The organism is Virgibacillus ainsalahensis, assembly GCF_055380755.1.
The window spans coordinates 2076167-2133837 of sequence record NZ_AP043943.1; the positions used below are offsets into that span (position 1 = coordinate 2076167).

The 57671-nt window shown below is 38.1% G+C and carries 53 protein-coding genes, 2 tRNA genes, 1 pseudogene and 2 other annotated features (1 of these 58 cut by a window edge); of the genes and pseudogenes, 7 read left to right on the forward strand and 49 right to left on the reverse strand.

The features are described from left to right. Nucleotides 1-61: 61 nt before the first annotated feature. The 17 genes from ACZ427_RS10140 to ACZ427_RS10220 form a co-directional block, all read right to left on the reverse strand. On the reverse strand, nucleotides 62-796 hold the full coding sequence (locus ACZ427_RS10140) for a YebC/PmpR family DNA-binding transcriptional regulator (RefSeq protein WP_461177509.1): 735 nt from the start codon (nucleotides 794-796) through the stop codon (nucleotides 62-64). Between the two features lie 211 nt (nucleotides 797-1007). Continuing rightward, nucleotides 1008-1553, reverse strand: a complete 546-nt coding sequence (locus ACZ427_RS10145) for a YhcN/YlaJ family sporulation lipoprotein (RefSeq protein ID WP_461177508.1) — start codon at nucleotides 1551-1553, stop codon at nucleotides 1008-1010. Nucleotides 1554-1618: 65 nt separating this feature from the next. Further along, a complete protein-coding gene (nadE, locus tag ACZ427_RS10150; RefSeq protein ID WP_461177507.1) occupies nucleotides 1619-2359 on the reverse strand; it encodes an NAD(+) synthase in 741 nt (246 codons plus the stop codon). A 230-nt stretch (nucleotides 2360-2589) separates the two neighbouring features. Continuing rightward, nucleotides 2590-3480: a SafA/ExsA family spore coat assembly protein gene (safA, locus tag ACZ427_RS10155; RefSeq protein ID WP_461177506.1), complete on the reverse strand. Its 891-nt coding sequence runs from the start codon at nucleotides 3478-3480 to the stop codon at nucleotides 2590-2592. A 135-nt stretch (nucleotides 3481-3615) separates the two neighbouring features. Then, nucleotides 3616-4467 carry a prephenate dehydratase gene (gene pheA / locus ACZ427_RS10160; protein WP_461177862.1) on the reverse strand — a complete coding sequence of 284 codons (852 nt, stop codon included), beginning with the start codon at nucleotides 4465-4467 and terminating at the stop codon, nucleotides 3616-3618. Between the two features lie 41 nt (nucleotides 4468-4508). Further along, a complete protein-coding gene (obgE, locus tag ACZ427_RS10165) occupies nucleotides 4509-5789 on the reverse strand; it encodes a GTPase ObgE (protein ID WP_461177505.1) in 1281 nt (426 codons plus the stop codon). Between the two features lie 11 nt (nucleotides 5790-5800). Further along, on the reverse strand, nucleotides 5801-6328 hold the full coding sequence (locus ACZ427_RS10170; RefSeq protein WP_461177504.1) for a Spo0B domain-containing protein: 528 nt from the start codon (nucleotides 6326-6328) through the stop codon (nucleotides 5801-5803). Nucleotides 6329-6587: 259 nt separating this feature from the next. Further along, nucleotides 6588-6878, reverse strand: coding sequence for a 50S ribosomal protein L27 (gene rpmA, locus ACZ427_RS10175; protein WP_461177503.1), 291 nt, complete (start codon nucleotides 6876-6878; stop codon nucleotides 6588-6590). A 13-nt stretch (nucleotides 6879-6891) separates the two neighbouring features. Then, nucleotides 6892-7221, reverse strand: a complete 330-nt coding sequence (locus ACZ427_RS10180; protein WP_461177502.1) for a ribosomal-processing cysteine protease Prp — start codon at nucleotides 7219-7221, stop codon at nucleotides 6892-6894. 12 nt (nucleotides 7222-7233) lie between these two features. Further along, nucleotides 7234-7542 (reverse strand): 50S ribosomal protein L21, encoded by a 309-nt coding sequence (gene rplU, locus ACZ427_RS10185; RefSeq protein WP_461177501.1) that lies wholly within the window; start codon nucleotides 7540-7542, stop codon nucleotides 7234-7236. 14 nt (nucleotides 7543-7556) lie between these two features. Continuing rightward, nucleotides 7557-7630 (reverse strand) — a sequence feature (ribosomal protein L21 leader region). A 74-nt stretch (nucleotides 7631-7704) separates the two neighbouring features. Then, nucleotides 7705-8571 carry a M50 family metallopeptidase gene (locus ACZ427_RS10190; RefSeq protein WP_461177500.1) on the reverse strand — a complete coding sequence of 289 codons (867 nt, stop codon included), beginning with the start codon at nucleotides 8569-8571 and terminating at the stop codon, nucleotides 7705-7707. Then, entirely contained in the window at nucleotides 8555-9322 is a 768-nt protein-coding gene (locus tag ACZ427_RS10195) for a peptidoglycan DD-metalloendopeptidase family protein (RefSeq protein WP_461177499.1), read from the reverse strand. Before ACZ427_RS10195 ends, ACZ427_RS10190 begins: the two co-directional genes overlap by 17 nt. Nucleotides 9323-10074: 752 nt before the next feature. Continuing rightward, on the reverse strand, nucleotides 10075-10872 hold the full coding sequence (minD, locus tag ACZ427_RS10200; protein ID WP_461177498.1) for a septum site-determining protein MinD: 798 nt from the start codon (nucleotides 10870-10872) through the stop codon (nucleotides 10075-10077). Next, nucleotides 10857-11546, reverse strand: coding sequence for a septum site-determining protein MinC (gene minC, locus ACZ427_RS10205; RefSeq protein ID WP_461177497.1), 690 nt, complete (start codon nucleotides 11544-11546; stop codon nucleotides 10857-10859). Before minC ends, minD begins: the two co-directional genes overlap by 16 nt. A 36-nt stretch (nucleotides 11547-11582) precedes the next feature. Beyond that, complete coding sequence (mreD, locus tag ACZ427_RS10210; protein ID WP_461177496.1) at nucleotides 11583-12122, reverse strand: rod shape-determining protein MreD; 540 nt, start codon at nucleotides 12120-12122, stop codon at nucleotides 11583-11585. Further along, nucleotides 12122-12994, reverse strand: coding sequence for a rod shape-determining protein MreC (gene mreC / locus ACZ427_RS10215; RefSeq protein ID WP_461177495.1), 873 nt, complete (start codon nucleotides 12992-12994; stop codon nucleotides 12122-12124). Before mreC ends, mreD begins: the two co-directional genes overlap by 1 nt. 12 nt (nucleotides 12995-13006) lie before the next feature. Further along, a complete protein-coding gene (locus ACZ427_RS10220; protein ID WP_461177494.1) occupies nucleotides 13007-14047 on the reverse strand; it encodes a rod shape-determining protein in 1041 nt (346 codons plus the stop codon). 683 nt (nucleotides 14048-14730) lie between these two features. Between ACZ427_RS10220 and ACZ427_RS10225 the strand changes: the two genes are divergently transcribed. Continuing rightward, entirely contained in the window at nucleotides 14731-16977 is a 2247-nt protein-coding gene (locus tag ACZ427_RS10225) for an MMPL family transporter (protein ID WP_461177861.1), read from the forward strand. Between the two features lie 89 nt (nucleotides 16978-17066). On the opposite strand, the pseudogene ACZ427_RS10230 reads toward ACZ427_RS10225, so the two are convergent. The 5 genes and pseudogenes from ACZ427_RS10230 to ACZ427_RS10250 all read right to left on the reverse strand — a co-directional run. Further along, nucleotides 17067-17210 (reverse strand): annotated as a pseudogene (locus ACZ427_RS10230) (JAB domain-containing protein); the annotation flags it as partial. Nucleotides 17211-17286: 76 nt separating this feature from the next. Beyond that, a complete protein-coding gene (locus ACZ427_RS10235) occupies nucleotides 17287-19170 on the reverse strand; it encodes a reverse transcriptase/maturase family protein (RefSeq protein ID WP_461177493.1) in 1884 nt (627 codons plus the stop codon). 548 nt (nucleotides 19171-19718) lie between these two features. Beyond that, on the reverse strand, nucleotides 19719-20288 hold the full coding sequence (gene radC, locus ACZ427_RS10240) for a RadC family protein (RefSeq protein ID WP_461177492.1): 570 nt from the start codon (nucleotides 20286-20288) through the stop codon (nucleotides 19719-19721). A gap of 258 nt (nucleotides 20289-20546) precedes the next feature. Then, nucleotides 20547-21413, reverse strand: coding sequence for an SPOR domain-containing protein (locus ACZ427_RS10245; protein WP_461177491.1), 867 nt, complete (start codon nucleotides 21411-21413; stop codon nucleotides 20547-20549). Nucleotides 21414-21519: 106 nt separating this feature from the next. Continuing rightward, a complete protein-coding gene (locus tag ACZ427_RS10250) occupies nucleotides 21520-22806 on the reverse strand; it encodes a bifunctional folylpolyglutamate synthase/dihydrofolate synthase (protein ID WP_461177490.1) in 1287 nt (428 codons plus the stop codon). 59 nt (nucleotides 22807-22865) lie between these two features. Between ACZ427_RS10250 and ACZ427_RS10255 the strand changes: the two genes are divergently transcribed. Then, nucleotides 22866-23759, forward strand: coding sequence for an ATP-grasp domain-containing protein (locus ACZ427_RS10255; protein ID WP_461177489.1), 894 nt, complete (start codon nucleotides 22866-22868; stop codon nucleotides 23757-23759). 14 nt (nucleotides 23760-23773) lie between these two features. Then, nucleotides 23774-24646 (forward strand): ATP-grasp domain-containing protein, encoded by an 873-nt coding sequence (locus tag ACZ427_RS10260; protein WP_461177488.1) that lies wholly within the window; start codon nucleotides 23774-23776, stop codon nucleotides 24644-24646. Nucleotides 24647-24661: 15 nt separating this feature from the next. Here the strand turns inward: ACZ427_RS10260 and ACZ427_RS10265 are convergent, their stop codons facing one another. Then, a complete protein-coding gene (locus ACZ427_RS10265) occupies nucleotides 24662-27307 on the reverse strand; it encodes a valine--tRNA ligase (protein ID WP_461177487.1) in 2646 nt (881 codons plus the stop codon). A 43-nt stretch (nucleotides 27308-27350) separates the two neighbouring features. Beyond that, nucleotides 27351-27608, reverse strand: a binding site (T-box leader). Nucleotides 27609-27832: 224 nt separating this feature from the next. Here ACZ427_RS10265 and ACZ427_RS10270 point away from each other — a divergent pair. Continuing rightward, nucleotides 27833-28021 (forward strand): hypothetical protein, encoded by a 189-nt coding sequence (locus tag ACZ427_RS10270; protein WP_461177486.1) that lies wholly within the window; start codon nucleotides 27833-27835, stop codon nucleotides 28019-28021. Here ACZ427_RS10270 and ACZ427_RS10275 read toward each other — a convergent pair. The 8 genes from ACZ427_RS10275 to hemA form a co-directional block, all read right to left on the reverse strand. Next, nucleotides 28018-29031, reverse strand: coding sequence for a phosphotransferase (locus tag ACZ427_RS10275; protein ID WP_461177485.1), 1014 nt, complete (start codon nucleotides 29029-29031; stop codon nucleotides 28018-28020). The genes ACZ427_RS10270 and ACZ427_RS10275 overlap by 4 nt on opposite strands. Nucleotides 29032-29318: 287 nt before the next feature. Then, complete coding sequence (gene spoVID, locus ACZ427_RS10280) at nucleotides 29319-30398, reverse strand: stage VI sporulation protein D (RefSeq protein ID WP_461177484.1); 1080 nt, start codon at nucleotides 30396-30398, stop codon at nucleotides 29319-29321. 267 nt (nucleotides 30399-30665) lie between these two features. Beyond that, nucleotides 30666-31955 (reverse strand): glutamate-1-semialdehyde 2,1-aminomutase, encoded by a 1290-nt coding sequence (hemL, locus tag ACZ427_RS10285; RefSeq protein ID WP_461177483.1) that lies wholly within the window; start codon nucleotides 31953-31955, stop codon nucleotides 30666-30668. A gap of 33 nt (nucleotides 31956-31988) precedes the next feature. After that, nucleotides 31989-32969: a porphobilinogen synthase gene (gene hemB, locus ACZ427_RS10290; protein WP_461177482.1), complete on the reverse strand. Its 981-nt coding sequence runs from the start codon at nucleotides 32967-32969 to the stop codon at nucleotides 31989-31991. Beyond that, entirely contained in the window at nucleotides 32947-33738 is a 792-nt protein-coding gene (locus ACZ427_RS10295) for a uroporphyrinogen-III synthase (RefSeq protein WP_461177481.1), read from the reverse strand. The genes hemB and ACZ427_RS10295 overlap by 23 nt, the downstream gene beginning before the upstream one ends. Beyond that, the gene (hemC, locus tag ACZ427_RS10300) at nucleotides 33738-34667 is read right to left on the reverse strand and encodes a hydroxymethylbilane synthase (protein ID WP_461177480.1); all 930 of its coding nucleotides are present in this window, start codon (nucleotides 34665-34667) and stop codon (nucleotides 33738-33740) included. The genes ACZ427_RS10295 and hemC overlap by 1 nt, the downstream gene beginning before the upstream one ends. Nucleotides 34668-34696: 29 nt before the next feature. Next, nucleotides 34697-35518: a cytochrome C assembly family protein gene (locus ACZ427_RS10305; RefSeq protein WP_461177479.1), complete on the reverse strand. Its 822-nt coding sequence runs from the start codon at nucleotides 35516-35518 to the stop codon at nucleotides 34697-34699. A 15-nt stretch (nucleotides 35519-35533) separates the two neighbouring features. Beyond that, a complete protein-coding gene (hemA, locus tag ACZ427_RS10310) occupies nucleotides 35534-36907 on the reverse strand; it encodes a glutamyl-tRNA reductase (RefSeq protein WP_461177478.1) in 1374 nt (457 codons plus the stop codon). A gap of 228 nt (nucleotides 36908-37135) precedes the next feature. On the opposite strand from hemA, the gene ACZ427_RS10315 reads away from it, so the two are divergent. Further along, nucleotides 37136-37618, forward strand: coding sequence for a LiaI-LiaF-like domain-containing protein (locus tag ACZ427_RS10315; protein ID WP_461177477.1), 483 nt, complete (start codon nucleotides 37136-37138; stop codon nucleotides 37616-37618). Between the two features lie 105 nt (nucleotides 37619-37723). Here the strand turns inward: ACZ427_RS10315 and yihA are convergent, their stop codons facing one another. The 14 genes from yihA to ACZ427_RS10385 form a co-directional block, all read right to left on the reverse strand. Next, the gene (gene yihA / locus ACZ427_RS10320) at nucleotides 37724-38305 is read right to left on the reverse strand and encodes a ribosome biogenesis GTP-binding protein YihA/YsxC (protein ID WP_461177476.1); all 582 of its coding nucleotides are present in this window, start codon (nucleotides 38303-38305) and stop codon (nucleotides 37724-37726) included. After that, a complete protein-coding gene (gene lon / locus ACZ427_RS10325) occupies nucleotides 38292-40622 on the reverse strand; it encodes an endopeptidase La (RefSeq protein WP_461177475.1) in 2331 nt (776 codons plus the stop codon). Before lon ends, yihA begins: the two co-directional genes overlap by 14 nt. Nucleotides 40623-40848: 226 nt before the next feature. Next, nucleotides 40849-42126, reverse strand: coding sequence for an ATP-dependent protease ATP-binding subunit ClpX (gene clpX, locus ACZ427_RS10330; protein ID WP_461177474.1), 1278 nt, complete (start codon nucleotides 42124-42126; stop codon nucleotides 40849-40851). A gap of 332 nt (nucleotides 42127-42458) precedes the next feature. Continuing rightward, nucleotides 42459-43745 carry a trigger factor gene (tig, locus tag ACZ427_RS10335; RefSeq protein ID WP_461177473.1) on the reverse strand — a complete coding sequence of 429 codons (1287 nt, stop codon included), beginning with the start codon at nucleotides 43743-43745 and terminating at the stop codon, nucleotides 42459-42461. Between the two features lie 131 nt (nucleotides 43746-43876). Then, nucleotides 43877-44863 carry a tetratricopeptide repeat protein gene (locus tag ACZ427_RS10340; protein WP_461177472.1) on the reverse strand — a complete coding sequence of 329 codons (987 nt, stop codon included), beginning with the start codon at nucleotides 44861-44863 and terminating at the stop codon, nucleotides 43877-43879. A gap of 325 nt (nucleotides 44864-45188) precedes the next feature. Beyond that, nucleotides 45189-45262 (reverse strand) — tRNA-Arg (locus tag ACZ427_RS10345). 13 nt (nucleotides 45263-45275) lie between these two features. Then, nucleotides 45276-45349, reverse strand: a tRNA-Gly gene (locus tag ACZ427_RS10350). 220 nt (nucleotides 45350-45569) lie between these two features. Then, complete coding sequence (locus tag ACZ427_RS10355; RefSeq protein ID WP_461177471.1) at nucleotides 45570-46079, reverse strand: metallophosphoesterase family protein; 510 nt, start codon at nucleotides 46077-46079, stop codon at nucleotides 45570-45572. Nucleotides 46080-46092: 13 nt separating this feature from the next. Further along, entirely contained in the window at nucleotides 46093-46686 is a 594-nt protein-coding gene (locus tag ACZ427_RS10360) for an XTP/dITP diphosphatase (RefSeq protein ID WP_461177470.1), read from the reverse strand. A 10-nt stretch (nucleotides 46687-46696) separates the two neighbouring features. Then, nucleotides 46697-47446 carry a ribonuclease PH gene (rph, locus tag ACZ427_RS10365; protein WP_461177469.1) on the reverse strand — a complete coding sequence of 250 codons (750 nt, stop codon included), beginning with the start codon at nucleotides 47444-47446 and terminating at the stop codon, nucleotides 46697-46699. Nucleotides 47447-47636: 190 nt separating this feature from the next. After that, on the reverse strand, nucleotides 47637-48986 hold the full coding sequence (locus ACZ427_RS10370; RefSeq protein ID WP_461180035.1) for an ISLre2 family transposase: 1350 nt from the start codon (nucleotides 48984-48986) through the stop codon (nucleotides 47637-47639). Between the two features lie 320 nt (nucleotides 48987-49306). Beyond that, complete coding sequence (locus ACZ427_RS10375) at nucleotides 49307-50398, reverse strand: GerMN domain-containing protein (RefSeq protein WP_461179308.1); 1092 nt, start codon at nucleotides 50396-50398, stop codon at nucleotides 49307-49309. Nucleotides 50399-51218: 820 nt separating this feature from the next. After that, a complete protein-coding gene (gene racE / locus ACZ427_RS10380; RefSeq protein WP_461179425.1) occupies nucleotides 51219-52043 on the reverse strand; it encodes a glutamate racemase in 825 nt (274 codons plus the stop codon). A 22-nt stretch (nucleotides 52044-52065) separates the two neighbouring features. Continuing rightward, nucleotides 52066-52488 carry a MarR family winged helix-turn-helix transcriptional regulator gene (locus ACZ427_RS10385; RefSeq protein ID WP_461179426.1) on the reverse strand — a complete coding sequence of 141 codons (423 nt, stop codon included), beginning with the start codon at nucleotides 52486-52488 and terminating at the stop codon, nucleotides 52066-52068. 261 nt (nucleotides 52489-52749) lie between these two features. Between ACZ427_RS10385 and ACZ427_RS10390 the strand changes: the two genes are divergently transcribed. Then, nucleotides 52750-52974 (forward strand): helix-turn-helix domain-containing protein, encoded by a 225-nt coding sequence (locus tag ACZ427_RS10390; RefSeq protein WP_461179309.1) that lies wholly within the window; start codon nucleotides 52750-52752, stop codon nucleotides 52972-52974. 112 nt (nucleotides 52975-53086) lie between these two features. On the opposite strand, the gene ACZ427_RS10395 is transcribed toward ACZ427_RS10390, so the two are convergent. The 4 genes from ACZ427_RS10395 to ACZ427_RS10410 all read right to left on the reverse strand — a co-directional run bounded on the left by ACZ427_RS10395 (nucleotide 53087) and on the right by ACZ427_RS10410 (nucleotide 56934). After that, nucleotides 53087-53539 carry an acyl-CoA thioesterase gene (locus ACZ427_RS10395; RefSeq protein ID WP_461179427.1) on the reverse strand — a complete coding sequence of 151 codons (453 nt, stop codon included), beginning with the start codon at nucleotides 53537-53539 and terminating at the stop codon, nucleotides 53087-53089. A 204-nt stretch (nucleotides 53540-53743) separates the two neighbouring features. Further along, complete coding sequence (gene sdhB / locus ACZ427_RS10400) at nucleotides 53744-54511, reverse strand: succinate dehydrogenase iron-sulfur subunit (protein ID WP_461179310.1); 768 nt, start codon at nucleotides 54509-54511, stop codon at nucleotides 53744-53746. Next, nucleotides 54511-56277: a succinate dehydrogenase flavoprotein subunit gene (sdhA, locus tag ACZ427_RS10405; protein ID WP_461179311.1), complete on the reverse strand. Its 1767-nt coding sequence runs from the start codon at nucleotides 56275-56277 to the stop codon at nucleotides 54511-54513. Before sdhA ends, sdhB begins: the two co-directional genes overlap by 1 nt. Nucleotides 56278-56313: 36 nt before the next feature. Beyond that, nucleotides 56314-56934: a succinate dehydrogenase cytochrome b558 subunit gene (locus ACZ427_RS10410; protein ID WP_461179312.1), complete on the reverse strand. Its 621-nt coding sequence runs from the start codon at nucleotides 56932-56934 to the stop codon at nucleotides 56314-56316. A gap of 316 nt (nucleotides 56935-57250) precedes the next feature. Between ACZ427_RS10410 and ACZ427_RS10415 the strand changes: the two genes are divergently transcribed. Continuing rightward, a protein-coding gene (locus ACZ427_RS10415) for a YslB family protein (RefSeq protein WP_461179428.1) crosses the window boundary here: on the forward strand, nucleotides 57251-57671 show its 5' portion. 26 nt of this gene lie beyond the right edge of the window; 421 of the gene's 447 nt are visible here — the first part of the coding sequence; its start codon is at nucleotides 57251-57253; its stop codon lies off the right edge, out of view.

Genomic DNA, 57671 nt, shown 5'->3' on the forward strand with positions numbered 1-57671 from the left:
ATGCCATACTTCATTTTCTCTTTAAAAAACTTCTATTCCTCAATGAAATAGAAGCTTTTGATTACTCGTTTGATTCCTCTAAATTGTGATGAATATCCTGGACGTCTTCACTATCTTCCAGGGTATCTAGCAGATTTATCATCTTTTCCTCGTCTGCCTTAGACAAGGTGTTATAATTTTGCGGTATAAACGTAACTTCACTGTCTTCAATGGTATAACCGTTTTCGGTTAAATGATTGACGACTTCTTGAAAATTTTGGGGAGATGTGTAAATCTCAAATGCATCATCTTCTGTCACGATGTCATCCGCACCTGCCTCCAATACCTCGAGGGTAATTTCATCTTCGTCTACCTGATTGTTCTCATTAACGATTACAATATATCCTTTTCTATCAAACATAAATGATACACTGCCATTTTCCCCCAGATTACCATCATTTTTCTTAAATGCATGTCTAATTTCCGCAGCTGTGCGATTTTTATTATCTGTTAATACATTTACAATAACAGCAACGCCACCAGGGCCATACCCTTCATAGGTGATTTCTTCAAAACTTGCTCCATCAAGGGTCCCAGTTGCTTTCTGAATATTACGTTCGATATTGTCATTAGGCATGTTGTCTGCCTTGGCTTTATCTATTGCTGTTCTAAGTGAAGGGTTTGTTGAAGGATCTCCTCCCCCTTGCTTTGCTGCCACATATATCTCTTTTGCATGCCGCATAAAGATTTTACCTTTTTTTGCATCCTGTGCGTTCTTTCTTCTCTGTATATTTTTCCATTTAGAATGACCTGCCATCGGACATTCTCCTCTCTAGAAATTTACTTTCTTACTATATCAAAAACAGGAAAAAAATTAAAGGAAACCCTTCTGAAGAGGAGTACCCAGCCCTTTCATGCCAACTACTCACTAAATTTAGAAAACTTGGGTAAACGCCCAAGCTCCTATGGCGATAAAGTAAGATAGTTTTATACTTATCTTTTAAAAAAACCTTTGCAACAGCAAAGGTTTAATCCTCAATCTTTAAAAAATCATCCATTAATTTATTCATGTCATTTCCACTGTCACCACGCGTTTTAAGGTTTTTCATACGATCCCAGTATATTTCGTCTGAAAAAACGATAATTTGCTTATCCGTATTCGGAATAATTTCTTTTACCTCTTCCTGTATATTATTTGGTATATTGGGATCCGTATGCTCTTTCAACCGAAGTCCGATCATTATACGCTCGTCTGTGGAAGCTACCTGAGCTTGTATGATATCCTCGTGTTCCTTAAGCTTTCTGGAAATCGCTTCTGTTTCTTCAGTGGTGTAAGGGTCAGAATACCCTCCTTCAAAATCTGCCGAATTTGCTTTATCAATATCATTTGGATTCCCTTCCTGTTCCCCGGTTGTTCTATCACGTGTCCCCATACGCTCTTTTTTCTCATCTTCCGTTTCATAATGCATCGGTTGGGTGTCTACATCTTCATTGTTATTTTGTGTTTCATCCGTATTTGCACAACCGGTAATAACCAATAGCGAGAATAGAAAAAGTGTCATTTTACTTTTCAAATTAAAAACCTCCTTATACTTATTTTGTATAAGAGAGATTTTATTAGACCAGTGAAAATATGGAATTAACTGCGATGGAAACGTGGCAACTCCGTTCGTTTATGGGCAGTATTTTGATGTTTCGCTTTAATTATTTCTTTATCTTCTTCAGGTATTTCTTCGCCTGTAAGGTACGCATCAATTTTAGCATAACTTACACCTAATTCATCTTCGTCGGTCTGGTTCTCCCAAAGATCAGCACTTGGGACTTTATTCACAATATGATCAGGGACACCCAGGTATGCTGCCATTTCTCTTACTTCTGTTTTTGTAAATTCAACAAGTGGCTGGATATCAACTCCACCATCTCCATATTTTGTAAAGTATCCTGTGTACCATTCAGCAGCATTATCTGTTCCAACAACCAAATAGTTATAATTTGTTGCAAGTGTATAAAGTGTAGCCATACGTAATCTCGCGCGTAAGTTGGCACCTGCAAGTTGATCATTCGATTCATTGAATTCATTTTTTTCTTTTAACTGCTTTTGTATTTTTGAATACATGACATCATGTGTTTCGGTTAAATCGACGGTTATAGAGTCAATAGCACAACTTTCAATTACCCTGCTGGCATCATCAACGTTGGAAGAGCTTGTATGAATAGGCATCCCTACACCTAATGAATTGTCCGGAAATGCCCGCTTTATTAAGTGTGCCACTACCGCAGAATCCAACCCCCCACTTACGCCTACTACCAATCCATTTACTCTTGCATCTTTTACTCTTTTCTGTAGCCATGCCACAATTTCATTTACATGTTTCTCCATTTTTTATTTATCTCCCTTCTCAAAAAATATGTGTAATCAGATTTTAGCATTACTTGGATACTTTTTAAAAAAGTTTCGCCTATTTTATATTTCATCTTCAGTAATCAAAAGGAGCCTACAAGTACTATAACCTTAAATAACTATCCAAAACATCGATTATTTAAATTTTCCTCAATGAAAAATAAAAGAGACGATATTTACATTCGTCTCTTAGTCTGATTTTATTTAGTTTACGATTCATCTTTTGGTTCTTCTTGTTTACCTTGGAAAAAGTTAGGATATGCTGGTGGAACTGGATAAGGATGACTGTTCATTACTTCTCCATGCCCAAATTGTGGTGGATACATTTCATTGGGCTGACGGTTAAATGCTGGTTCTTGGTATGGATAACCATTTGTATTATTAACGGGGTAGGGTTGCATCTGGTGTTGTGGATAAGGCATATTTTGATTGCAGCCACAATCCTTATGAGAATGCATCGGAACGGGTCCTGCTGACATTGGTGGTCCGGGATGGAAATTAGGATTAAAAGGCTGTGGGTGTCCAAATCCTTCAGGTACATGACCCATTACTTGAAACGGTACGGGTGGGTAACAAGGATGTATGATATGACAACACATAGGGACCATAGGCATCGGTTCAGCTTGTGGCAATGGCTGTTCTTTCATTTTTGGTTGTTCAGGTGCAGGTTCTTTCGGCTTCTTATGCTCCTCTTTTTTCACTTCCGAAACTTGCGGAATTTCAGGTAAATTTATGGTTGTATAATTTTGAAATTCCTGTTCCATGATGGGTTGAATCGGCATTTGCGGCAATGGTTGCACTGGCATTTCAGGCTTAACGGCTTTTGGCTTTTCTTTGTCATCTTCTTCAAGAACCGGCATTGGTTTTGGGGACATATCCTTGTAGGGTTGCTTCACTTCTTTTTTTGGTGCCTCTTTGATTGGCATACTCTCCTTTTTTACCGTTTTAGATGAAGCGGGTATTTTTATTTTCATTCCAGGCATAATCATATCCGGACTGGATAAATGCGAGTTAAGTTCTTTAACTTGTTCAAAATCAACCCCATAACTTTTGGAGATTTCCCATAATGTATCACCTTTTTGAACGATGTGTATTTTCAAAATAAACCAAACTCCTCTCATTTCTGAATCTGGGCTAATCACTAATATCAACATATGCATGAAAATGAGAAAAGTTGATTTAATTTGTATAAAATATAAAAACCGTTTCTCACATTATGAGAGAAACGGTTTTATTTATATATTCATCTGGTATACCGGATATGTACCCAACATTGTGACATTACAGCCGAGTGCTTCCAGCTCTGCTTTTACTCCAGGAAAAAGCACTTCATCATACGGCTGATCCACATCAATAATAAAGAAGTAATTTCCCAGTCCGGTTTTCATTGGCCTGGATTCAATTTTTGAAAGATTCATTTTCCTCCAGGCAAATGCTGATAATACCTGATGCAATGCCCCGGCGCGGTCACTGGGCAATGTAATCAAAAGACTGGTTCTATTCGTTTGAACCGGGTGATTGACGGGTAATGGCTGGTTGTCTTTCGTCAAAACAACAAATCTCGTATGATTATTTGAAAAATCATGTATGTTTTCCGAAAGTATTCGTAAACCATACTCGCTTGCCGCAAGTTTATTCCCAATGGCTGCTATAGGTAATTCACTTTCGCTTACAAGCTCAGCAGCTCTCCCTGTGGAAGTAGTAAATTGCATTTTTGCATCATTTAAATGCTGATGGATGTATTGGTGACATTGAGCTATTGCATGACTGTGCGAATGTATTTCTTCAATATCCGACAACTTGCCGGAAAAGTCAGGGCGAACGAGTAAGTGTTGCTGAATTGGAACAACAATTTCTGCAATTACTGGCAATCTGACTTGATGAACCAAATAATCAACCGTTAAATGCACAGTTCCTTCTATCGCATTTTCCAAGGGTACGACACCAATATCTATTTTTTGCTCTGTAACTGCATCAATACACGCTGGTATTGTTTCGAAGCTTACTTTATTTTCTCCGTTAAATACAGTATCAACTGCTAATTTTGTAAATGTTCCCTTTGGTCCCAAATAACCTATTTTTTTCATCAAATTTCTTCTCTCCCTGGTTGCAATGTAATTTTTCTTTTTTATTCAATGAATTCAAATTCAAAGTCCAGTAAGCGAATTGTATCCCCATCTTTTGCTCCTCGATTTCGCAATTCCTGATCAACACCCATTCCCCTCAATTGCCTAGAAAAGCGCTGGACAGCCTCGTCTCTATTGAAATCAGTCATCTTGAATAATTTTTCAATTTTAATACCGGATAGAACATAAGCACCGTCCGGATCTCGGGAAATGCTGAATGGAGCCTCTTCTTTTTGATATCGATAAACAACTTTTTCTTCGGTTTCTTCTATTTCGGATTTTATTTTAGGGATACTTTCCAGTGCATCTGCGATTGCAAATAAAATATCGCGTAAGCCTTCTTTGGTAAGCGCAGATATTTGATATATTTGTACGTCTCTGTCTAATTCCTCTTTAAATAGCTCCAGATTTTCTTCTGCCCCGGGCATATCCATTTTATTTGCTGCAATGATTTGAGGCCTCTCCATTATTTTTGCGTCATATTCCTTCAATTCCTGATTGATTTTCAAATAATCATCATATGGATCTCTACCTTCTGTACTTGCCATATCAATAACATGAACGATTACTCTTGTTCGTTCGACATGGCGAAGGAATTGATAACCCAATCCTACCCCTTCATGTGCACCTTCAATTAAACCCGGTAAATCTGCCATAACAAAACTACGCTGGTCATTCGTATCTACAACACCAAGGTTTGGAGCCAATGTAGTAAAATGATAGTCGGCAATTTTGGGTTTTGCTGCACTTACAACGGATAAGAATGTGGATTTTCCTACACTTGGAAAACCTACAAGCCCAACATCTGCAAGTAATTTTAATTCTACCTTAATATTCCGTTCCTTGCCTGGTTCACCATTCTCAGCAAAATCCGGTGCTGGGTTCCTCGGAGTTGCAAATCGTGAATTTCCGCGTCCTCCCCTTCCACCTTTGGCAATGACAGCTTCCTGTTCATGAACGGTTAGATCTGCGATTACTTCATTTGTTTCTTCATCGATTACTGTTGTACCAGGAGGAACAGGAACTACTAGTGGAGCAGCATTTTTCCCGTGCTGGTTCTTGCTCATCCCATTTTCTCCAGGTTTACCTTTAAAATGACGGTTATAACGAAAATCCATTAATGTGTTTAAACCTTCATCAACTTTAAAAATGACATCCGAGCCATCCCCGCCGTCTCCACCGGCAGGTCCACCCCTAGGCACATATTTTTCCCGGCGGTATGCAACAAGTCCATTACCTCCATTACCGGCTTTCACATATACACTGACCTGATCTACAAACATAAGTGCTCACCTCATATACTGCATGGTATTAACAATTTATAGTTTATACCATTTGTTGTTTTCTTCACATGTACTCTGTTATTTTGCTGTAATCTTTCCATATTTATGATTACAGGTTTTTCCGAATCGATAAAAATACTCACCTCTATCTCGTAAGAATTCATCGTATTTTGAATCTCTAAGTTTACTTCATACACTTCGGTTTCGTCTGAAGCTTCCATGAAAGATTCCAACACCCATTTACAGTTTTCAATCAAATGTTCATCTGCAGCATGCAAGTTTTTATTTTCAGCATGTATTTTATAGGTCATACGTAAGTTCGGATATAAATGATTAAATTGAATCAACCATAATATAAATTTGGGAGCATTCAGACTCATTAACTTACGCTCTTCATTATAGTATGCCAGATTTTCTTTAATTTTGGACCCTACTTTATCCGTCTTTCCCATGCTTAAATAACCCTGCACCACTTGAAAAGTATTCATTAAATCGTGTCGGTAACGCTGAAGAAGCGTCAGCACATCATTCTCATTCATGTTTCTCCCCCCGTTAATATGAAAATTATAGCAGATAAAGGAAGAAACTTCATGCTGTCTCGAAAATTTGTTTATTTATTAAGCTCTTTATCCAAACTTTGTTGCTTTTTAATCCTCATAGCAGGGAATAACATCAACCTTCATTTCAAGTAGCACTTTATAATTTTTGTGTCAACAACAAGCTTTTAGGGACAAAAACAGCCATTTAAAAAGAAAAGCTTCAACCAATAATTGGCTGAAGCTTTATATTTATTAATTATTATGCCTCTTGTGCAACTGGATAAACACTTACTTTTTTGCGGTCACGACCATAGCGCTCAAATTTAACAATGCCATCGGCTTTTGCAAAAAGTGTATCATCTCCACCACGTCCTACGTTTTCACCTGGGTAAACTTTAGTTCCGCGCTGACGATATAGAATCGATCCACCAGTTACAAACTGACCATCCGCACGCTTTGAACCAAGGCGTTTGGATTCGGAATCACGGCCGTTTTTCGTACTACCTGCACCTTTTTTCTGTGCGAAAAATTGCAAATCTAGACGTAACATTATCTGCACCTCCTTACTTTGTTTGTATCTGAATAAACTGACTATATTCGACTTCCATCGTTTTTAATGAAATAAGCATACCTTCAAATAGAAGCTGAACTTTTTCCATTTCTTCATGGTCTGACGAATCAGGTAATGCAACGTGGAGATAACCACCTGCACTCCCCTGCTCAATTTCAAGCTCTGCTTCACATAATTCCATCACTGCATTCACTGCACCAATAGATACAGCTGACACTCCTGCACACACTAAATCATAGCCATATGGTCCACTATCAGCATGGCCGGATAACTCAAACTCTTTAATTTGATTATTTGATCGATATACAGTTACATGAATCATGATTAGGTATCCTTAAAGACTGATTTTGTCGATTACTAATTTTGTATAAGGCTGACGATGGCCTTGTTTGCGATGATAGTTTTTTCTGCGTTTGTATTTATAAACAACAACCTTTTTCTGACGGCCTTGTTTTTCAACCTTAGCAGTTACAGTTGCACCTTCAACATATGGTGCACCTACTTTAACATCATCTCCGCCTACGAAAAGTACTTTATCAAAAGTTACAGATTCATTCGCATCTGAAGCAACTTTTTCCACATAGATTTCCTGGCCTTCTTCGACTTTAATTTGTTTCCCGCCTGTTTCAATAATTGCGTACATATCTTGCACCTCCTTAACTAACTCAGACTCGCCATCAAGGTAATCTCCATGAGATTTTATAACCTATTCTGTGCGGTTGTAGCACTGGTGCTACGATGAATAACGTATTGATATTATCATGTTTAGTAAAGGGTTGTCAAGCATAGACCTAGGAAAATCCCCCTACATAAAGTCGCTGACAACTTCACCAATTGATTTATCATAAAGTTTATCATGAAAATAACTTCGCAGGCAATCATTTTCATCGACGGACTTTCTCTCATTATCTGGAAAAGTTATATAAATTGAATGCTTTTTATCACGCCTAAAAGCAGCAAAAACTTCCATAAATGTGCTTTGTGCAGATACTGTTATTGGGTGTACCGCTTTTACAGGTGAGTTTCCTTCATAACGTTTCAGTAAAAACCGGATAAACACGTAATACCGCTTCTTCCATTCTGATCTATTTTCCATAAACAGAAAGATCATAATAAAAAACACACTCAGGTTAAACGGAAAAAATAAAAATTGTATGGATAGCAGTAGCAGACTTGAAATCATTGAGAAAATTATAGTGGAATAATAAGCTTTCTTATATGGCATTATAGAAGAAAACATTAATAATAGCAGCTTACCACCATCAAGTGGCCATATCGGCAACAAATTGAACACTAAAATTACTGTATTATAATAAAATATTAACTCCAAAACAGAAGCGGGAGCTAACTCAGCAGCTGACAAAAAAAATAAGATAATAAATATAATGACATGCTGAAATGGGCCAGCAATGGTAACAAGAGCTTCCTCACGGATTGGTTTATTTCCATGCTCATCTGTTTCCATCACCCCACCGAAGACCCAGAGCATAATACTTTTAATCCGCCAACCGAACAGCCTTGCCATGATATAGTGACCAATTTCATGGAAAAGTACGATTGCCAAAATAATAGACAGCTGCATAAATGTACCTGTTAGAAAAGAAATGACAAGGAAAATCATCAATATAGGATGGATATGGATTTTTGGTAAATAATTATGGAGTATCGTCAACTTGTATCACCTGAACCGGATCGATATAATCACTATTTTTTTCTATTGCAAAAAATACCGTGTCATTTTCCATTGTCGGTGTGAATTGGCCAATTGTCTGGCTGCTTGTTACGAATTGATAAAGATGCACATTAACATCACTTAAGAATCCATATGTCGTTACACTCCCATCGGGATGCTGCAGGACGACGGTTTGATCTGTTTCTCTATCATTCCCTGCAAAAATAACCACCCCGTCATGTAATGCAGTCACATCTGCTTTTTCTCCTGGTGCAATCATGAGCCCTTTGCCATTCGTCTGAAAGGATTCCTTTATACTGCCTGATACCGGTAGAACCGATTGTTCCCCACCAACTTCGGTTGAACCCTGATTTGGAGTAAATGCTAACGGAGTCCCAAATGTTTCCTGGTACCATAGATTAACTTTGGCAAAAGGGAACTCTTCTGTTAATGCATTACTTGTCCATTCCCTCGGCTTTTGAAGTATTGCTGTATCCGCTTGAGTCAATAAGGCTACACCGAAGAAAAGCATCACAGATAAAATGCCTTTCAGTATAAACCCGGAGGGAAAATTGCCTTTATTATTTCCTGATAAGGTGTGTTCAGAAAAGCTGGCATAATAACCATGTTTTTCTTCCTCCTGGGGGAACTCCGGCCATATCTGCTTTTTGGGCCCATCCTTTACAGATAGACCACGAGTTCTTTTTCGTTTTTCAATTGAATGACGAACTTTTTTAACCCCTTTGTTCATTATCCTCACTATCCTTCACATCCATTTGTACAAGTCTATGTCACAAACAGTTTGGATATGTTAGAAAACTTGGCATTCGCTATACGTTAGGCGAATTGCCAAAACCAGCACTTATGAAGTAAGAAGGTTTTATACTCTTGTATGAAAACAGCTGTTATTAGAACGGGGAAAATTATTCAGAACCACTACCAACCAAGATGATACCTTTTTCCGGTTGGCTCTTTTCGTAAAATTTTGTTGCTCATTAACGCCGCAATTGATATAAATGACGACGTAACTTAACAGTGACTTCCTCTCATCCTTTACAAAATGGGTGCTATTCCAGCGCTGCTAAAAAAAACACTCGCTTTCCACGGGGAACGCTTCAGCCTCGGGCCAACACGATGTTGGTCACATAGGCGTTGCCCCAGGACGGGGCGTTCTTAGCCTATGTTCTTTAATTCGCTCGCTGCGGGGTCTTTAGACTGTTCCTTTTCCCGTAGGAGTCTCGCATTTTTTAAGCAGCTTAGAATAGCTCTCTGTATAAGAGAGAAAACGTCCATGAAACATAAATTCCATGAGCTTTATCCTTTCTATAATCAGAACACCACTCCAAGCGTATAGGAGACAATCTTTTCGTTAAATCAGCTGTTTTCATTATAGATAGTGGCAGCATGCTGATTTCTTCACTGCAAATAAAAAAGATGCAATGAAACTTTCAATGTTCATTACATCTGTTCATCACATCCTATATTCATTATTTTCAATATTAATTACGCACGCCTACCAAAAAATTTCTTCATTTTCTGGAACATACTTTTTTTATCTTCCAACGATTGCAGAGGAACTGTTTCTCCTAATATTCTCCTGGCAATATTCCGATAAGCAATGGATGCTTTTGAGTCTGATCTTAAGGCTATTGGAGAACCATTATTGGATGCTTTAATCACTTGATCATCATCAATCACAATTCCAATAAGGTCAACGGAAAGAACTTGAACAATTTCATCCACTTCAAGCATATCGCCATTTTGCATCATATGGTTGCGAATGCGGTTAATTACCAAACTTGGTGGTTCCATCTCCTCTTGCTCCAATAGACCAATAATGCGATCTGCATCTCTTACACTGGATTTCTCAGGTGTTGTTACAATTATGGCTCTATCTGCTCCAGTTATCGCATTTTGAAAACCTTGTTCAATACCTGCCGGGCAGTCAATAATAATATAATCGAACTCCTGTTTCAATTCACTAATAATGTTTTGCATGCCTTCTGTTGTTAGGGCAGATTTATCGCTCGTTTGCGCAGCTGGGAGCAAGGAAAGATAATCAAACCGTTTATCTTTAATAATTGCTTGTTTTAATTTGCAACGTTCCTGAATTACATCAACAATGTCATAAATAATACGGTTTTCCAGGCCCATCACAACATCCAGATTTCTTAAACCAATATCTGTATCTATTAAACAGACTTTTTTCTCCTTTAGTGCCAAAGCTGTACCAATATTAGCTGTAGTTGTTGTTTTACCAACTCCACCTTTACCGGAAGTGATGACTATTGCTTCGCCCATTTTGTATTCTCCTTTCCACCCCGCTTAATTCTTTTATGTGAAAGAATCTGGAGCCGATCAATAACAATCTTATCCTGTTTTTCATCGATAAGACCACATTCCATATACACACCATCAGATTCATAATCTGGAGCGCGACTTATATAATCTGCAATTCGAAGTTGGCTCGGCTTCATAAATGATGCAGCTATGAAAGCATTGCTATCCCCATTTTCTCCTGCATGTGCGATTCCCTTTAAACTGCCCATAATGTATATATTTCCTGTTGATACTACTTTTCCACCTGGATTAACATCACCTATCAGTAAGAGGTCCCCTGTTACTTTCAGAACCTGTCCCGATCTGACAATTCGGTTAACAGCTTTTATTTCACTATCTTCTTTCCAACGAAGGGCATCTGTTCGTGGAATAACATCTGCTTCAAAGGAATCAATGGTAAATCTGCTTTCATCACTAATTATAGCTTTAATTTCTTCTTTTTGTTCTTCATTCAAATAGCGATTACCCGTTCTGATTTTCACAGTTACAACTGGTTCGTCTTTTTTTGGACGACTGACGTTTATTTTATTTTTAAGTTCATGGATAGCATCGGCAAATGTACAATCATCATCAATAAATAGTGAAAGGCCATCTCTTGTACCCTTGATTGTAATTAATTGCTTCTTGTCATGCACGATAAGTCACCTCATTAAAAAATACCTGAAAATCCCTTATATTGACTTCCTGCCAGACAGCTGCATTTCACTCCATCCGACAATCCGTTTCACTATTATTGGATATAAAATCAGTAAAAATAATAGATTAGCTAACATAGTTGGTAAGAGTCGATACATCATATAATCTTTCCACAATATATCTGAAACTCCTACAACCGTATAAATAATATTAATGAAAATATCAGCCAAAACAATACCTGCAACACCTAATAAAATCGCTACAAAAATATTGCCATGAAACATTCTTCTGAGCCCATGAATAATATAAACAACTAACGCATAGGAGAACATATACACACCCAGTATACCTGTGTATACAACATCAATGAGCAATCCAAAGACCAATGCATAAAGTACAGAAAAATATGTAGCCTCCATATCATAGTAAATCGCAAGAAACACCAAAAAGATAAGTACCCAGTGTGGAACGAATATGAAATCCCCCATCACCAATCCAGATGGTAACAGTTCGAGAGCGACCCCTTCTAATAAAAGAAAAAGAAAGAGGATAAGAGGTAAATACAGGCGTTTCATTACTCTTCCTCCCCTTCACTGTCACTTACTTCTTCAAGGGAACGATCCACAACAATCACCTGGTTTAAATCGTACATATCGGCAGCAGGTTCAATTAACGCTGTGCGTGTAAGTCCGTACTGATCCGGAACAACTTCTTTTACCGTACCAATTTGCAGACCTGCCGGAAAGACGCCACCCATCCCTGAAGAAACAACTAATTCTTCTTCTTCCAAATCTTTATCCGATTCTTCAATAATCCTGAACAATAAAGAATTGGTCTCTTTATCAAATCCTTCAATCATTCCAAATATATCCTGACCTTCCTCACGAGAAATAGTAGCTGATATCCGGTTTAATTGGTCAAAGCCTGTAAGCAACTGAACAGTTGACGTTGACTTGGATGCAATCTGTACTTTTCCTATCATTCCTTCAGCGGTAATTACTGCCATATTTGAACGCACATCATCCTGCGTCCCTTTATTAATTGTAACTTGTTCAACCCAGCGCTCCGGAGATCGTGATATAACCGTCGCCTGAATCGGGTTGAAATCCCTAATCGACTCAGTAGCACCCAGGGTATCCCTTAATTCTTCATTTTCTTCTCTTAGTTCCTGTGCTTCATAAACTAAACTTCCGTATTCATCAATTTTTTCCTTTAAAATCTGGTTTTCATTGTACGTATTTCTTAAATCATCAACGTTTGAAACTATATCTGTAACAAAATTAACAGGGGTGTGAATGATATTTTGCACCCATCCGACTGAATCATTTATAAATTGTTCCGCGAATGTCAGATTATCTCTATCCCTTAAGGAAAAGCCAATTAATGCTACAAGAACAATAAACCCTATTAATAAAATAAACAATCGTCTTTTTCTTAAAAATGACATCAATACACCAACCTATTCGCTTGCAGGACGAGAGGATACATTCGGATGGGAACGGAAATGCTGAATGTATTCGATTGATTTTCCTGTTCCGATTGCGACACTGTCCAACGGATCTTCCGTTACAAAAACCGGCATTTTTGTTTCATCACTGATGATTTGGTCTAAATTTCTCAGAAGGGCACCACCACCGGATAATACGATACCACGATCTATAATATCTGCAGCAAGCTCAGGCGGTGTTCTTTCCAAGGTGTTTTTCACCCCTTCGACTATTGCATCAACTGTATCTTTTAAAGAAGCTGCTATCTCTTTCCCTGTAATCGTAATGGTTTTCGGTAATCCGCTTAATAAATCACGGCCTCGAATATCCATTTCTACATTTTCACTAACTTCTGTTGCGGAACCAACATCCATTTTAATAGATTCAGCCGATCGCTCACCAATCATTAAACTATATTGCTTACGAATATAGTTTATAATCGCCTCATCCATATCATCTCCAGCCTTGCGAATAGACTGAGTGGTAACAATGCCGCCTAATGAAATAACTGCCACTTCTGTTGTTCCGCCCCCAATATCAACAATCATGCTTCCTGTAGGCTCCCATACAGGAAGCCCAGCACCTATAGCAGCAGCAAATGGTTCTGCAATCGGAAAGGCTTCCTTTGCACCAGCCTGCTTGGTTGCATCAATAACCGCACGTTCTTCCACCATAGTAATCCCTGAGGGAACACAAATCATTACACTCGGTTTTTTAGCTAAAAAAGAACGGTTCTGCATTGCTTTTTTAATATAATATTTCATCATTGCTGCTGTCGTATCATAATCAGCGATTACTCCATCTTTCATTGGTCTTATGACAGAAATATTTCCCGGAGTTCTACCTATCATGTTTCGAGCTGAACTGCCTACCGCATCTATATTCCCTGTTTCAACATTTTTTGCAACTACAGAAGGCTCACGTACAACTACGCCTTTTCCTTTTAAAAATACAAGTGTGTTGGCAGTACCCAAATCGATCCCCAGATCCTGCGAAAAACTAAATCTTCCCAAAAAAATCTCCCTCTCCACATTACAGTTCGCTTGATTAAATGTAGCTTTACTATATCGATTAAATTTATGTGTTGCAATGGACTTCAACCACATATTCTCACATTTTTATACAAATATGTAAAATCCTACATACCCTGCAAACAATCTTAATAAGCGCCACTTTCAATAAAACATAGAAAATGGCGCCGGATTGTTCACTCCTCATTTAATTATACGGAAAAAACATCAAAATAGATAGTATTATACGCATCATATATCCAATTTTTTCGGGTTTTTCATCAATTCATCTAGAGACAAACCAATGGCTTATGGGGGATTCCAACCTAAATGTATTTTCGTGTGTTTTATGTTTTGGTGAGGTTTGTGTGAGATTTATAAAAATTATGTGTCACTAATTAATCAGTCATCATTTTATGCATACAACCAAAAAGATTAGTTATCCCAACCAGGCCACTCCAATAAAAGTCTATAATTTGTTTTGTGAGGTCATCTACGGAAGCGAAATAATTTTTAAAATCCTCGTTCATCGCGTTTCGCACTGTCAAAAGATTAACAAAAATTAAAGTTGCCAAGCGAGGTTGCTGAGTGGAATCTCTTTTCTGTCCATTCTTGATTAATTAACTGTCTAGTATATATAATTATGAAGGGCTTTATTAAAATAGTTTTTGTGAGAGAGGAATGAAATAGTGAAGAATTTTTTGGAAAGATGGGGACGGCTTGTGGCTAATCCGAAGACACGGTGGCTGACTATATTTATATGGATATTGCTGATTGGTGTTCTATCGTTTATATGGCCACAAGTGAATGATGAGGAAACGACAGATCAGCAGTTGTTGCCTGACGATATGATGTCCGTCGAAGCTACTGAAATTGCTGATCGGGAATTTGCTGATGATTCGGGAACTCCGTTACTTCTAGTCTGGCAACGGGATGATGGTTTGGAAGATGAAGATTATGAAATGATTCAAGGGATCTATCAAGATCTTAGTAATGAGCCATTGGATGAACAAGCATTTATTCCGGCATTTCAAGATGCACCCATCGATGTGTTAAAGGGAAGTGCATCGGAGGATGGGGAAGCATTAACAACTCCAATTTTCTTTGATAGTGGAACAACTACCGATGAGTATGAAATGATTTTAGAAGATTTACGTGTTCTAATTGAAAATCAGGCTGGTGAAGAAATCACGCAAAAGGAATTAGATGATGCTGGATTGCATGTACGTTTCTCTGGTCCTGTTGGAATTCAGACAGATACGGTTTCCTTATTCAGTAATGCGGACTTTACATTATTAATAGCTACAGTTGTCCTTGTATTTGGTTTACTTATTATTTTGTACCGCTCCCCGATTCTTGCACTCGTACCATTAGTAGCGGTTGGAATTGCATACGGAACCATTAGTCCTTTACTTGGTTTTTTAGCGGATAAAGGTTGGGTTGTAGTCGATGCACAGGCCATTTCTATTATGACGGTTCTTTTATTTGGAGCTGGGACGGATTATTGTTTATTCTTAATTTCGCGTTACCGTGGCGAGCTTCGTGAGGAAAGAGATAAGTATGTAGCGTTAAAACGTGCTATCAGTGGTGTCGGTGGGGCGATAATGATGAGTTCCACATCGACTATGATTGGTTTGTTGTCACTTAGTCTAGCATTCTACGCTTCTTATAATCGTTTTGCGATCCCGTTTAGTTTGTCGATTTTCATCATGGGAATCGCTGCGTTGACTGTTCTTCCTGCTATTTTAGCATTGCTTGGACGTTTTGCCTTTATTCCATTTGTACCACGTCCGGAAGAAATGACGCAGGAATTGGAAGAGAAAAAAGGCAAAAAGATACGCCGGCCAAAAGAAAATAATAAATTTGGTAAGAAAATAGGTAAGCTTGTAACCGAAAGACCATGGACAGTAATCATAATTACATTAGTGATCCTCGGAGGTTTAGCCGCTTTTGTGCCAAAAATTCAATACACATATGCATTGCTCGATTCATTCCCAGAAGATATGCCATCACGGGAAGGATTTACAATTATTTCAGAGCATTACCCACCAGGAGAAATTGCACCGATTGAAGTAATCATAGATAGCAATGGAGAAAGTATTGATTTGAAAGAAGAATTGGAAGGCCACCCATATGTGGAGATTGTATCTGACCTGGCAGAAGGAACAGACAACAGGGAAATAAAGAAATGGGAAGTAACGCTTTCCATCGACCCATATTCTACAGAAGCAGTAGAAAGTATTCCTGAATTTAAAGCGATGGCAACAGAGGCATTGCAAGATGCGAATGTAGATAATGCAGAAGATAACGTATGGTTAGGTGGAGAAACAGCAGGTTTATACGACACCGATCAAGTAACAAGTCGAGATCAATCGATTATTATACCTGTGTTACTGCTAATAATTGCGATTTTGCTCTTTATTTTCCTGCGCTCTTTCGTAGCGATGTTGTATCTATTGTTTACGGTTATCGTTTCGTACGCATCTGCACTCGGATTAGGTTGGATTGTTCTGCATTACTTCTTTGACGTATCTGCAATTCAGGGAACGATTCCGCTCTATTCCTTTGTCTTTCTCGTTGCACTTGGAATTGATTATAATATCTTCCTCGTGTCCAACTTATGGTATAATCGCGAAATAATGCCTCTAAAAGAAGCTATTGCGAAGAGTGTAGCAGTAACTGGCGGTGTCATTAGTTCTGCGGGTCTAATTTTAGCGGGAACATTCGCTGTTTTAGCTGTGCTGCCGCTTGAAGTACTTGTGCATTTTGGTACGATTACAGCGATTGGTATTTTGCTGGATACATTTATTGTCAGACCATTACTTGTGCCAGCAATCACCACTGTACTTGGTAGATTTTCATTCTGGCCAGGTAAGCTTTGGAAACTCAAAAATGATGAAAGCTTGTACAAGGTTCGTTCTAAAGAAAAATAGGTGGTGCTTAAAAATTGCTGGCATTGAATATCTGCCAGCAATTTTTTTGATAACATACCGATCATTTTAATTTTTTCTTAAAGTAGGTATTATACATATCCTTTTTCTTTCAACGAGACAAATTTTCTATCTCCGATAACCAAATGATCTAAAAGTTCGATTCCAATCATTTTTCCTGATTCTACTAATCGTCTAGTTACATGGATATCTTCCTGGGAAGGAGTTGGGTCGCCGGGTAGGAACCATGCGCCTTTTTATGTTTCCATAACAGGTTTCATAATTCCCCCCACAGAACCGTACGTACACCTTTCAGTGTATACGGCTCGCCAGCTGACTAATCGGAATTTGCTTCTCATGGTGGTCATGATGGCACTTATAACATAGGACAAGTGTTTTTCTATTACGTTGAATCATAACCTTGTCCAGATATGTTAAGTTACGTTTATTCTTTATGTCCTTTAATTTACGGACGTGATGGACTTCCATCTGACCTTCTGTTGTACCGCACGCTTCACAACGATTCGCTAATAAGCGTTGTTCAAATTCTGTTCTACCTGAATATTTCATTGTATTCACCGATATATCTATATCAGGTGGGTCTACTTTGATTGCACCTTTAATTTTTGAAAGGTCTTTTAGTTTTACAAACTGATGGTGTTTGTCGTTACCATACTTATCTTTCCTCATTAAGCATAGTACACCCTGTTTGTGAGTTCTCATGCTTGTAGCAACCTTCATAGAAGTACTTCTTCGTTTATTAGCAATTGTTTTGATAAAACTACTTTCTGCTAAATAGAATAGCCTGTCTAGATGATGATAGTTGTTAGCAAGTTTGTAGTAGTTTGCGATTCCTTGAAGCTCTGCGTTAAAGGTATACAGTATTTCTAGCTCCGAATTGTTAATAAGTTTTGTCCTGTGGGTTATTTTAAATGTGTTCAAATTTCCATATCCGTTTTTTATTGCAAATGCTTTTATTTTCTTTTCGGGAATTTCTAACTTTATTGCTCCTGAAAGCGTCCGTTTTTTCAGTGGATGTCTTTGGTTTTTATATGTGACTCTTTTGACTTTAACCTCATTCCATCTTCGGAATTCATATCCGAGAAATGGTATTGAATTCTCTAGATGTGTAATAAGTGTTTTTTCCTCACTTAGCTCAAGTTCCAATTCATGTTCAAGAAAATTCCGTGCCAACTCTTTTATTTTCATTGCACTTTCCTTGTTCCCTGCAATGCCAATGACGAAATCGTCAGCATAACGAACGTACTTCATTCTTTGATAGTTATCATCCATTGGATCAACTGACGGGACAGTCAAACTTTGCTTTTTGAAGTTTTGTATCTGGTCGATTAGTACTGACCGTTTCTCCCAAAGTTTGTGTCCGTATTTTTCGTCTAGCCTATTGATTTTTCTTTTAGTTGAATCAATATTTGATTTGAAAGCTTTTGTTTCTTTGCTTCTAGCTCTTGTTTTACCTTTATCGAATTCTTCCATTTGTTTTTCCATAAATAAGTCAAACTCATGAAGGTAGATATTGGCTAACAAAGGTGAGATAATACCTCCCTGTGGCGTACCGCTGTATGTTTTATGGTATGTCCAATTTTCCATGACACCACTTGTAAGAGCGTTATGAATAAGAAGCAGGAAACGATTGTCATGAATTTTCTTTGATATTAAATTGGTTAATACAGAATGGTCAATATGGTCGAAGAAGCCTTTAATGTCTCCTTCAATACACCATGTTAGACCTTTCCATGTGTTTTTGATTTGGGATAGAGCCGTATGACAGCTTCTTCCTTCTCTAAACCCATGAGAATTGTCTAAGAATACTGGTTCATATACATTATCTAGTATCATTCTCATAACTTCCTGTACCATCTTATCTTTAAAGTTAGGAACTCCTAGAGGTCTCTTTTTCCCATTAGATTTCGGGATATAAACCCTTCTCACAGGCGCAAAGCGGAATGTTCCAGCTTTTAATTGTTCAATGATGTCATCAATTTTCTGTAAGCCGAAGCCATCTATTGTTTCATTAGATGTACTTTTTGTTAGATTCCCTGCATTTGGATATAATTTTGCGTATGCTTTAATCCACAGTTCTTTGTTATACATAAGGCGGTAACAATCCGTAACGGTATTTCCTTTTTGAGAAACATTCCTTATAACGTCCAACTGTCGAAATGGATTAGTCGCCATATTCATGACTCCTTTCTCGTTGACGTTAACATCAACCTGTTTTTCTTCCCCATGCTAAACTCATTACGAGCAAACGTTGGGTACTATAAAAACTCCGTTATCATATGCGATTTTCAGAGACCTACGTCTAATAGCTATTAGGCACTCGCACTTAGATAATCCCTGCATTATGACATAAATTTAATGGTGATGGTTAGGTACCCCTTTCGACGGTTTCTTCTAGCGGAAGATTGAAGGATAACTCTTACTATGGACAGGAAAGCAGCGATTTCCAACAGACGCTCTGGCGATACGTCTCCCATTTTATCCTCATTACCTGTTAGCTATCGTAGGTAACGGCGCACCCATCGGTCATTCGTCTAGGATTCAAGCAGTTTAGCTTTTACCATACATCACTTGGTCTGAAGAACTGACTCGACTTGGATAGCTTTGTCGTCTTTTCTCCTTTTCACATCATGCTATGTTCCCTCTATGAGTTTCCTCTCAAGGTAAGATGCTGACCATAGAACATTGTAAGAAGTTCTAGATTTCAAATGAAATCGCTAAATTTACGCACCTTGCAGGCGCAAGCCGGAAGGGTGGTTATGTGCAACAATAATAGATGCGGCAGAGCGTTTCACCGCCTCACGATACACTTCTCTTGGATGCACGATTGAGGCATTTAAACTGCCGATAAAAATCGTTTGTCTGTGGATAATCTGGTTTTTGGTATTTAGAAAAAGCACAACAAAATGTTCCTGATTTAAACTGCGCATTTCTTCCATTACATAATCAGCACCATCTTCCGGAGAACGGATTACATAGCGGTCAGCCGGTTTATACTGATTCATTCTTTTCCCAAGTTCAATAGCGGATAGCAACAAAACGCCCTTTGCAGTACCTATCCCCTTTATTGCAATTAATTCTTCAATTGTAGCATCATTTAGCAGTTTCAGTCCTTCAAAATGCATTAATACGCGTCCTGATAAAGTCGTCACTGATTCATTTTTTGTCCCGCTTCCAAGCAATATTGCAAGTAATTCCTGGTTCGACAAATGAGAAGCCCCGAGCTTCAGCAGTCGCTCTCTCGGACGGTCCTCTTTTGGAACATCCTTAATCATAATTGATGAAACGGTCATTGATTGGCCTCCTTAACTAAGATAACTATATCTTATAGCGTTCCATAAAAAGAGACAAATCAATGTTATTGATTTTTCACCGGTAGTACTGACAGCATTTTTAAAAAACTTCCATAAGGAAATAACAAAACATCGACCATTTACATCCTGAAAATTTAAAATCAGGCATTTATACGCTTTTATAAGATTCGCCACAAAATAAAAGAGCTGACCTTGCTTGGCCAGCCCACGTGCCTGATGCAACGTCAACTTTTCAGATTACTTTATTTTATCATATTCCAACCATAGTGAAAGCAGCTTTTGCTGCAAAATCATTTCATCCTGTTTTACTTCTTCCTGCAAGCTGGAAACTTCCTCATTTAAATTCATAAGTTTTTCTCCGTCCTCGGGGTAATCTTCCATCAACTTCTCCCAGCCTGCTGTATCTATTTCTTCATTATTTGAAGCATTCACTGTTTTAACCCATTGCTCCTGAAAGGATTGAAGCCAATCCTGCTCATTAGCCGAAAGCTCTACTTCTTTCTGATCGGTTGTCCATTCTTTTGAAAAAACATCAAATTGATAGGATTCCATTGTATTTATTAACTGCTTTGCCTCATCCTTTGTGCCGGCAATTCCCACCAAAAGAAAATATTGGTTGTCCCTTTGCCAGATTATATTAGGTAATCCTGCCTGATTATATTTGTCCGCCCATTCTTTTGCATTTGCACTCTCTGAAAAAACACCACCCTGCAGTACATATGCCTCCATTTGTTTCAATGTAAATTCAGAGGATTCTGTGGGAGACTCATCTTCTTCACCTGTACCAACAGTTACTGGAGGCGTGCCATCTCCTTGCACTGCCTCTCCCTCGATACCTGTAACCATTCGTAACATAACTACGCCTAAAATTGAGCCAATAACAATAGCAGAAATACTTGCTAAGAGAACAGGTTTAATAGATTTTGACTTATTTTGTTTTTTGTTCGTTGTATTTTTCTTTTTGACAGGTCTGACAAACACAGGTATTGGGTCATCTTCAGCATCTTGAACGGTTGCTGCTTGTTCTTTATCTGCCGGATTATTGAGTTTCATTTTTATCTGCTTTCCATTTTCACTTATTTCAGTAATTCTCTTCTTGTCCATTCCTCACCCTCCGCCTGCTGGATTTGTGTTTTACTCTAGCACAGGGGAGATAAAAAGTAAGGCGAATGCTGTCACTCTATCAATAAATCGTTCTACAGAAACTGCATTATTTTTCTTCCTCTCCAAGAAAATACTTTCTCACTTCAGCAATAAAATTTAGAGATCCCGTTATGAAATAACAATCATCGGTTTGTTGTACTGTGTTATCCACAGCTTCCTTCCAATCATTGAAGTACAACTTGCTGTCATACTTGAAAAGATTATATAATTCTTTTGCATCTGCAGCTCTCGGGTTATCAAAAGAAGTTAAAGTAATAGATGAGAAAGACCCATTAAGCAGTTCCAGCATCGTTTTCAATTCTTTATCTTTGAAAGCTGCAAAAATAAGATGTTTCTTTTTATCTTTATAATTTTCTTCAACAGTTTGCATAAAAACCTCTATTCCAGCAGGGTTATGAGCACCATCCACAACCACAAGCGGCTCAGTCCTGATAATTTCAAACCTTCCAGGTGCAAATGTATTCTTCATTGCCACTCTCACTTTCTCCAGATCTATGGAAAAACCTTTTGTCATCAATTTCAATACTGCCATCAACGCGATAGAGGCATTTTTCATTTGATGCCCCCCTTGCATATTTATCATCAGTTCCATAGCAGAGTTTCCAGTTTTCCATGAAATTTTCTGGATATCGTTGTCCCGTTTTATTACTGTATATGTAAAGTCTTCTCCCAGTCGAAGAATCTGTGCACGCTTGATTTGGGCTTCTTCTTCTATCATCTGCACTGCTTCTGAATCCATATCTCCTATAATGACTGGTGTTGACTGTTTGATAATGCCTGCCTTCTGATAGGCTATTTCTGCAGTTGTTTCACCCAGAAATCTTGTATGATCCCTTGCAACATTTGTTATAATGGATAAAATGGGCTCAAAGCAATTGGTAGTGTCTTCCCGTCCTCCCATACCTGCTTCCATTAGTGCAATATCTGTATCTTTTGAAAAACACAAAATGGCAAGTGCTGTAATGATTTCAAATTCTGTTGGAGACATATTTTCCTTATCCAACTGAAGAATAGCAGGATAGATTTCATTAAATAAATCCAGAAATATTTCCTCAGAGATTGGGGTATCACTCGTAAAAATATGACCGGTTAATCCAGTAATACTTGGTGAAGTAAACACTCCCACTTTATATCCGTTTTTACGAAGCGCATTTTTAATGAAACTGACCGTGGAACCTTTTCCGTTTGTCCCTGCCACATGAATGGCTTGCATTTTGTACTGGGGATTATTCATCAGTTTAAGTAAATAGTTAATTCTATCCAATCCCGGTTTCATACCGAGCAATTTTCTTTTTTCAAAAAAGGATTCAACCTGCACAAATGTTTCAAACATTTTCTACACCACTTTCTTATTTCAATTACCAATAAGTATAGCAGAAAGGACGTCAACAATTGAATGTACAAGGATGGATTATATATAACGGAAATTTACCCGGAAATAAATTTCTGGATTTCGCAGAATGGATACAAGCTGCGGCAGCCAGGAAGAACAGTGAGACAACCATATATAAAAACAATGAATTACTCAGCCTATTACGAATGGAGTCTCTTGATCTTTTACAACATCCCAAAAAGGAGCTGCCAGATTACGCGGTTTTTGCTGATAAAGATATTTATTTGGCAAAACAACTGGAATTACTAGGGGTTCGTGTCTTTAACAGCGCTAAAGCTATTGAAGTCAGTGATGATAAAATAGCTACATATCAACAATTGGCTGCAGACAAACTGCCAATTCCAGACACTATTATTGCACCGAAGATTTTTTCAAAGGGAAAATTGGAACCTGCCACGGTAAAATTAGCCATGAAGGAACTGGGGTTTCCCATGATTATTAAAGAAGCTTATGGATCATTCGGGGAGCAGGTTTATTTACTGCATACAGAAGAAGAATTATGGCAGAAAGTCCTGGACCTCCAAGGAAAAGCATTCGTGTTTCAAATGTTTATGTCATCCAGCTATGGAAAAGATCTACGTCTACAGGTTGTAGGTGACAGGGTCGTAGCAGCCATGAAACGGGAGTCTTTCAATGATTTCAGAGCAAATGTGTCAGCAGGTGGCACAATGGAAGCATATGAACCAGCAAATCATGAAAAAGAAATGGCGATTGCAGCAACGAAAGCAATAGGCGCTGATTTTGCAGGTATTGATTTATTATTCGGGCCGGATGATATGCCTGTAATATGTGAAATAAATTCAAATGCGCATATAAGGAATATGTATGAATGTACTGGAATAAATACAGCTGATTATATTATCGATTATATTCTAAAAGCGTCTAGACAATAAATGAGGTGAACCATTTGGAACACGGTTGGTTGATATACAGTATGAAAGATGCAGAAAAAAATATGCGCTTTGTTCAATGGTTTATGGAGGAAGCAAAACTACAGTATATCTCACTCGAATTAGTCCTAAGGGAAGAAATAGCTATTGGCATTACTGGTAATGAAAGAACAATTACAAACAGATACCAAAATGTTACCAAACCGGATTTTGCTATCGTTCGTACAATTGAACCGCTGCTGAGCGTGCATCTGGAATCATGTGGTATTACCGTTTTCAACCCATCGTCCGTAGCAATGATCTGTAATGACAAAGCATTAACGCATCACACAATGAATGACCTTGGCATTCCAATGATGGATACCTTCTTTCTTCAGAAAAATAATTTATCGGAAACTGCACCACTTTCTTTTCCGTTTGTTGTAAAAGAATCAGGCGGAAGAGGTGGTGAGCAGGTGCATTTTATTCAGAACCAAAATGACTGGGTGCGTTGTACAACCTGCCTTGCCACTTCCAATATTATAGCTCAATCCAGCAACGTCCAGTTGGGGAAGGATTTACGTGTATTTGTTGTAGGAGAGGAGATTATCGGGGCAGTCCTCAGAGAAAACAAGAATGACTTCAGAGCAAACTATATGCTAGGAGGCAGTGCTCAACTTTATAAATTGGGACCATTAGAACGATCGCTTGTTCATAAAATTATCAGCCATTTTAATTTTGGGATGGTCGGTATTGATTTTCTCATTGGGCTTGATGGAGATTTAATTTTCAATGAGATTGAAGATGTTGTTGGCTCCAGAACACTAAGTAAGGTAAGTGATATCAATATTGTTAGAAAGTATATATCCTATATAAAAGATGATTTAAGAAAGCGGAATTTCAGATGCTGAAATTCCGCTTGTCTCTTATCTCTTCAATTCTTCCAGTCGCGCCTTTACTTTCGCTTGTCTCTCAATATAATCCTTTTCTTTTTGTTTTTCTTCGTCTACAACGGCTTGAGGTGCTTTTTTCACAAAACCTTCATTTGCCAGCTTCTTCTGTACCCGTTCCACTTCTTTGTCCCATTTTGTTAATTCCTTTTCCAGGCGGCCAATCTCTTTCTCAAAATCAATCAGACCTTCCAATGGCAGGAATAACTCAGCACCGGTTACGACGGCTGACATTGCCTTTTCAGGAGCATCAACATTGGTTTTCATTACTAATTCACTTGGATTACAGAAACGTTCCAGGTATTCACGGTTATTTTCAAGTTCTTCTGCAATTTCCTCATTTTCCGTCTGAATGAGCAGTTTAATTTGTTTGGACATTGGTGTATCAACCTCTGCACGGATATTCCTAACTGATTTAATGATTGATACAAGCCGTTTCATCTCTTTTGAAGCTTCCACATCATGAAATTCATTTCTCACCTGTGGCCAGGCCGCAACGGTAATCGACTCACCTTCATGTGGGAGTTGCTGCCAAATTTCTTCCGTAATGAACGGCATATATGGATGAAGCATACGCATTGTCTGGTCTAATACATAGGCCAGAACAGAGCGTGTTGTTTGTTTTTGCACTTCATCTTCTCCATATAGTGGCAGTTTCGCCATTTCAATGTACCAGTCACAAAATTCATCCCAGATGAAGTTATACAAATGGCGTCCAGCTTCACCAAATTCATATTTATCTGTATTTCTCGTAACATGTTCGATTGTTTCATTCAATCTGGTTAAAATCCATTTATCCGCCAGTGATTTTTCACCAGTTAAATCAATATCGTCATAGCTGAAGCCTTCCATATTCATTAATGAAAAACGGGAAGCATTCCAGACTTTATTAGCAAAATTCCAAGTGGATTCCACTTTTTCCCAATGGAACCTCAGATCCTGTCCCGGGGTGGATCCCGTTAGTAAAAAGTACCGTAATGAATCAGCACCATATTTTTCAATAACATCCATTGGATCTACACCATTACCTAATGATTTACTCATTTTCCGACCTTCTGCATCGCGAATTAATCCATGGATCAGAACATCCTTAAATGGCCTTTCCCCGGTAAATTGCTTAGATTGGAAGATCATCCGTGCTACCCAAAAGAAAATAATGTCATATCCTGTCACAAGTACATCTGTCGGGAAGTAGCGTTTAAAATCTTCCGCATCCACTTCTGGCCAACCCATTGTTGAAAATGGCCATAAGGCAGAGGAAAACCATGTATCTAGTACATCATCATCCTGTTCCCAATTTTCAATATCAGCAGGTGCCTCTTTTCCAACATATATTTCCTTAGTTTCTTTATGATACCATGCAGGAATACGATGCCCCCACCAAAGCTGGCGTGAAATACACCAATCACGAATATTTTCCATCCAGTGAAGATACGTGCGTTCGAAACGTTGCGGTACAAAATTAACCTTTTCCTCACCTTCCTGCAAATCGATTGCAGCATCAGCAAGCGGCTGCATATGAACAAACCACTGTGTCGACAGATATGGTTCAACAACCGCACCACTACGTTCAGAATGACCTACCTGATGAACATGGTCCTCAACTTCAAACAAAACACCCGTATCCTGAAGATCTTTAACAATTTGCTTGCGGCACTCGAAACGATCAAGCCCTTGATATCTTCCGGCGTTTTCATTCATGGAGCCATCTTCATGCATGACAAGGACACGCTTCAAATTATGACGATTCCCAATTTCAAAGTCATTCGGGTCATGTGCCGGTGTGATTTTAACAGCACCTGAACCTAATTCCATATCAACATAGTCATCGGCAACAATTTCTATCTCACGTCCGACAATTGGCAGAATTACTGTTTTGCCAATCAGGTGTTGATACCGTTCGTCTTTCGGATGAACCGCAACCGCTGTATCACCCAGCATAGTCTCCGGGCGTGTTGTAGCAATTTCAATCGTCTCATCACTATCTTTGATTGGATAGCGCATATGATAAAATTTCCCTTGTACCTCTTCATATACCACTTCAATATCAGAAAGTGCAGTCTGTGTTTTGGGATCCCAGTTAATGATATACTCTCCCCGGTAAATGAGCCCTTTTTCGTATAATGTCACGAAGACTTCTTTAACTGCTTCTGAAAGACCTTCATCCAGCGTGAATCGCTCACGTGAATAATCCAGACCCAGACCCAACTTTTCCCACTGAGAACGAATAAAATCAGCATATTCCTCTTTCCATTCCCAAGCAGTATCGAGAAATTTCTCGCGGCCCAAATCATAACGACTGGTTCCCTGTTCTTTCAGCTTAGCTTCCACCTTCGCCTGTGTAGCAATCCCGGCATGGTCCATACCTGGAAGCCATAACACGTCATATCCCTGCATGCGCTTCATCCGGGAAATGGTGTCCTGCATGGTCGTATCCCATGCATGCCCCAGATGTAATCTTCCAGTTACGTTTGGAGGTGGTATAACAATTGTGTACGGTTCTTTTTCTGGATCACCTGTACTTTCAAAATATTTGCCTTTCAGCCAGAATTGATAACGGTCTTTTTCCACTGCCTGCGGATTATATTTTGACGGCAGTGATGTATTTTCATTTTCGTTCATCATTCATACCTCCTTAAATTAAAAAAACCTTTTCATCCTATATAAAAAGGACGAAAAGGTATGCTCTCCGTGGTACCACCTTTGTTTACAAATACATACATATTTGTACACTCAATCGATTGATAACGGTCAATTACCGGCGTTCTTCTACTTTACCAAAGATGTTTACACATCCCTTTTATTTTCAAAGAAGCTGTGTCAAGGGCGACCTTCCAAAATAAGTATTCCTGGGAAATTCTCAGCTCTCGATTTCCCTCTCTAAAGGTAATTATTTTGTACTCTTCCCTATCATTACATTTCATATTAATTACTGTTATTTTATCCATAACAAGAGAGAACGTCAACTATTAGTATTGTTTTTGCACAAAACAACTGCATATATACATATTATATTAAATAAAAACATTTTGGAAGCCTATTGCAACTGTGAAGATGTCAAATTTTTCTGCTGTATGAGTTCCACAGGTCTTACTGCTAAAAGATGAACAATAAACAGATTTTCTGACTCAAAGGGGTGAATTTTAAATGGCTCGTTATTATCGCTATCGACTTCCTTCATGGGCAAGACATTGCATTATCGTTATTGAGAAAGTAACGTTACCAATCTTGATTTTCCAGCTGATTCGTACGCTGTTTTTTCCATCAACTTTGGATGTATTCCTTCTAGGGTTGCTTGTTGGTTTATTTATAGCTTTTTATCTGGAATGGATTTAATTTTCAAGATCTTCCAAGGTAATGGATTCATATTCCTCCTCGACATACCGGGACCAATGCAGACCGAATAGGAGTCTGCGATATGCATGCTGCAATTTTATTATCCTGTTAATCATAGTGTCGTGTGTTGTGTTATTAACATATTGTTGCACGGTCTTTAAATAATTGGCCGGATTTAATAAATAAATAATCAACAAATAGAATTCATCCTTTGTTAATTCATTTTCCTTATAGTATGTGGAAAACATTTCAATTAACAATTCGCCGGGCTGATCATAATACAGTGTTTCATTGTTTAAGAATGAAGCTAAATCCATGACAGCATTATCGTAATAGGCGTTTTCCCAGTTAATGAGAAAGGATTGATTTCCGTGAAGCAGATGTGAAAATTTTAAATTACCATGACATAAGCTATAATTCCATTGCGTCTTCTCTTCTTTTTTATTCGTTAACTGATCAATTCGTTTTTTGATTTCTTTGGTCGCATATTCCAAGTCACGATAGTGTGTACAAACCAATAATTCAAAAGGGGACATATATCTGTTTTTCTCAAATTGCTGCACATAAGAAAATATATCCCGATGGGTATTTTCACAAAACGCTTTAAATGTATTGAATTCACTAGCCAGATTTTCAGTGGAAACAGAAACGGATTTTTTCGTTTTTGCATGAACATTTCCTATGCTTTGATATAAGTTTTCGATGATCTGTTTCCTATTTTGTGCAGCAGAAGCTTCTATCCAGGGGGTCAAATAAAAGATCGATTGATCCATCTCGACATACAGGTTTCCTTTTTGTGTTTGATATACCGGTAAAATTGAAGATATGTTTTGCGAAAATGCGGCATGATAAACGTTTTCCCAGTTTGCGACTGTCCCTTCGGATAATAAGCTTTGTTTAAGTGCATATTCACGATGCCCATCGCTAATACGGAATAACCGATCTGTCTTTTCTTCTATTTGCTGCGGGTAGACCGCATAGGAATTCAATACTTTTTTGATTAATTCCACCTTTTATTTCACCACCTGTATAGACTGACAAACAATAATACTATGATTTATTTTTCATAATTGGTGACTACGAAGAACGTAGCCATATGAGCTTCCAATCCGTTTAGCTGTTTTTGTTATAGCAACAAACTTTTTAAAAAATAACCATCTGTTAGAAAACTTGGCTTTTCGCCAAGCCCTTGTGCGAAAGGCCCTAGTTGCACTTATGCAGTAGGAAGTTTTATACTTTTCTTAACTGCTAAAAAATTAGATACCCCCTGAACTAGCTGGCCAAGGGGTGAAGTGATTTATTTTATTATATGTGGAATGCGGAGTAATTGACCTTCTGATATGTCAAAGTCTTCATCCAAATTATTTTGCTTGATCAATTGCAATGTTGTAATTTGATAGCGTTCTGCAATGGATTCAATTGTATCTTTATCCTGCACAATGCAAAGTCTCATTTTTGTGTACGCTTCCTCTTCCGAATGCCTAAACATATCAGCCAAGTAACTTACATCCTCCATATCCTCTGTACGACCTTCTTCATTCTCATAGTTGTCGGATAATTGTTCTTCCCCCTTATGCTCATACCCTTCCTCAACCTCATTAGCGCTGTCAGAGGGTGAATAGTCTGATGATACATGGGAACCGTCTTTCTGATCTTTCATCGCCTGTTTATCAAAAAATTCCTTTAATGTCTGAGTTTCCTTATACTTCCAGCGATTGTCCTCACCGGTCCCTTCATCAGTGTCCTCCTCAATTTCAGCAGGTAAATCCGGTATTTCCGAAGAGGAGAATGATTCAGCTAGATCTTGGGGGGCTTTTTCTTCCTTTTCTTTAATTTCAAATTCAAATGTATCATCTGCTTCTCTTGCCATCGAAAAGGGTTCTGCTTCCTGTTCACTCTCAACCCCTTCTTCATTATTTTCTTTACGTGGTTCTTCCGTTTGGTTGTTAATACCACTAATACCAATCATAGAATATAGTTTTAAATGACTGTGATCAGGTATTTCATAATCAAATGACTGTATACTTACTGTAACATCGTTCATGTCTTCTACCCGATGGGATGGTACGGATATTTCCACAGGAAACCGATGTGAAAATTCAGCAGACATTTCATTTGTATCAATAACACTTTCCACGTAGCGTCTGGAATGAAAGTCATCAAAATCATTTGAAGGACTATCATCTTCTAAGGATTCTACTTTTTGATATTCTCCCCGAAGCTCAATCACTCCTTTTATAGAAACATACTCACTAAATGATTGAATGGATATTTCCGGATCCAAGGAAATCCCTCTCATTTCCGCAACTTCCTGTCCCTTCTCAAAATAAAGGGATTCATTTAACTCGAAACTGAAAACCGGTTGATCATTTGACAAATGAACTCCTCCCTCCAACTTACATCTGTCATATGCTAATATGTCTAAGTTATCTATATGAGTATCTAAGGAAGGATATGCGTATGTATGTTAAAAACCTAAGCCTGAATTCATGCAGCAAGGAAGATTTATATTTACATAAAGACCTTTGGGGTGTAGGCACTGGGGATGGACTTGGCTTATATTGGAGCCAACATATATACTGCCAAATTTATATCTTATTAAAAAAAGCTACTCTGTTTAAAGGAGTAGCTTTTTGGATTACTATTACTTATTAATTTTTGCAAATGCATTTCGTATTGCCTGGATGGTTTTTTCAATATCCTCATCTGAATGTGCGGTTGAAAGGAATAATCCTTCAAACTGAGAAGGTGGTAAAAAGATACCTTCCTCAATCATTGCACGATAATATTGAGCAAAATAATCCAAATTGGAGCTTTGCGCAGTTTCAAAATTTATTACTTCATCATTTGTGAAGAAAACTCCCACCATTGATCCTGCACGATTAATATGCAATGGGATATCATATTCTGATGCGGCTTGCTTAAATCCTTCCACCAGTCGATCCACTTTTGCATTAATTTTTTCATATGATGATTCATCCAATGCATTTAATGTCTCAAAACCGGCAGTCATTGCCAAGGGGTTTCCAGATAATGTACCTGCCTGGTAAATAGAACCTGTTGGCGCAACACTTTCCATAATTTCACGTTTACCGCCATAAGCCCCAACTGGTAAACCGCCACCGATTACCTTGCCAAGGCAGGTTAAATCAGGTGTTATTCCAAAATGACCCTGTGCACAGTTATAACCCACACGGAAACCTGTCATTACTTCATCAAAAATTAACAATGTGTCATTCTCTTCAGTTATTGTTCTTAAATTCTGCAGAAAGTTATTTTTTGGTGGTACAACACCCATGTTACCTGAAACTGGTTCAACAATCACAGCAGCAATATCATTTCCATATTCTTCAAAAGCATAGCGCACACTTTCCATATCATTATATGGTACTGTAATGGTATTTTTTGCAATGGACTCAGGTACACCAGGGCTATCCGGCAAACCCAGGGTAGCTACACCTGATCCGGCTTTAATTAGTAGAGAATCTCCATGCCCATGATAATTCCCTTCGAACTTTAGAATTTTATTTCTGCCCGTGTATCCTCTGGCAAGACGCAAGGCACTCATTGTTGCTTCTGTACCGGAGTTGACCATTCGCAGCATTTCAATGGATGGAACACGTTCAATAACAAGACGAGCAAGTTTATTCTCCAGGAGTGTCGGAGCTCCAAAACTGGTACCTTTAGCTGCAGTTTCCTGAAGCTTTGCAACAACTTGTTCATCCGCGTGACCTAAAATAAGAGGGCCCCAGCTTAATACATAGTCAAGATATTCATTTCCATCAATATCTCTGATTTTTGACCCTTCACCCGACTCCATAAAGATTGGTGACATGCCTACGGATTTAAACGCCCTTACAGGGGAGTTGACTCCGCCAGGCATCAAATCGACTGCTTCTTTATATGCGTCTTCTGAATGATTAAAGCGCTTCATAATAATTCACCCCAACTACAAATTTTTTCATTCCTATTTATTCAACCATTTTGCTACATCTTTTGCAAAATATGTAATAATTAAATCTGCACCAGCACGTTTCATCGCGGTCAGTTTTTCCAAAACTAATTCTTCCTCATTTATCCAGCCGTTTTGTGCCGCAGCTTTAACCATTGCATACTCCCCACTCACATTATATGCAACAACTGGCACATTCACAGTGTTTCGTACATCACGAACGATATCAAGATAGGATAATGCTGGTTTTACAATCAGGAAATCAGCTCCTTCTTCAACATCCGATTCCGCCTCTCTTAATGCTTCCAACCGGTTTGCCGGATCCATTTGATATGTTTTTCTATCACCGAATTGTGGTGTGCTGTCTGCCGCGTCCCTGAATGGTCCGAAAAACGATGAAGCATATTTCACAGCGTAGGACATAATCGGAATATTTTGGAAGCCTTCTTCATCCAATGCCTCACGAATCACGGCTACAAACCCATCCATCATATTAGACGGTGCAATAATATCTGCTCCTGCTTTAGCTTGTGATACAGCAGTTTTTGCTAATAGCTTAAGTGATTCATCATTATCAACGTCATGGTTATGAATGACTCCACAATGACCATGTGAAGTATATTCACAAAGGCAAGTATCTGCAACAACGAGTATCTCCGGGTATTCCCCTTTAATAATCCGGGTTGCTTCTTGTACAATACCATTTTCGATAAAAGCTCCAGTACCCTCTTCATCCTTATCATTCGGCACGCCAAAGATCATCATTGCTCTTATTCCCAGTTCATAAATCTCCTTCAATTCGTCCTTCAATAAATCAAGGGTGATTTGAGAAACTCCCGGCATGGAAGGTACTTCATTTTTCGTATTCGTCCCCTCAAGAATAAAAATCGGATAAATAAAGTCCTCTGTTCGTAAATGATTTTCGCGGACCAGGGAGCGCATGGAAGCGGAAGATCTCAGTCTGCGGTGGCGTTTAAAATCCTGATTTATTTTCATTTTCATCTATCCCCCGTAAAATATAGTTATTAATGCATACAAGCATGCTGTCAATGGTGAATTCCTTGTTCGGTGTGAAAATAGGGGTGAAACCAAATTCCATTGCCCGCTTTTCTGTTGTTGTACCAATACAAACACACTTAAAATTACGAAGTGACGTCATTTCAGAAAACGCTTCGACTGTTGATGGACTTGTAAATGTTACAAAATCCACATCATTTCGTTTTAAGGTTTCATTCAATGTTTCACTCATTTGATAATTTAAGCAGGTTTCATACACTTCAATCGATGAATAAGGAATTCCAAACTTCGAAAATTCTAATGGGAGAACCTCCCTTGAACGATTTCCGCGTACCAATAGAACTGGGCCGGCACCTGCGAAGTTTTTTAAGAATTCATATGCCATTACATCCGCATTATAAATTTCCGGAATAAAATTGGCAGAAAACCCGTATTTCTTTAATGCATCTTCAGTCTTATGACCAACAACTGCCACCTTTTTATCCCTTATTATCTTCGTGTCAATTAGGTGTTTCTCTGCTAATTGAAAAAAACAGTCTACCCCATTTGAACTTGTAAAAAATATCCACTCATAGTTATTTAAACCCTGAAGAATTTGCTTGTTTTCATCTCGATCCATACATGAAATTTTCAAAAGAGGAACTTCAACAGGTATTCCGTTATACTGCAGAACCTTTTTTGCAAACTCTTTTGCCTGTTTCTCTTCTCTTGTGATTAAAATTTTCTTTCCATGTAATGACATCGACATTACTGATCTAGCTCCTCTTTCACCTGATCTACAATCTCTTTTGCACCCTGACTAATTAACTTATCAGCAGCTTCTTCTCCTACTTTCTTCGGATCGGTACCGCGAACTACTTCTTTCAAAATTGTTTTACCATCCGGAGTGCCTACAAGTGCAGTTAGAACGATGTCATTTTCTTCTAAATATGCATAACCACCAATAGGTACCTGACAGCCGCCTTCCAATAAATGAAGAAATGTTCTTTCTGCAATAACTGTCTTTGTTGTGTGTTCATCTTTTATTTTCGTTAGTAATTCATGAAGCTCATCGTCATCTTCACGGGTTTCAATTGCTAATGCTCCCTGACCTACTGCAGGAACACAAACTTCAGGTTCCAGATATTCAGTGATGAGATCCTCACTTAAACCGACACGTTTTAATCCGGATACCGCTAAAATAATCGCATCAAAATCTTCTTCCTGTAATTTCCTTAAGCGGGTTTCAATATTACCACGGATCCATTTAATGGAAACATCGGGTCTTTCTGCTAATATCTGTGCTGAACGTCGCAAACTGCTCGTCCCTACAATTGCACCTGCTGGCAAATCCTTTAATAAAACATTATTTTTCGCAATAAAGGCATCACGATGATCCTCTCGCGTCGGGATTGCTGATATCATCAATCCTTCCGGCATAACGGAAGGCATATCTTTCATACTATGTACAGCAAAGTCAACTTCTTTATCATACATTGCTTGTTCAATTTCTTTTACAAACAAACCTTTCCCGCCAACTTTCGATAAGGTAACATCCAGAATACGATCACCTTTTGTTACGATTTTTTTTACTTCGAATTCATTCTTTACGCCAGCCTCTTTAAGCTGCTTGATAACCCATTCTGTCTGAGTTATTGCCAAATTACTTTTACGTGAACCTATAACTATTTTACGCATTGTTTGTTTTCCTCCTCTAAAGTAATCCATCAGAAATGGAAATCCGATAACAGACTGAATAAAAAGAAATTCACCAATAAAATCAGGAATGCTGCTGTATTATAAACTGCGATGGCTTTTCCCTGATACTTTGTCACAAGCCGCAATAGTAAATATACAATATACACTGCCAATACCAATATTGATCCAATTGTCTTCATATCAAACCAATAAAATTCCGCATTGGTGACATACGCCCACACCACACCTGAGATGATACTAATCATCAGAAGTGGAACACCAATAGTAACAGCTGTAAACGAATACCTATCCAACAGCTTCAAATCACCTAACCGCCACATCCATTTAATTCCCTTTTTGTTTTTCAAAAAATGGTATTGTACGACATACATCATAGAGAAAAGATAAGATATCGTAAAAAATCCATACGATACAATCGCAAGAATGATATGTGTTATCAATATTTCATGTACTAATTCAATACCATCTGTGTACATGTCGTATTGTGCTTTTGTTAAAATATACAAGAGTAATATAAAAAATCCAAATAAATTTGTAAAAAACACAATAAATCGGATAGGAAACAACCTGTTTATTATCAGTGAAGATGTCACCAAAACCCAGGAATACAAAAGTAAGCTATCATTTAATGTTGCAATTGGAAAACTGTTCTCGGTAACTGTCTGGTATCCAAAATATATCGCTTGAATGATCCAAACCATGCCAAGTAACCAGAAAGCCAATCTATTTGCCTTCTGGTTATTTTGAATAAAATCAATAAAGTATCCAATCAAGCTTAGACCATAAATAATAAGTATACATTCAAAAAGCCATTTCATTTCAAACATCATTGGGATCCCTTCATCCTATATGCTTGTTATTTTGCTGATTAATGAAAAGGATACATTTTCGTTTTTATTTATTTTTGTGAGTGTTTCATTGTTTGTAGCCTGTTTTTTAAATTCAGTTTTTACTTCCTCTTCAATTCCAAAGATGTCCACAAATAATTCCAGTGATTCCTCTGCTTTATTTGAAGAGGCTAGTTCTTTCGCCTGTGTAACCGGTTCTTTCAATAACTGATTTATTATACTTTTTGTATGCTTGTTTAATACTTTTTTCTCACGTTCGGTTAGATCCGGCATTTTTCTTTCAATGCTCTTCATCGTTTCGGACTGGATTGAAAGTGCCTTATGACGGAGCGCAGAAATCACCGGCACAACACCTAAAGTTTTTACCCATTCTTTGAACATAACGATTTCTTTCTCCATCATGATTTCAATTTCCACTGCTGCTGATTTTCTTGATTCTAAGTTTTCATCAACAACATGCTGCAGGTCATCAATATCATACAGGAAAACATTTTCAAATTCACTAATCTGTGGATCGATGTCTCTGGGAACTGCGATATCAACCAGGAACAACGGATTTCCTTTACGCTTTTTGTGAATAGGTGCCAGCATTTCTTTGGTTAGTACAAAAGAATCTGCAGCCGTCGAAGTAATTAAAATATCCGCCTTTTCCAATATTTCCATTAAATCATCGATATCAGCAACATCTGCATCAAATTTCTCTGCCATCATTTCTGCTTTTTCATAGGTACGGTTCATTACCGTAATATTTGTCGCACCAGATCCTTGAAGATTTTTTGCTGCCAGTTCACCCATTTCACCTGCACCCAGTATTACAACCTGTTTGTTATTGAGGTTACCAAATACCTTTTTGGCAAGTTCAACAGCGGCATAGCTTACCGAAACCGCGTGTGCTCCGATTGCAGTGTCTTTTTGTATCTTCTTTCCAAAAGTTATTGCCTGTTTAAACAATTCATTAAAAATGGTTCCAGTTGTTTTTGACTGCTGGGATGTTAAAAACGCCTGCTTTACTTGACCAAGGATTTGTGTTTCTCCTAAAACCATTGAATCAAGGCCTGTAGACACACGGAATAAATGCTCCAAAGCACCATCATCTTCCATGATCCTCAAATAAGAAGAAAATTCTTCTTTATCAATTTGAAACCAATCAGCTAAAAATTTCTTTATATAATACCGCCCTGTATGAACCTGATCAACTACTGCATAGATTTCTGTACGATTGCAAGTGGAAACAATTACATTCTCCAGAATACTTTTCCGCTCTTTTAATTCTGTCATTGCTTCATGAAGTGAGTGTTCGGAAAATGTGAGCTTCTCTCTAATCTCCACAGGGGCTGTTTTGTAGTTAAATCCAACTTTCAATATATGCACTTTATCTACCCCCAAAAATAACTTTACTATATATTTAACGTAATCAACTTAAAAAATATCCTAAATACTATTATAGCATAAGCATCCATTCATTTTTTTTGTAAATGTGAACAGATTCTGAAACAATATATAGGTATAATCGTATATAATAATAACTCGAATGTACTTTATCATACCGATATACAATTAGCAAGAATTCAAACTGCGGAGGACAAGTGAGGTGATCGATTGAAAAGACAAAATTCCCTTATCGCCTATATATTAATCGGAATAGGTATATTCTTCCTGTTGAAGGAATTAAAGGTACCAATTATCACTGATTTTTACTCATGGACCACGTTACTTATTATTGTTGGTCTAGCGCTGATTATACATAGTTATAGGGCGAGGAAATACCAGAATTTATTTGTAGGTACAATTGTCTTGGGGATGGGTATACATCTTCATGGTATGAACCATTATAGCTTTTGGATTGATCATTGGGCTGCATATCCACTTATCATAGGAATTGCATTTCTTATAAGATACACAAAAACAAAAAAAGGGTTATTTCCAGGGGTTCTGCTTATTGCAGTTTCTATTCTATTAATTTTCTCCATTCAGCTACCTGAATGGCTTTCATGGATTTATCTGGTTATTGATTTTACTGAGAAGTTCTGGCCAGTTATTCTCATTGTCGTCGGGTTATACTTATTAAAAAAGAAAAAATAAAACCAATCCCCCGAACTGGGAGGGTTGGTTTTATTTCAGTCAAAACGATAAAAATAAACAGCCACTTTTAGAGTTTTCCATCTGCAAAGCAGCTGTTTCTTAGTACTATAAATATTTTCTTAACAATGCCCAGGACTCATCCTTACCTTCTCCGGTTTCTGATGAAAAAGGAACTACTTCATCCTCTGATTCTACCTGTAATGTGTCTTTTGTTCGCTTCACGTATGTTGCTCGTTTATTTTTAGGTATTTTATCCAGCTTTGTCGCAATAACAATAACGGGAAGGTTATAATATTTTAAAAAGTCGTACATCTGAATATCATCTCTCGTTGGTTCATGGCGAGCATCTGTAATTAAAACAACAGTTTTTAGCGTTTCCCTTGTTTCAAAATACTCTTCCATCATATGCCCCCATTTTTCACGCTCTTTTTTGGAGACTTTCGCATAACCATAACCCGGAACATCTACAAAATAAAATGCATCATTTAATCGATAAAAATTCAATGTCTGTGTTTTCCCTGGTTTGGATGAGGTTCGTGCCAGGTTTTTTCGACCAATTAATTTGTTTATAAATGATGATTTGCCCACATTGGAGCGTCCGGCCAACGCAATTTCCGGCAGTCCGTCGTCCGGGTATTGTTTTTTGCTTACAGCGCTGATTACAATTTCCGCGTTAGTTACTTTCATTGTTATCCTCCACGAGTGCATGTTCCAACACTTGATCCAAATGACTGACAGGAATAAATGTTAAGGCTTCCCTTACACTCTCTGGAATATCTTCAATATCTTTTTCATTTTCTTCCGGAATAATAACCGTCGTGATGCCAGCCCTGTGGGCACTTAGTGATTTTTCCTTCAATCCGCCAATTGGCAGCACGCGTCCGCGAAGTGTAATTTCACCGGTCATTGCGACTTCCTTTTTTACTGCTCTTCCACTTAGAGCTGATACCAGGGCTGTAGCCATTGTAATCCCTGCTGAGGGGCCGTCTTTTGGTGTCGCACCTTCAGGAACGTGAATATGAATATCATACGTTTCATGGAAATCCGGATTAATTTGAAGCTCGGTTGCTCTTGAGCGGATATAACTGAACGCAGCCTGTGCAGATTCCTGCATGACATCTCCCAGTTTTCCCGTTAATGTAAGTTTTCCTTTGCCAGGATAATGTGATACCTCAATAGATAATGTATCTCCACCTGCTGATGTATAAGCAAGTCCTGTTGCAGCACCCACTTGATCGACTCGTTCCATCAAACCATAGCGGAAAACTGGTTTTCCAAGGATTTCTTCTATGCTTTTTTCTGTGACAATGACTCGTTTCTTTTCCTTGGAAATAATTAATTTGGCTGCTTTTCTGCATAGTTTAGCAAGCTGTCTTTCCAGATTTCTAACACCTGCTTCTCGTGTATATCTCCGGATTAACTTTAATAATGCCTCATCGCGAATTTGCAGATCACTTTTTTTCAATCCATGTTCTTTTAACTGCTTCTGTAATAAATGCTCTTTCGCAATATGCAGTTTTTCTACTTCCGTATAACCTGCAATTGAAATGAGTTCCATTCGATCCAATAAAGGTCCAGGTATGTTTGTCACATAATTAGCGGTTGCTACAAATAAAACATTTGATAAATCATAGGTTTCTTCAATATAGTGATCACTGAAATTACTATTCTGTTCCGGATCCAGCACCTCCAACATTGCTGAGGAAGGATCCCCACGGAAATCATTGGACATTTTATCAATCTCGTCCAGTAAAAATACCGGATTGATTGTTTCTGCTTTTTTCATTCCCTGAATAACTCTTCCGGGCATTGCGCCGATATAGGTCCTGCGATGCCCTCTTATTTCAGCCTCATCCCGTACACCGCCCAAGGAAGCCCTGACAAATTTTCTGTTTATCGACCGTGCAATGGATTTCGCCAATGATGTTTTCCCAACACCCGGCGGACCCACAAGACAAAGGATTGGTCCCTTGATAGAGTTTGTCAGCTTCTGCACAGCCAGATATTCCAGAATACGCTCTTTCACTTTTTCAAGTCCATAATGATCTTCATCAAGAATTTTTTCAGCACGGTCAATCTCAATCGTATCCTTTGTTTTCTTTGTCCATGGCAAAGCGATTAGCCATTCGATATAGTTACGGATAACAGAACTTTCTGCAGAGCTTTGTGGCACTTTTTCGTAGCGGCCTACTTCTTTCATGGCCACTTCCAGAATACGTTCAGGCATATCTGATTGCTCAATTTGCTCTCTAAGTTGGCCTACTTCCCCAGATTTGCCATCTTTCTCTCCGAGTTCTTTTTGAATTGCTTTTAATTGCTCACGCAAATAGTATTCTTTTTGCGTTTTTTCCATCGAGGTTTTAACCCGCTGGCCGATTTTTTTTTCTAAATCAAGTACCTTCTGTTCATTTGAAATTATTTTAACTAAATATTGCAGTCTTTGTTTCACATTTTGTATTTCGAGCAATTCTTGCTTTTCTTTTACTTTTAATGATAAATGGGAGGTAATAATATCTGCCAGTCTCCCGGGTTCTTCTATATCAGAAACCGTCGCAAACGTTTCCTGTGTGATTTTTCGGGAAAATTTTATGTATTGTTCAAATTGGCCCAATAGTGAACGCATCAAGGCTTCTTCTTCATTTATTTCATCGTGTTCATCTTCCAATTTCTCTATTTCTACAATAAATTCTTCTTCTTCTTCAATGTATTGTATGATTTCCCCGCGATGTAATCCTTCTACCAGTACACGTAATGTGCCATTTGGTAATTTAAGCATTTGTTTTACCTTAGTCAATGTACCAATCCGGTAAATGTCTTCAGGCTTAGGCTCATCCAAACTCACTTTCTTCTGAGCTGCCAGAAAAACAGTTTGATCATTCATCATTGCTTTTTCTAATGCTGCTACAGATTTATCTCTACCAACATCAAGATGAAGAACCATTGAGGGAAACACTAGTAACCCACGTAATGGAAGGAGGGGGATATGTATCGTTTCTTTTGTCATCTAATGTACCTCCATAATCTATGTATTTTCTTTATGTTCTTAAAGTTTATATAAAAGCTGGCTATTTGTAAAATTTTACACACTAAATGAAACAGTACTATTATAACCTTTCATTTAAATATTACCCTAAAAATATCAAAAGGCTGACCTGAGTCATACACACACCTGTTATTACTTGTTTGAAACAGGGGTTATACGCCAGGTCAGCCTTATAACTTGAAAATTTTTATGCGCTTTCTCTAGGGAGCGTCTTATTACCTTCTTTAACCGTCCCGTCTCTGAAAACAAGTTTGGGACTGCCATCTTCTTCTATTACAGTATCTTTCGTCAGGATACATTTCTCAATGTCTTCTCTGGAAGGCAATTCGAACATAACATCCAGCATGATACCTTCAATGATGGAGCGCAGCCCGCGAGCACCTGTTTTACGTTCAATTGCTTTTTTAGATATCTCAACCAGAGCTCCTTTTTCAAACTCCAGTTCTACATCATCCATCTGGAAAAGCTTTTCATATTGTTTAACAAGCGCATTTTTTGGTTTTGTCAAAATCTCTATTAGAGCTTCTTCATCCAATGGCTCCAGACTTGCTACGATAGGAATTCTTCCAATAAACTCAGGGATTAACCCATAGCGCAATAAATCTTCAGGTAATACTTTTTGCAATAGTTCCCCAGTTGCAAGATCTTGCTGATCCATATCAGCACCGAAGCCGATAACTTTTTCACCAAGTCTGCGTTTAACAACCTGATCGATTCCATCAAAAGCTCCACCAACAATAAACAGAACGTTCGTTGTGTCAATTTGGATAAATTCTTGATGTGGATGCTTACGCCCACCTTGTGGAGGAACACTGGCTACTGTACCTTCAAGGATCTTCAATAGTGCCTGTTGCACACCTTCCCCTGAAACGTCACGAGTAATTGATGGATTCTCTGACTTACGTGCAACCTTATCAATTTCATCGATGTAAATAATACCTTTTTCAGCTTTTTCAACATCGTAATCAGCAGCCTGAATTAATTTCAATAGAATGTTTTCTACATCTTCACCGACATAACCTGCTTCTGTAAGTGATGTTGCATCTGCCATAGCAAAAGGAACATTAAGAATACGTGCCAATGTTTGAGCAAGCAATGTTTTCCCGCTACCTGTTGGTCCAAGCATAGCAATATTACTTTTAGCCAGTTCTACATCATCCGAATTTTTCGGCGTATTTATTCGTTTATAATGATTATAAACTGCTACAGATAAATTCTTTTTAGCCTTATCCTGACCAATAACATAATCATCCAATGTCTCCATTATTTCTCTCGGTTTTGGAATCTCTTGTAATTCTGTTTCTTCTTCTGTACCAAGCTCTTCCTCAACAATTTCTGTGCAGAGCTCAATACATTCATCACATATATAAACGCCAGGCCCCGCAACTAGCTTACGAACCTGCTCCTGGCTCTTCCCACAAAATGAACACTTTAGTTGTCCTTTTTCTTCATTAAATTTAAACAATACACTTCACCCCTAAAAGTTTATATCTACTCCCATTGTTTTCACCTTAGGATTCAACTTTTATAGTCATCATATCAGATGCAAATTGAAATACAAAATAAAACACCTTACGCGTTTCCACTTTTGTTTTGACTTGTTTTTATTATGGATAAAAATAATAAAAAGTCAAATCATATTACTTATACTATATGTTACTTGCTGAATTTAAGTAGTGATATTTGGAATTACTCTTATATTGATTGTTTTTGAAATGGAAACAAGGTGCGGATCAATATCCGCACCTTGTCTTCATATTAACCTTATTTTCCTGTAATCAACCCTGTATTGATTTATTATACAGTTTTACTTTGCTCTGCAAGGAAATCAATTGCCTTACTGAATTTCAGATCATTTTTCAACATATCTGTATTTCCACCAAGCATTTGTTTCAATTGCTCTTTATCTGTACCATACATGCCAGCCATCTTCTCAAGTTCCGCTTCAACATCTTCTTCAGATACTTCCAGGTTTTCTGCATTAATGATTGCTTCTAGTGTGAGATTTGTTTTAACACGTTTCCCAGCATCCTCTTTCATTTGTTCTTTTAATGCAGCTTCATCCTGACCGGAAAATTGTGAATACATTTCCATTGTCATACCCTGCGCCTGTAGACGCTGTTCAAATTCCTGCACCATACGGTCCAATTCAGAATCTACCATAACTTCCGGGATTTCAACTTGAGCATTGTCAGATGCTTTTTCCAACAGCGTTTCACGTTTTTGGTTTTCTGCTTCCTGCTGTTTCTGTCCTTCAAGTTCTTCTTTTTTCTTATTTTTCAGCTCATCAAGTGTTTCTGCTTCTTCATCAACATCTTTGGCAAATTCATCATCAAGTTCAGGAAGTTCTTTATATTTCACTTCACTAATATTAACTTTGAATGTTGCTTCTTTACCAGCCAAATCTTCTGCGTGATAGTCTTCAGGGAATGTTACTTCAATTTCTGTATCGGCATCAATTGCTTTTCCAACCAGTTTTTCTTCAAACCCTGGAATAAATTGGCCGGAACCAATTTCCAATGAATGATTTTCGCCCTTACCGCCTTCAAAAGCCTCCCCATCAAGGAAACCTTCAAAGTCCATAACAACCGTGTCACCTTCTTCGATAGTTCCTTCTTCTTTCACTACAAGTTCAGCCTGTTCCTGACGAAGCTTTTCTATTGTTTCCTCAACTTCTTCATCTGAAACTTCTACAGATTGTTCTTCCACTTCCAATCCTTTATATTCACCCAGCGTTACTTCAGGTTTAACTTGAACTTTCGCTGTGAAAACAAGGTTTTCTCCCCGCTCGATATTCTCGATGTCCACTTCCGGCTGCTCAATTGGTTCGATAGCCGCTTCATCAATCGCTTTTACATACGCATTCGGGAGAACAATATCAACTGCATCCTGATACAGTGATTCAACACCAAAGCGATTTTCAAATATTTTACGTGGTATTTTCCCTTTACGGAAACCAGGAATCTGCACATCTTTTGAAACTTTTTTGAATGCCTGATCCAATGCTGTTTCAAATTCATCTGCAGGTACTTCGAATGTTAATACCCCTATATTCCCTTCTTGCTTTTCCCATTTTGCTGTCATAAAAATTCCCTCCAAAATCTATTGTTTCATACATTTTTCACATTCATTATTATAATAATGACCAAATTTACAACCATCTTATTATAACATACATACTATGCCTTTCAAGCATTTGTCAACGTATCCATCAATTAATCTTCAAAAATACTCATATATAATGCATTACAAACCTTTATTTCTTTCATATAAAGTGTAACTGTATCACTTATTTTTTCTTCTGATTGTGTATGTAAATGTAAATATTCTGATCCAACCTGTTTTAATGCTTCAGCAATTTGTACAGCATCTTCATCCGAAGGCATGATCGGATAGCGAACATATGCATAGCGAAATAAGAGCTTATCCAGAAAATAAAATAATGATGGATTCTTTTGTTCCAGTTCACTATTCAATAAATATATTTGTTTAAAAGTCGGGTCTGTTTTAATATCCAAAACATCCGTAGGTTTAATGGTTTTATGTAAATCCAGTTTATGTATATCAACATCTTGCGAAATCCCACTATCCTTGAGCCATTTTAAAATCGCTGTCTGTACGACGGGGTGAATTTCCTCATCAGCTAAATAACTTATGATATTTCTCTCAGGCGTTGCCCTCGACCGTCTTAGATTTTCAACCAGATGCCATTGTCTGGTGTGATTTCGTTCCTTTACAGCATTATAAAAATCTTGTAAATGCGCCTTGGACTCTTCTATGGATAAATCACTTTTCATTTTTTCACTTATGTTATAAAGCTGCTCAAATTGTTCTTTAAGCACAGATGGTATTGCATCTGTTTCCAATTCGAATTCTACTTGCTCCATTAATAAACTATATTGATCTGTCTGAAAGAGGATTGTTAAATAGATATGAAAATAATGATAGTAATTTTCATCCCTTCGATTTAAAAATTCCTCACACAAATTCTGTGCTTCATTATAGCGCCCCAGTTCCATCAGACAAATTAATTTACCAATGATAATCTCATGCTTATTAACTTGATAACTAATTAATTTATTTAATTTGGATAATGCTTTTTCGTATTTCTTTTCCTTTAATGCTTGCAGACTTTCTTCTTCCAATATGGTCTTCCACTTGGGAAAAAGAATGACATTATCGTTGGCAGATTGATTTTGCATTTATTCTCCCCTTCCTAATGATTATGTATCGTATTAATAGTACCGTCAATTGATATATATTCCCAAAATTGTTATTTCTAAAACATCTGACAAAAAGGAATTAACAAAAGCTCTGGGGCCTGATCCCCCAAGGCATAGATTTAAGTACGAAACTCACAGTGATGTTCTATCTCATGCGGGAGTTTCTTGCTTAAGACATCGAGGGTAAGCGCTGGAGCTTGCCGAGGCATTTACGGTCAAGGTCTAATATGGTGCCAAATATTTAAAAATTCTTAACTATTAAAAAGAGAAACCTATAAAATTAAAATAGGTTTCTCTTTGATGACGTCCCAGGCAGGATTCGAACCTGCGACCCACAGCTTAGAAGGCTGTTGCTCTATCCTACTGAGCTACTGGGACACTGTAGTATGTATGGAGCGGGTGAAGGGAATCGAACCCTCATCATCAGCTTGGAAGGCTGAGGTTTTACCACTAAACTACACCCGCATATTTATTGATGTAATATTTAATAAAGCTCCCTGCATCTATCAGGCTATTCAGTGGAAGATTTGCTTGTATTAATCTACATCCGCTTGCCGTTGTTATTTTTTTAACGGACAAGAATCATTATATGCATTAGAGTGTTTTTTGTCAACAGTTAAATTGGAAAATAGTTTACAAAAGCTTGTACTTTATAGCTAAATACTATAAGACAAGCTTTTGAATTCTATAAAGACACTTTGTATGAAATGTCTTCTACAAACTGTCCATTTGTGGTATAAAAGTTCACTTGAATATTATTTATACTGTCCCATTCCATGATTGCATACGTTCTTTCAGATCTACTTCTTGGTAGGCGAATACTTCCAGGGTTAATAAATAATTGGTTTCCATGCTTCTCTGCACCGGCCACATGCGTGTGACCGAAACATATTACTTGCGCAGACACTTCCTCCGCCCGATAGGCTATTGTCATCAGATTAGCCTTTACATTATGAAGATGGCCGTGTGCGACAAAAAAAGTGAGTCCGTCAACCGTTATTGTTTGTTCATCAGGAAATCGAGTGTCATGGTCAGTATTCCCGCCAACTTTATAAAACCCATCTAATTCTGGAAAATCCATATCCAATTCGGAATCTCCGCAATGAATCATATGGTTTAATTGATGGCGTTCTTTTATTTCTACAATTTCGTCGGTCAACCCATGGCTGTCACTTAAAATTAAAACCTTCGTCATATCAGAGACCCTCCTATATTGTTTTTATCCAGTCTTTCAACTGGTCCATTGCATTTTTACGATGACTAATTTGATTTTTCTCTTCTTTAGATAGCTCTGCCATTGTTTTTAGATGATTGGTCGGGATAAAAATCGGATCATAGCCAAATCCATTTAGCCCTGCCTCACTCAATGCAATACTTCCTTCACAATAACCTTTTCGGAAGAGTGTTTTCTTGCCAGGAATTGCAACAGCCAGAACACAAACAAATCTGGCTGTTCTTTTTTCGACAGGGATTCCTGATAATTCACCTAAAACTTTTTCAATATTTTCCTGATCATTTTTCTTCTCACCTGCATATCTGGCTGAAAAAATCCCCGGTTTCCCGTCCAATGCATCAATCAGCAATCCCGAATCATCTGCTAACACAGGAATGGATAAAACAGCTGCATTTTGTTCTGCCTTTAATGCTGCATTTTCTTCAAAGGTCGTACCAGTCTCTTCAACTTCTGGGACTTCTTCTGTCAGATCCAATAAAGATAAGGCTTCTATATTATATGTAGAAAAGAAGTCTTTGAACTCTTTTGCTTTTCCTTCATTTTTGGTTGCAATCATAATCTGCTTCATTTCGTGTCTCCTATATTTTGGTTTCACCTATTCGCTCTGACAATTCGCCTATGATTGTTTTTTGCTTCTCAGTTATCTGCTGTAAGCCTTCGTTTGCAAGTTGTAGCATCTTTTGCAACTGGCTATAGGAAAAGGTTGCTTCCTCCCCTGTCCCCTGTAATTCGACAAACTCCCCGGAGCCGTTCATTACAACATTCATGTCAACAAACGCTTCAGAATCCTCCTTATAATTCAAATCCAAAATTTCAGTTCCATCAGGTAATACGCCAACAGAAATTGCACTGAGGAAATCAGTGACAGGCATTTTGGCTATTGTCTTTTTTTCTATTAATTTACCAAAAGCAAGTACGACTGCAACAAATGCCCCAGTTATGGAAGCCGTCCTTGTCCCTCCATCAGCCTGAATAACATCACAATCAACCCAAACTGTACGTTCTCCTATTTTGTCTAAATCCACAACAGAACGCAATGCTCTCCCGATTAGTCGTTGTATCTCCATGGTTCTTCCACTGACTTTACCTTTGGATGACTCTCTGATATTCCTCTGTGCTGTAGCACGTGGTAACATCGCGTATTCTGCAGTGATCCAACCTTTGCCCTGGCCGCGCATAAAAGGAGGAACTCTATCTTCAACGCTCGCATTGCAGATGACCTTCGTATTTCCAACTTCTATTAAAATAGACCCTTCAGGGTGTGTAATATAATTTGGTGTCATCGTTACTGATCGTAAATCGTTTATTTTTCGTCCATCATTTCTCATCAAAAATCCTCCTTATTCAACCATTAGCTTAACATATTTTACACGAATGCAGCACATTAATACATTTTTCAGATCGAGTCAAGTATTTGTGGGAGATTTTTAAAGTCCCTTATTTTATATGGTTTTAGCTCCAATTTTGGTAGCGATTTCAGTTTTATATCTCTCCGTCCGTTAACACTTTTTTACTTTTTTAAATTCCTCGCAACCCTTTTAAAGCAGCTGTAACTGGTTTTCCAAGAGCCTGTTTTAAATAACCCAAGTTGTTCCGAGTTGCTTCTGCAGCGCTATCCTTCAGCTTCTCTACAAAGTGTTTAGGTGGCTTTTCTTCTTTGTTTTCCTGTGTTAATTCCTGCGTCTGATCAAGTATTCCATGTAGCGTCTTAATCTCCAGTTTATCTTTCAAAGCGACCATGATATCAATGAATTTATCAAGTCCTTTATTACTCCAACTACGCCCATTTTTAAGCCGTCTAGCGAAAAAACTCATTGTACCTTCTGCACTTCCCATTGGACGGAATCCTGTTGTGTCTATGCCTTTTCCTTTTAATTTTTCACGGTAATCTCCCAGTGCTTCCGGATATTGGGAAAGCTGCGCTATTAACGCTTCCAATCGCTCTTCTTTCTTTTCATTATCAAGCGTCCCCACAGCGCTATTTAACTCCACCATGAAACCTTCCCAGTCATATTTTGCTAGCTTCTTTCGGATGGAACGATACCTGGAATGATCCCGAAATAAACGCTGCACATCCCGGGCAACATGAAAACGATCAATGACAAAAGTTGCGTTGTGCTGGAAATAATCCCGGCAGGCTGTAATCCACTTCGCTCCATCACCGTTAATAACGAGATGGTGCTTGGTTGGATCATACTCGAAAGTCGTCATTAAATACTGTTCAAATTCCTCCCAAAACGGGAGTTTCCCTTCATGAATGAAATGGCGCTTTTCAACTAGCTTTGCTCGCTTGCCATTCATTTCCCAGCCCTGGTGCACACTGGCAATCTTGATTTCCCTACCTTTTTTGTTTTTCTCCTGACTTTTTGTGTAAAGCCCGTCAACCTCCACAAATACAACATCATTTTCAAGTGGTACTGATTCTTCCGGAACTACCTCCGTATTCAAAAGCTGTTGGCGTATACCTTCATGACTGATTACAGGGTAGCCCAAAAGCTTCTCCATGGCTTTACCAGCCTGTCGATAGGAAACACCTGTCACAGCTAGTTCAATAGCTAAATCCTGCACCACTGGACTCATACCCTTCGTACCATCAAAAGCCAAATATTGGTCCAGTAAATAGACGTACTTTCCAGTTTTTTTATCCTTATAGTAATTTCTTTTCAGTTCCACCTGACCAAAAACAGATTCGAACTTTAATGTTCTTTTATCCTTTAAATAAAATCTTTGCTTATCTCTTCCTAAAGCAATCGCCTCATCTAATTCCTTAAGGGTTTTTGCCATCAGCTGAGAAAAACTTTCCTGTAAAGCACGGTATGTAATTTGTTCTAATTCTTTCATTGTTAGCGTAGATATGATATCTTTCATTTGAGGACCTCTTTCTATAGTTGTTGTTGTCGAAGACTTAACTATATAAAAGAAGGTCCTTTTTTTCATTCAAAATGCTTTTCAACTACTATCGCGCTCCGCTTGCTGGCCTCATTTTTGGTGTTGAAGTCTTACGACTTCAACACCAAAAACGAGGTATATGTTCTCCCATAAACATTTTACTCTAACCATTTTTCAAAATCTAAAGGTGCTTGTGCTGGCTTTAGCCCAATCGGCTGGCTTTGGCTCATCAAATTAATATGTCCTTTTATACTTAACTGCGAACAAGAAAAAAAGGCTGTGATCAACAGCCTTTAAAGTTATAGTTTTTCCGTTGATGAAAAGGTTTGTCTCGTGACCGGCTCATCATAAGTTTCGCCATTTTCATTCACTAATTGATCCACATTTTCAACTTTTACCTGAACTGCTTCAACTGATTGTTGCTCAGTTAGTGTTCGAACCAATGATTCCATTACTTCATCAGAAATTACCGCTTGTTCGGCTTCTGCCAGAATCTCATCACTAAATTCTAATTCCAGCACACCATCGTCTAATGTTGGCTTACGAGTAAGTGAAATACTATCATTAAATACATGTGTTACATTTGTATCGTATCCGGGACCTTCGATTAAGCTATGAACAATTGAATTGAACATGTTCTCACTATTATTTTCGATATACTGTGTTACTGGGACATAATATCGATTTTCATTATGCTCTGCCGGATAATACATTGTTACTGCCTTACTATTAACCAAATCCAATGTATCTGTGTCTGTAATATTAATTCCATTCGCTTTTGAATAACCTTCACCAATCGGTGTTCCATTAACCGGCATGGATTCCTGCGGAGAACCATTTATTCTCAACTGCATCTTTTCTACACTGTCAAATTGTGTCAATGTATGTGTCATCGCTTCAAGTATTTTTAATTCATCTTCCGCTTTATAATTTTCAAATTCCTCGGAAACATCCACAATCATCGTACCATTTTCATTCAAATTCAAACCTAATATTTCAGTTCCTTCAGGCAATACAGCCTGAAATCCATTTGGCAGCATGGATGTTACTGGTCCGCCTTTCACTAAATGTTCCAGCACTTGAGCAGCTACTTCTTTGGATTCAATCATCGGCAGTTCCAAGGTTTGAGATGCAACCATACCATTGGAATCAACTAAAAATAATTGTCTTGCTACGGTTTCTGATTCAGTTACTTCTTCCTCGGAAACTTCTTCCTCGGAAACCTCTTCCGTTTCTTCAGATTCTTCGCCCTTTGCTTCTTCTAAATTATCCACCGCTTCTGCATCTTCTGGTGGGTCTATTTCCTCTAATGACTGTTCTCCTTGAAAGCAACCTGCCAATATAATGGTCAATGTCAAGGCCCCTGTCAAAAAAATTCCGCGCTTCAGCATGTCATTCCCCCCTATGATGGTTTGTACTATTATATATACGAGCACACCATAAAAATAGACCAACAATGCAAAATTAAAACAGAATAATTTTTTGAAAAACAAGAGCGCAAGTCCGCCTCCCAACTGATATTAGTACGAGAAAAATTATTTATTATAACTACGATAAACCAAGAATATACCTTTTTCTGGTTGGCTCTTTCGCTGAAATTTTGTTGCTCTTTAAGGTCGCAGTTGATATAAAAGACGAAGTAACTTAACAGTGATTTCCTCTCATCCTTACAAAATAGGTGCTAATACAGCGCTGCTTAGAATAGCTTTCTGTTTAAGGGAGAATACATTCATGAAACATAAATTCCATGAGCTTTATCCTTTCTATAAAGAACATCACTCCAAGCGTAGGCAGAATACGTAGACTGTGGGAATAGCACGAGTCTGAAGACCCCGGAAGAAGCGTTCTTTGCTTCTGAGGAGGCTAAAGCCGTGCCCACGGAAAGCGAAGTATTCTGCCGAAGCGATTGTGATAGCACTCGGGTTCAAAAGAAATGGAAGAAACAAAATCACGGTAAAATTACGTCGTCTTTTATATCTTTTCTGTCAAAAACAACAGGTTTTTTTGATGGGACGAGTAATCGCAGTCCCAAGTCTTTTTGATGGGATGAGTAATCGCAATCCCAAATCATTTCGGTGGGGCGAGTAACTGTAGTTCCGTTTTATAGAAAACACACTTCTGGTTTAATTAGTTGTATTCATTAAAGATGGTACATGATGTTAGCCGTGATGTTGATTTCTTACCATATAAAAAAGCAGAAGTCTCATTGACTCAAGACTCCTGTTGTTGGATGATGCCTGCTTTTTTTATTGTAAGCAATAGGGAATGCGTATGGGTGAAAATACTCTTAGCTATTTCCATAAATATATCTAGATTACCGGTTGCGTAAAATTGATGAACCGGCATTTCCTCCCGTCCACTTGATAGGTTATGCACATCCAAAATTGTACTGGTTTCCCTGGCAGTTTCTTCACTGGATGAGATAACCGTAACATTCTCTCCAATTACTTTCTGAATTGTATCCCTTAGCAAGGGATAATGTGTACATCCAAGAATTAGTGTATCCATATTATTTATTCTTTTCATTGGTTCCAATGTATCCGCTACAACATCATCGGCTTGACTACCTGATAAAATTCCTTGCTCAACCATAGGTACAAATAGAGGACAGGCTAATGCGTTTACCCGGATACCCGGTTTGATTTCTTGAAGTGCCTTTGTGTACGCTCCACTTCTGATTGTTCCTTCCGTTCCAATGATACCTACATGATTATTGTTTGTGAATTTAATTGCAGCACGAGCACCTGGTTGAATAACACCAATAACCGGGATATCCAATTTTTCCTGGAGATCTTTTAATGTAAAAGCGGTTGCGGTATTACATGCAATGACAAGCATTTTTATATCCTTCTCCAATAAAAAATCAACCATTTCCCATGTGAACTTTTGAACCTCCGCTTTCGATCTTGGACCATAGGGACATCTGGCCGTGTCACCTAAATAAATTAATTTCTCTTTTGGCAGCTGGCGCATGAGTTCATGTGCTACTGTTAAGCCCCCCACACCAGAATCAATAACTCCAATAGCTTGCTCCAAGTATATCGCCTCTTCTATGTTGTTATTTTTCATGAACATTTTTCATTTCTTTATATAAAATGTCTAATAGTTCGCTTAAGTTTTCTGTTTGCTCTTCGGAAAACTTTTCCAATACTTCACCTAAATACTCCCGGCGCTTTTCAATTACTTCACGAATGATTTTTTCACCTTTATTCAATACGTGAATCCTGACAACACGACGGTCTTTCATATCTCGTATTCTTTCAACAAGTTCATTTTTTTCCATACGATCTACTAAATCGGTCGTTGTACTAAAAGCAAGACTTAATTTATTGGATAATTCTCCAATTGTTAGATCTCCCTCTTCCAGCAACCATTGCAGTGCTACAAACTGCGGAGATGTAATCGGATAATTGTTTAATATTCTGCGACCATTTTGCTTGATGATACCTGATATATAACGAAGCCTTTTTTCTACATCCATAATAACATCTGTTGATATGTCGTTATTCAAAGAAGTCCCCCCTAAACTGTACTGAAAATCATTTTAACATAAGAATTATAATAGATGACATAATCCGTATTGTGCCTTTCAGTATTATATCAAAAAAACTGCCCTGGATTATGAAAAATACCTTTTGACATTATAAATGTGCGCACCGATTTCTTCTTTTTTCATAAGCTATAAAGACTAAATAATTGCCCTTCAACCTGCAGCTCTATGACAGCAAGGAGGGGTTAACATTTGAAGGACAACGCGTATCAACCGAAGCAATTATTAACTAAACGTGAAAAAGAAGTGTTCGAACTGTTAGTACAAGACAAAACAACAAAAGAAATTGCCCAAGAATTGTATATATCAGAAAAAACTGTCCGCAACCATATTTCAAATGCTATGCAAAAGTTAGGTGTAAAGGGGCGTTCACAGGCCGTAGTTGAACTTCTTCGCATGGGGGAATTAAAACTCTGAAAAAACCGGCTTCCACTAAACGGAAGCCGGTTTTGGTATGTTCGTGAAATTTATTTTATCGCCTTATTCATAGGTCTTAGCCGTCCTATGTACGAAGAAAATGCTATATTTGTCACCTATCATTTATTTCCATTAACTTATTTTTAACCAAGTCAGTTAGCGGAACTGGTTTGCCTGTTCCAGGATTTATGTATACCATCCTGCCCCGTCCGGTTAATGTAATTTCATTTTTATCATTTAGAGCCATATAATGAATGTCAAATGAAGTATTTCCTACATAGTCTACTTTTACATAGAGCTTTAAATGATCATGAAAATATATTTGCTGATGGTAATCACATTGCAGATCGGCAACAACTGGCATGCCCTCTTCATTTTTTTCGTCATTAAACATACCTGCCCTCTGCAAAAATGCAATCCGAGCTTCTTCAAAATATATAAATGGCGATACATTATTCACATGACCAAACATATCTGTTTCTGAAAAACGGATGTTAATTGGAATCGAAAAAGTAAATCCAGCTCGCCATTCTTCCAAATCCTTAACATAGGGAATAGATTTCATCAAATTATTCCCCCCTTTCCAGTAAAAAATTACTCTTATTTATTGCAGTTAGGATTTTTTAGCAGTTAAAACTTTCTTACTGCGTAAGTGCGAGCTTGATCTCGTCACAAAGCGGTGACAAAAGCGAAATTTCTGATATTTTCCTTTATTTGATAAAAGACCCTAATCACAAGTGATTAGGGTCTTTTATCTTGTCGCATCGAATTAATGCGCATTGTCACTTCCAAAGAAATTCTTAAATGCCTGGATATTTGTTGCACGGTTCATTGCAGCGATTGATGTGGTTAATGGAATACCTTTTGGACATACCTGCACACAGTTTTGTGCGTTACCGCAACCATCTATTCCACCATCTTCCATTAGACCGTCCAACCTTTCACTTGCATTCATCTCTCCAGTTGGGTGTGAATTAAACAGTCGAGCCTGGGACAGGGCGGCAGGACCGATAAAGTTTGATTTATCATTTACATTCGGACAAGCTTCTAAACAAACACCGCAAGTCATACATTTTGAAAGTTCATATGCCCATTGTCGTTTTTTCTCAGGCATACGAGGACCTGGACCTAAATCGTGGGTTCCATCAATTGGAATCCATGCTTTTACTTGTTTTAATGCGTCAAACATGCGTTCACGATCAACAATTAAATCACGGACAACCGGAAATGTTGACATCGGTTCTAAATGAATCGGCTGTTCCAGTTTATCAACAAGAGTAGCACAGGATTGTTGTGCGGTTCCATTAATTACCATGGAACATGCACCACAAACTTCTTCCAGGCAATTCATGTCCCAATATACTGGAGATGTTTCCTTTCCATCAGCATTAACCGGATTCTCACGAATAGACATTAATCCCGATATCACGTTCATGTTTTTACGATACGGAACATTGAAAGTTTCTTTATAAGGAGCGGATTCTGGACTGTCCTGTCTAGTTATTATAAAAGTAACTGTTTGGTGTTCTTCAGCCATTATTTCTTACTCCCTTCACTTGTTTTAGAATAGTCACGCTTACGTGGTTCAACCAATGATACATCTACATCTTCATAACTGAATACCGGCGATTCTGTTTCTCTATTAAATTGTGCAATAGTAGTTTTCAACCACTCTTCATCATTACGTTCCGGGAATTCCGGTTTGTAGTGGGCGCCCCGGCTTTCATTACGATTATATGCCCCCATTGTAATCACACGTGCCAAATGCAGCATGTTCTTTAATTGCCTTGTGAACATTACACCCTGATTGCTCCAGCGCGATGTATCATTTAGATTGATATTATCCCAGCGTTGGATAAGTTCCTTGATTTTTTCATCTGTCTGAAGAAGTTTATCGTTTTCGCGTACAACGGTAACATTATCTGTCATCCATTCACCCAGTTCTTTATGAAGTCGATAAGCATTTTCTTTCCCATCCATTTTCATCATTGCTTCGAACTTCTCTTCTTCTTCTTTTACTTTTGCATCAAAGAGTTCAGTTGGCATATCTTCCGCATGTTCCTCGAGTCCATCGATATATTCGATAGCTTTTGGACCCGCAACCATTCCACCGAAGATAGCAGAAAGAAGGGAATTTGCACCCAGACGATTACCACCATGCTGTGAATAATCACATTCACCTGCAGCAAATATACCAGGAATGCTTGTCATTTGGTTATAATCCACCCATAATCCACCCATTGAGTAGTGAACAGCAGGGAAAATTTTCATTGGTACCTTACGTGGGTCTTCCCCAACAAATTTTTCATAGATTTCAATGATTCCACCAAGCTTAACATCGAGCTCTTTCGGATCTTTATGCGATAAATCCAGATAAACCATATTCTCGCCATTGATTCCCAGTTTCTGATTTACGCAGACATCAAAAATTTCACGTGTTGCGATATCACGTGGCACAAGGTTTCCATATGCAGGATACTTCTCTTCAAGGAAATACCATGGTTCGCCGTCTTTATACGTCCAGACGCGCCCACCTTCACCTCTCGCTGATTCGCTCATTAATCGTAATTTATCATCCCCTGGTATAGCAGTTGGATGAATCTGTATGAATTCACCATTCGCGTATTTTGCTCCCTGCTGGTACAATGCACTGGCAGCAGAGCCCGTGTTGATCATTGAGTTTGTAGACTTACCAAAGATGATTCCCGGTCCACCTGTAGCCATGATAACAGCATCAGACGGGAAGGATTTAATTTCATGTGTTTTAATATCCTGTGCGGCAATTCCTCTTCCAACACCATCATCATCTAAAACGGCTCCTAAAAATTCCCAACTCTCAAATTTAGTAACTAAACCTTCCACTTCGTAGCGACGAACCTGTTCATCCAATGCATATAGTAATTGCTGTCCTGTTGTTGCACCGGCATATGCAGTACGATGATGCTGCGTACCACCAAAACGGCGGAAATCGAGCAACCCTTCCGGTGTACGGTTAAACATTACGCCCATACGATCCAGCATATGTATAATACTTGGTGCTGCATCTGCCATTGCTTTAACTGGAGGCTGGTTCGCCAAAAAGTCACCACCGTAGACGGTATCATCCAGGTGAATAGCCGGAGAATCCCCTTCCCCTTTTGTATTTACTGCGCCATTTATCCCACCTTGAGCACACACAGAGTGAGAGCGTTTTACAGGTACAATGGAGAACAGATCTACATTCACCCCTGCTTCAGCTGCTTTAATTGTTGCCATTAGACCGGCAAGTCCACCACCGACAACAGCAATTTTACGATTACTCATGATAATGACTCACTCCCTTTTTGCTATTTTCTATTCTTAAACACCGTATGCGAATGTAATTAATGTTCTAATTCCAAGGTAACTTATGCCTAAAAACAGTAGTACCGTTGCGTATGTAGCAATCTTTTGAGATTTTGGAGATTGTGTGAAACCCCAGGATACCAGGAAGCTCCATAACCCATTTGCAAAATGAAATACAGCTGAAAGTACACCAATGACGTAGAACCAAAACATAATTGGATTTGTCAGAATACCTTCCATCAGGCTATAGTCAAGATCAGCATTACCAAGGCCAATTTGCACACGAGTTTCAAATACATGCCATGCAATGAATACTAGTGTAATAACCCCTGTAATACGCTGCAATTTAAACATCCAGTTCCGCATATACCCATATTTACTAACATTGTTTTTTGCTGTAAACACAATATATACACCTAGAACAGCATGAAATAATATCGGCAGATAAATTACGAATATCTCTAGTAAAAGAATAAATGGAAGCCCTGCCATAAATCCGGCTGCCTGATTGAAACTTTCCTCCCCGTACACAGCAAAATGGTTAATTACCAGGTGCTGAACAAGAAAAATCCCGATTGGGACCACCCCTAATAAGGAATGTAATCTCCTGTAAAAAAACTCACGATGCTCTGCCATGTGTTTCCCCCCTTAGTTTATCATGATAATAGTTTTTGTTTGCAATCATATAGACAATAAGGTATAAAACTATAATTATCAATCTATTGGTTTTATTGTCTAATAGTGCAAAATTTGTAACATGTTTATTGTACTTCTAACTGTGAAAAGCGTCAAGAAAAGGAGAAATCAATTTTAAAATATTTAGAGTGTTATATTGTCCTCATTATCCTGCCATTAACATACGGGAAAAATTTCAATTGGATACTTGCTTAATCGCTCAAAAATATAGATAATAATATTACAATGATTGAATTGGTTACATAGAATAGAAAGGATGACATCTTTGTCAAAAAATGCAGAAACACTCTCCGCGACACAACTGGATGAATTATACCATTCCGGTGCTGGTTATGATGTATTGCGCTATATATCTCTACCGGAATTATTAGGGACTGAATCACATACACTACTGTATTTTATGGGAAGAAACCTGGCTAGAAAATTTGATATGGATACGTTGGAAGATATTTACTATATTTTCGAGAAGCTCGGTTGGGGAAGATTGGAGCTTATTAAAGAAAAAAGAAAAGCATTCGTTTTTCAACTCATGGCAGACGCGGTAGTACACCGCCTTAACGCCTCAATCACTACAGAATTCCGTATGGAAGCCGGATTCCTTGCAGAAGCTTTACAGAAAATAAAAGGAGCAGAGTGTGAATGTATGGAAGAGATTAACCGTAAAATTCACCAAATAG

What these genes read in the sequence shown, in the direction of transcription:
- ACZ427_RS10295 (WP_461177481.1), bottom strand. Translation starts at nt 33,738, where the DNA reads ATGTCGATGTCATTACATGGAAAGAAAATTTTAATCACAAGAGAAGAG.
- tig (WP_461177473.1), bottom strand. Translation starts at nt 43,745, where the DNA reads ATGACAGCAAAATGGGAAAAGCAAGAAGGGAATATAGGGGTATTAACA.
- sdhB (WP_461179310.1), bottom strand. Translation starts at nt 54,511, where the DNA reads ATGGCTGAAGAACACCAAACAGTTACTTTTATAATAACTAGACAGGAC.
- ACZ427_RS10305 (WP_461177479.1), bottom strand. Translation starts at nt 35,518, where the DNA reads ATGATGTTTGAAATGAAATGGCTTTTTGAATGTATACTTATTATTTAT.
- yihA (WP_461177476.1), bottom strand. Translation starts at nt 38,305, where the DNA reads ATGAAAGTAACTAACGCGGAAATTGTAATCAGCGCTGTAAGCAAAAAA.
- ACZ427_RS10410 (WP_461179312.1), bottom strand. Translation starts at nt 56,934, where the DNA reads ATGGCAGAGCATCGTGAGTTTTTTTACAGGAGATTACATTCCTTATTA.
- ACZ427_RS10340 (WP_461177472.1), bottom strand. Translation starts at nt 44,863, where the DNA reads ATGCAAAATCAATCTGCCAACGATAATGTCATTCTTTTTCCCAAGTGG.
- sdhA (WP_461179311.1), bottom strand. Translation starts at nt 56,277, where the DNA reads ATGAGTAATCGTAAAATTGCTGTTGTCGGTGGTGGACTTGCCGGTCTA.
- ACZ427_RS10270 (WP_461177486.1), top strand. Translation starts at nt 27,833, where the DNA reads ATGGCTCGTTATTATCGCTATCGACTTCCTTCATGGGCAAGACATTGC.
- ACZ427_RS10395 (WP_461179427.1), bottom strand. Translation starts at nt 53,539, where the DNA reads ATGAAATCTATTCCCTATGTTAAGGATTTGGAAGAATGGCGAGCTGGA.
- rplU (WP_461177501.1), bottom strand. Translation starts at nt 7,542, where the DNA reads ATGTACGCAATTATTGAAACAGGCGGGAAACAAATTAAAGTCGAAGAA.
- minD (WP_461177498.1), bottom strand. Translation starts at nt 10,872, where the DNA reads ATGGGCGAAGCAATAGTCATCACTTCCGGTAAAGGTGGAGTTGGTAAA.
- ACZ427_RS10385 (WP_461179426.1), bottom strand. Translation starts at nt 52,488, where the DNA reads ATGGATGTAGAAAAAAGGCTTCGTTATATATCAGGTATCATCAAGCAA.
- ACZ427_RS10195 (WP_461177499.1), bottom strand. Translation starts at nt 9,322, where the DNA reads ATGAACAAAGGGGTTAAAAAAGTTCGTCATTCAATTGAAAAACGAAAA.
- ACZ427_RS10370 (WP_461180035.1), bottom strand. Translation starts at nt 48,986, where the DNA reads ATGAAAGATATCATATCTACGCTAACAATGAAAGAATTAGAACAAATT.
- mreC (WP_461177495.1), bottom strand. Translation starts at nt 12,994, where the DNA reads ATGTCATTTTTAAGAAAAAGACGATTGTTTATTTTATTAATAGGGTTT.
- hemL (WP_461177483.1), bottom strand. Translation starts at nt 31,955, where the DNA reads ATGAAGCGCTTTAATCATTCAGAAGACGCATATAAAGAAGCAGTCGAT.
- pheA (WP_461177862.1), bottom strand. Translation starts at nt 4,467, where the DNA reads ATGAAAAAAATAGGTTATTTGGGACCAAAGGGAACATTTACAAAATTA.
- ACZ427_RS10180 (WP_461177502.1), bottom strand. Translation starts at nt 7,221, where the DNA reads ATGATTCATGTAACTGTATATCGATCAAATAATCAAATTAAAGAGTTT.
- ACZ427_RS10355 (WP_461177471.1), bottom strand. Translation starts at nt 46,079, where the DNA reads ATGACGAAGGTTTTAATTTTAAGTGACAGCCATGGGTTGACCGACGAA.
- ACZ427_RS10265 (WP_461177487.1), bottom strand. Translation starts at nt 27,307, where the DNA reads ATGAACGAAAATGAAAATACATCACTGCCGTCAAAATATAATCCGCAG.
- rph (WP_461177469.1), bottom strand. Translation starts at nt 47,446, where the DNA reads ATGAGAAATGATGGACGAAAAATAAACGATTTACGATCAGTAACGATG.
- ACZ427_RS10360 (WP_461177470.1), bottom strand. Translation starts at nt 46,686, where the DNA reads ATGAAGCAGATTATGATTGCAACCAAAAATGAAGGAAAAGCAAAAGAG.
- nadE (WP_461177507.1), bottom strand. Translation starts at nt 2,359, where the DNA reads ATGGAGAAACATGTAAATGAAATTGTGGCATGGCTACAGAAAAGAGTA.
- ACZ427_RS10235 (WP_461177493.1), bottom strand. Translation starts at nt 19,170, where the DNA reads ATGGCGACTAATCCATTTCGACAGTTGGACGTTATAAGGAATGTTTCT.
- hemC (WP_461177480.1), bottom strand. Translation starts at nt 34,667, where the DNA reads ATGCGTAAAATAGTTATAGGTTCACGTAAAAGTAATTTGGCAATAACT.
- obgE (WP_461177505.1), bottom strand. Translation starts at nt 5,789, where the DNA reads ATGTTTGTAGATCAGGTCAGTGTATATGTGAAAGCCGGTAATGGAGGT.
- ACZ427_RS10375 (WP_461179308.1), bottom strand. Translation starts at nt 50,398, where the DNA reads ATGCTGAAGCGCGGAATTTTTTTGACAGGGGCCTTGACATTGACCATT.
- ACZ427_RS10140 (WP_461177509.1), bottom strand. Translation starts at nt 796, where the DNA reads ATGGCAGGTCATTCTAAATGGAAAAATATACAGAGAAGAAAGAACGCA.
- ACZ427_RS10170 (WP_461177504.1), bottom strand. Translation starts at nt 6,328, where the DNA reads ATGAATGAGAATGATGTGCTGACGCTTCTTCAGCGTTACCGACACGAT.
- rpmA (WP_461177503.1), bottom strand. Translation starts at nt 6,878, where the DNA reads ATGTTACGTCTAGATTTGCAATTTTTCGCACAGAAAAAAGGTGCAGGT.
- mreD (WP_461177496.1), bottom strand. Translation starts at nt 12,122, where the DNA reads ATGAAACGCCTGTATTTACCTCTTATCCTCTTTCTTTTTCTTTTATTA.
- radC (WP_461177492.1), bottom strand. Translation starts at nt 20,288, where the DNA reads ATGACCGTTTCATCAATTATGATTAAGGATGTTCCAAAAGAGGACCGT.
- lon (WP_461177475.1), bottom strand. Translation starts at nt 40,622, where the DNA reads ATGACAAAAGAAACGATACATATCCCCCTCCTTCCATTACGTGGGTTA.
- ACZ427_RS10250 (WP_461177490.1), bottom strand. Translation starts at nt 22,806, where the DNA reads ATGTTTGAAACATTTGTGCAGGTTGAATCCTTTTTTGAAAAAAGAAAA.
- ACZ427_RS10245 (WP_461177491.1), bottom strand. Translation starts at nt 21,413, where the DNA reads ATGGACAAGAAGAGAATTACTGAAATAAGTGAAAATGGAAAGCAGATA.
- hemB (WP_461177482.1), bottom strand. Translation starts at nt 32,969, where the DNA reads ATGAAAATAAATCAGGATTTTAAACGCCACCGCAGACTGAGATCTTCC.